This is a genomic window from Methylobacterium aquaticum (genome assembly GCF_001043915.1).
GTDB lineage: Bacteria > Pseudomonadota > Alphaproteobacteria > Rhizobiales > Beijerinckiaceae > Methylobacterium > Methylobacterium aquaticum.
In genome coordinates, this window is record NZ_LABX01000121.1 from 1 (window position 1) to 53947 (window position 53947).

Sequence of the window (53947 nt, forward strand, 5' to 3'; positions counted from 1 at the left end):
GCCAGGGTCGAGAGCGCGAAGCAAGACGTGCCAGGTGTGCGAGATCTGGCCGGAAGAGCTGATCGCCCGGGTTCCGCCTCTGCCGCCGAGACGATCGAGGACCAGCGGGAGCGCGCCCAGCAGGAATTCAAGCGGATCTGGATCCTCAGCACATGGGCGCATTAGAGCATGTTTCGACGATGTGGGCACCGGTTCATCGCAGAGATTGCGGCACACCAGAGATCGAGAGCCGCACCCTGATCGCGACGTGATCGGGGGCTGCTCCAACGCCCTGTCCTCCCGGGAGGCAGGGCCTCGTCGGGTCGGGATCCGCGGATCGGCTCAGCGCGGTCGTCCCGGTCGCGCCCTGAGGGCCGGCAGCGCGTCGTGGTGCAGCAGCAGCACGTCGGTCGCCGCCGCCAGCTTGCGGGCCGCCGGCGTGAACCCGGCATTCGAGACCACGGCGGCGCAATCGGCGCTCCAGTAGCTGCGGGCCGCCACCACCTCCTGCACCGCGCCGTTGCCGACCGGCTTCGCATAGCGCTTGCACTGGACCACCAGCCGCACCCCGTCCCGCTCCGCCACCACGTCGGCGCCCTGGTCCCCCGCCGCCTTCGTGGTGCGCGCGTCCCAGCCGGCCCGTTCGAGCAGGGCGGCACAGTAGCGCTCATAGGCCAGCCCGTCCTCCGGCAAGTCCTCGGCCTCGTCCGGAGATGCGGCGCTCAAGGATGCGGCCTCGACGATGGCCAGGATCTCCTCCCAGCGCGCCTCGATCAGGTCGCCATAGCCCTCGGCCTCCAGCCGCGGCAGCACCGTGCGCTCGGCGAAGTAGCTGCGCTCGCGCAGCCAGCCATCGAGGATCTCGTTGCCGTAGGGGTCGATGTAGCTCTCCTGCCGGCGGCGCAGGGCCAGGGTCTCGCGGTGCCGGCGGGCGATCGCCCGCACCCGCCGGCGGAACCGGCCGCCGCGCCCGAGCCGGTGCACGACCAGAGCCAGCGCCACCACGCCCGCGACGGCGAGAGCCCGGGGTCCGAGCCACAGGCTCGCCACACCCCCGGCCACGATCGGCCAGAACAGGCGGTCGGCGAGGCTGGGGGAGCGGCGCATCGGCAGGACACTCTGGCGAGACATCGGGCACGATGTCGGGCAGGACGATCGCACCGTGCCGCGCGGCGCGGCCGGAGCGGTCCCGACTCTCAGCAGGCGCGGGTTGTCCCCAGCCTAAGACACAGGCTGTCCCGGACTTCATCCACAGCAGAACGCATCGTGTTCCGCGGCGCCGGAATGCGCCCCGACGGGTGCGGCCTCACGCGAGCGTGTCGCGGCAAGGTCTTCGTGGCGCTTGCCTTCGGGGGGGCGGGCAGCCGATCCTGGCATTTCCGCCGGAGCCTCGCACAGGCCGGTGCAGCGGAGATCCCGGATGAGATCACGCATCGTCGCGCTTTTCGCCTGCCTGCTGGTCGCTGGCGCGGCCGGTCCCCCCGTCCGGGCGGGCGGTGACCCCGTCGAGGTCGACGTCGCCCTGGTGCTCGCCGTGGACGTCTCCCTGTCGATGACTGGCGATGAGCAGGCGGTACAGCGGGAGGGCTATGTCGAGGCGTTCCGCAATCCGGCCGTCCACCACGCGATCCGCCAGGGCATGGTCGGGCGCATCGCCGTCACCTATGTCGAGTGGGCGGGCGTCGGCAACCAGCGGGTCGTGGTGCCCTGGACGCTGATCGCCGGGCCCGAGGAGGCGACCGGCTTCGCCGACCGGCTCGGCCAGAGCCCACCCCGGCGCTCGACCTGGACCTCGATCGCCAGTGCCATCGACTTCTCGGCCGGCCTTCTCGCCGGGAGCGGCTTCGAGGCGACGCGGCGGGTGATCGACGTCTCGGGTGACGGCCCGAACAACCAGGGCCGCTCCGTCACCAAGGCGCGGGACGATGCCGTTCGCCAGGGGATCGTCATCAACGGCCTGCCCCTGATGATCCGCGAGCCGAGCGGGCCCTGGGACATCAAGGACCTCGATCTCTATTATCGCGACTGCGTCATCGGTGGCAGCGGCAGCTTCATGGTGCCGGTCCGCGAGCGCGACCAGTTCGCTGCCGCGATCCGCACCAAGATCATCCGCGAGGTGGCGGCCCAAGACGGGAGCCCACCAGAGGGGACTCACCACGAAAGCGGCCCCGGTGAGACGGGTCCGCTCGTGCTGAAGGCCCAGGGCGAGCCGCGGGCCAACTGTCTCGTCGGCGAGCGCCCCAATCTCGACTGGGATTAGCAGGTCTGGCCGATACAACCATGACCTGTCGCGACGGGCGCCGTTCCGTCCGGGGCCGGTCAGTCCTCGGCCTCGCCACCGCGCCGGGACCGGCGCCGCTGCTGCCCCAGACCCATCGTCTTCGCCAGTTCCGACCGCGCCGCCGCATAGTTCGGCGCCACCATCGGATAATCGGGCGACAGGTTCCAACGGGCCCGATACTCCTCGGGGGACAGGCCGTAGCGGGTGCGCAGGTGGCGCTTCAGCGACTTGAACTTCTTGCCGTCCTCGAGGCACACCAGATAGTCCGGCATGATCGACTTCCTGATCGGAACTGCCGGGGTGAGGGGCTCGGCCTGCACGGTCGCCGCATGGCGGCCAAGGCCGCCCAGAGCGGTATGGACCGAAGCAATCAGGCTCGGCAGATCGGCGACCGGGACCGAATTGTTGCTCACGAAAGCCGCCACGATATCCGCGGCGAGCCCGATATGGTTCGTCGACGCCTCACTCTCACTCATCATGTTGGCCCTCTGCTCAAGGTAGATCCAAAAGACACTGAGACATGCCCGCCATAGCACCCGGATGCCGCAGGGCAGGTCTGTCTTTGCATATAGGTGCAACTATGATGGCACCGGCGCAATCGCAAGAGGAAAAAGAAGCGCCGATCGCTTTCGGTCAAGCCTCCGGAGAAATTCTTGTTGAGGCCGGTTGCAGGGTAGAGTTGTGCTGAGTTCACCGTATGCGCCGGACGCTCCAACTCGACGGAGGGCGGAGCGGCTGAGCCGTCCTCTTTGACTCATGTCTCACACGACAGCTCAGATTCTTTCGAGCGAAAGAAAGAACACATGTCGATCATGGATGCTGCTCGGCAGCACGAGGCGCTGCGGCCGCAGCAACCGTGAGATGCTGGACGCTCCCATGATGGTGATCGAAGCGTCAACTCCATCGCAATTCCATCACGCGCGAACCGATCGACCATGAAACGCCAATTCCGACCCGATCGGACCGCGTTCACCTGCCCGCAGCCCAGGTTCGGATCAACAAATGTTAGTTTTGGCGGTGCCGGAACCATCGGGCGCGGGCGCGTGACATGCCGAACCGCGCCGACGGTTGCGTCAGGATCGGGGATGATATGCGCCGGGAGGGTATGCGGAACAGAAGAGGCCGCCGTTCTGCCCGTCGCCGAGACCGGTTGCGTCGCTCGCCGCCTCGCCGTCCGCGTGCTCAGGCGGCCGTGCGGACCGTTCGCGGGATCTGCTCCAGGGCGGCGACGGCCAGGACCTGGTCGCGCCCGCGCACGGCGTGCTCCCCCAGGGGGCGGGCCCGGACGCCGGCGGGCAGGCGCGGCAGCTTGGCGAGAAGGTCGTCGGAGATCAGCACCGGCGCGTCCAGGGTCCGGCACAGGGCTTCGAGCCGGGCGGTGACGTTCACCGCATCGCCGAAATACGCGATCTTGTGCCGGTCCACCCCGACCTCGGCGGTGACCACCGGTCCGCCATGCAGGGCGGCGCGGATGCGCGGCACGGCCCCGAAGCGCTCCTGCCAGGCCGCCGCATCCCGCGTCAGGGTTTCCTGGATCGCCAGCACGCAGGCGACGCAGCGCGCGTCCTGAAGTCCGCGGGCCATCGGCCAGGTGATCATCGCCATGTCGCCGATGAAGTCGTCGGTCGAGCCCTGGCAGCGGCGGACCGGCTCGGCGAGCGTCGCGAAGACCGCGCCGAGGAACGCCTGGGTCTTCAGGGCGCCGTGCATCTCCGCATAGGCGGTGGAGCCGACGACGTCGACGAACAGGAAGATGCGCTCCTCCTCCACCGGCCGGTGGTAGCGCCCGACCAGCAGGTTGACGAAAACCTCGGCACCGATCAGGTCGCGCATCCGCACCACGAAGACGAGGAGCGCCGAGACCGCGAGGGCGTAGACCAGCACCCGCAGCGACGGGATCACCGCCTCGGCGAACGGCTCCGTGGTCAGCCCCGTGCTCCAGACGACCACGCCGCCGGTGGCGTGGCCGAGCGTGATCATGCCCACATAGGCGAGTTCGGCGATCGGCACGTAGAGGAAGGTCGGCAGGCGGCGCAGGCGCGCCTGGAGCTGAGGCAGCACGGTGCCGCGCTCCATCAGCAGCGCACAGGCGCCGATGAAGACGCCGTGGATCGCCGCGACCAGCGGGATGCCGTTCTGGAACAGGGCGTCGTAGAGCAGGCCCGCCCCGGCGCTGAGCAGCAGGATGCCGATCCAGAACCAGGCGTGCTGCGGGATCGGCAGCCCGGCCGTCCGCCAGGCTTGCGCCAGGCGTGCCGGAAGGCCGGCTTGCGCCGCCTCTCCCGATGAGCTGCGGTCGACGGGGCCGGCTGCGGGCACGGTGTGGGTCTCCTGGCGCGGCCCGGAGGTCCGGCCCGCGGCGCTGCGGCAATTCACCCGCGATTCACGCCGTTTTGAGGGCATCGGCAAGGCCGAAACGCCCAAGGTTAGTCCCATCGCCCGGCTCGCCGCCCGGCCTGCCATGAGGCGTGAGGGAAACGCAGTACAGGCGGCTTGACTATGGCGCTTGCATCACGATTCGACCCTCAAGCGTGAAGGCCGGCCTATCCGTTCGCCGCGTCACCCTCGCGGCCCATGGTGCCTCGCCACGGTTCCGGCCCTGGCCGAGGACGTGACGGTGATCCGCTCTGACTCCGCCCCGGTGGAGCGCAGCACAGTGATCGAGAAGCGCTCGGCCGGGTCGACCGGCGCCTGCGAGACCAAGACCGTCAAGAACACCAACGAGGTCGGCGACAGCAAGACCGTGCGCAGCGAGCGCTGCGACTGATCCGGCGAGGCGGGGCGGCCTGCGACGGGCTGAGCGCATCGCGTCGATCTCCGGCAGGACCGAGATCGATGAGGCCGTCGCCCCATCGCCAGGTCCGTCTCCACGTCTCGACGCCAAGCCCGGACCTATGGGACCTTGGGCCGGACTCTGCACCTTGGCGACAATTCGAGACCGGATCCAACGCCCGTTGTCGACGACCGAAGGCCGATGCCGGCGGGGGAGATCCTCCCCGCCGGATGTCCTGCCCCTCAGAGCGGCAGGGTCGTCGCGCCCATCAGCGCCTCGTCGATGGCGCGGGCCGCCTGACGGCCCTCGCGGATCGCCCAGACCACCAGGGACTGGCCGCGGCGCATGTCGCCCGCCACCCAGACCTTGTCGGTCGAGGTGCGGTACTGGCTGTCGTCGGCCAGCACGTTGCCGCGCTTGTCGCGGGCGACGCCGGACTCGTCCAGCAGACCTTTGGCCACCGGGCCGGCGAAGCCGATCGCCATGAACACGAGATCGGCCGGCAGCAGGAACTCCGAGCCGGGGATGGGCTTTCTCGCCGCGTCGACCCGGGCGCAGACCACGCCCTTCACCTTGCCCTTCTTGCCCTCGATGCGCAGGGTCGCGGCCTGGAACTCGCGCTCGGCGCCCTCCGCCTGGCTCGACGAGGTCCGCATCTTGGTCGCCCAGTAGGGCCACACGGTCAGCTTGTCCTCGCGCTCTGGCGGGCGCGGGCGGATGTCGAGCTGGGTGACCGAAAGGGCGCCCTGGCGGAAGGCGGTGCCGACGCAGTCCGACGCCGTGTCGCCGCCGCCGATCACCACCACGTTCTTGCCGGCGGCGAGGATCGGGGCCTCGCCGGTCTCGGCCTCCTGGCCGACGCGGCGGTTCGACTGCACCAGGTAGGGCATGGCGAAGTGGACGCCGTCGAGCTCTTGGCCCGGCAGGCCGGGATCGCGCGGGGCCTCGGCGCCCCCGGCGAACAGCACGGCGTCGAACTCGTTGTGCAGGCTGGCGAAGGAGCGGGTGACGCCGACATTGACGCCGTAATGGAACTGCACGCCCTCGGCCTCCATCTGCCGCACCCGGCGGTCGATATGGCGCTTCTCCATCTTGAAGTCGGGGATGCCGTAGCGGAGGAGGCCGCCGGCCTTCGGCTCGCGCTCGAAGACGTGGACGTCATGGCCGACCCGGGCGAGCTGCTGGGCCGCCGCGAGACCCGCGGGGCCCGAGCCGATGACCGCGACCGTCTTGCCGGTCTTCGTCTCGGCCGGCTCGGGCACCACCCAGCCCATGCTCCATGCCTTGTCGGCGATCGCCTGCTCGATGGTCTTGATCGCCACCGGCTGGTTCTCGAGGTTGAGGGTGCACGCCTCCTCGCACGGCGCCGGGCAGATGCGGCCGGTGAATTCAGGGAAATTGTTGGTGGAGTGCAGGTTGCGTGCCGCCTCCTCCCAGTCCGCGTTGTAGACGAGGTCGTTCCAGTCCGGGATCTGGTTGTGGACCGGGCAGCCGGTCGGGCCGTGGCAGAACGGGATGCCGCAATCCATGCAGCGCGCTGCCTGCTTCTTCAGGTCGTGCTCGTCGAGCGGCAGGGTGAATTCGAGGAAGTGGCGCACGCGGTCGGCCGCGAGCTGATACTTCTGCTCCTGCCGGTCGAATTCGAGGAAGCCTGTGACCTTGCCCATCGGTGAAGTGCTCAGTTCGTGAAGTGATCGGGCCGGCGGCGGGTCTTAAGCGACCCCGGCGACGGTGGCGGATGTGGGGAGCGCCTCCCCGCAACGGGTGAGCCAGGCCCGGATGGCGGGCCGGGCCGCGAGATCGAATCCGCCCTCGTCGGCGAATTGCGTATAGGCGAACAAGGTGACATCCGCGATGCTGACCGCCTCGCCGACGAACCAGTCGGCGGTGGTCAAGTGTCGCTCCATGAGGTCGAGGGCGGCCTCGCCCCCCGCCACCTTCTTCGGGTCGCGAGTCTCGGCCGGCTCGCCCTTGTAGCGCATGTGGAAGCGGCAGACCGCGATGGTCGGCTCGTGGCTGTACTGCTCCCAGAACAGCCACTCGTCGATCTTGGCCTGCGCCCAGGGGTCGTCCGGCAGCAGGGCGGAGCCGCGGGCGAGGTACCGGATGATCGCGTTCGACTGGGCGAGGCAGCGCCCGTCCGGGAACGCGACCCCCGGCACCTGGCCGGCGGGGAAGCGGGCGAGGTAGTCGGCGGTGCGTGTCTCGCCCCGCATAATGTCGATCGGAATCCACTCATAGGCGAGCCCGAGGTGATCGGCGACGTACCGCACCTTCAGGCAGTTGCCCGACATCAGGTCGCCGTAGATCTTCACCGCGATCTCTCCTTGTATCCCCGATCGTGTCCCGAGGCTCTCCCCCATCCTCCCCCCTCTGCGGGGGAAGGCGGACCCTGCGTCGGCAGGGGCCGGGAGAGGGGACCGCGACGCCGATCCAGCTTGCGCCCGTCAAAACGGTCCAGTCTTACCCAGAAGCGTCGCCCTCTCCCGCCCCCGTCGTGGGGCACCCTCCCCCGCAAGGGGGGAGGGTTCAGCCGCGCGGACTTCCGAACCGACGGATTACTCCGCCGCCACCGGCATCCGGGCCCGCTCCATCTCGCGCAGGGCCCGCCGGTACTCGACCGGCATCACCTTCACGAACTTGGTGCGGTAGGTCTGCCAGTTGTCGATGATCGCCTTGGCGCGCACCGAGCCGGTATACTTCAGGTGGTTGTTGATGAGCCCGACCAGGCGCTCCTCGTCGTGGCCGGACATGTTGGCCATGATGTCGATGCGCCCCTTGGTCTCCAGATCGCCGTCCTGGTGGAAGCGACGCATGAACTCGTCCTCTTCCTCGACCGGTTCCAGATCGACCATCGACAGGTTGCAGCGCTTGGCGAACGACCCGTCCTCGTCGAGCACGTAGGCGATGCCGCCCGACATGCCGGCCGCGAAGTTGCGCCCGGTCTCGCCGATCGACACGACGACGCCGCCGGTCATGTACTCGCAGCCATGGTCGCCCATGCCCTCGACCACCGCGATGGCGCCCGAGTTGCGGACCGCGAAGCGCTCGCCGGCCGCACCCCGGATATAGGCTTCGCCCGCGATGGCGCCGTACAGCACCGTGTTGCCGACCATGATGGTGCGGTCCGACGGCGAGCCCAGCGCATCCGAGGGCCGGATGATCAGCTTGCCGCCCGACAGGCCCTTGCCGACATAGTCGTTGGCGTGGCCGGTGAGGCTGAGCGTCACGCCGGCGGCGAGCCAGGCGCCGAAGCTCTGGCCGGCGGTGCCGGTGAGCTTCACCGTGATGGTGTCGTCCGGCAACCCCTCATGGCCGTGCGCCTTGGCGACCATGCCCGACAGCATCGCCCCCGCGGCCCGGTCGGAGTTGCGGATCACGTCCTCGACGGTCACCGCGACGCCGGTCTCGATCGCGTCGCCGATCGCGGCGATGAGCCGGCGGTCGAGGACCTGGTCGATCGGGTGCTTCTGGCTCTCGACGTGGCGGAGCGCCACCGTCTCCGGCACGTCCGGCTTGTGGAACAGCCGGGTGAAGTCGAGGCCCTTGGCCTTCCAGTGCGAGATCGCCGCCAGCTTATCGAGATATTCCGAGCGGCCGATCAGCTCGTCGAGCTTGGTGACGCCGAGAGACGCCATCAGCTCGCGGACCTCTTCGGCCACGAAGAAGAAGTAGTTGATGACGTGCTCGGGCGTGCCCTTGAAGCGCTTGCGCAGCACCGGATCCTGCGTCGCGACGCCGACCGGGCAGGTGTTGAGGTGGCACTTGCGCATCATGATGCAGCCGGCCGCGATGAGCGGCGCGGTCGAGAACCCGAACTGGTCGGCGCCGAGCAACGCCGCGATCAGCACGTCCCGGCCGGTGCGGATGCCGCCATCGGCCTGGAGCGCCACCCGCCCGCGCAGGTGGTTGAGCACCAGGGTCTGCTGGGTCTCGGCGAGGCCAATCTCCCAGGGGCCGCCGGCATGCTTGATCGAGGTGAGCGGCGCCGCACCGGTGCCGCCGTCGAAGCCCGAGATGGTGATGTGGTCGGCGCGTGCCTTGGCGACGCCGGCCGCCACCGTGCCGACGCCGACCTCCGCCACCAGCTTGACCGAGACCTCGGCCGCCGGGTTGACGTTCTTGAGGTCGAAGATCAGCTGGGCCAGATCCTCGATCGAGTAGATGTCGTGGTGCGGCGGCGGCGAGATCAGGCCGACGCCCGGGGTCGAGTGGCGGACCTTGGCGATCTTGGCGTCGACCTTGTGGCCGGGCAGCTGGCCGCCCTCGCCGGGCTTGGCACCCTGCGCCACCTTGATCTGCATCATGTCGGAATTGACGAGATATTCCGTCGTGACGCCGAACCGGCCCGATGCCACCTGCTTGATCGCCGAGCGGCGCGACCGGCCGTCCGGCAGCGGCCGGAAGCGCTCGCGCTCCTCGCCGCCCTCGCCCGAGTTCGAGCGGCCGCCAAAGGAGTTGACGGCGATCGCCAGGGTCTCGTGCGCCTCCTTGGAGATCGAGCCGTAGGACATCGCACCAGTGGCGAAGCGCTTGACGATCTCGGCCGCGGGCTCGACCGCGTCGATCTCGACCGGCGCCCGGCCGAGTTCCGCCGCGCTCTTGATCCGGAACAGGCCGCGGATCGTCTTGAGGTGGTTCTCCTGCTCGTTCACCATCTTGGCGAACGCCCGGTAGCGGTCGGGCAGGTTGAGCCGGACCGCGTGCTGGAGCGTGGCCACCGTGTCGGGCGTCCAGGTATGCGCCTCGCCGCGCAGGCGGTAGGCGTATTCGCCGCCGACATCGAGGGCGTTGCGGTAGACCGGCGCGTCGCCGAAGGCGTCGCGGTGGCGGCGCACCGTCTCCTCGGCGATCTCGGCCATGCCGACGCCTTCGATGGTCGTCGCCGTGCCGAAAAAGTCGCGCTCGACGAAGGCCGAGTTCAACCCGATGGCGTCGAAGATCTGCGCGCCGCAATAGGATTGATAGGTGGAGATGCCCATCTTGGACATCACCTTGAGCAGGCCCTTGTCGATCGACTTGATGTAGCGATAGACGATCTCGTCGTCAGAGAGTTCGGGCGGCAGCTCGTCCTTCATCGCCAGCAGAGTCTCGAAGGCGAGATAGGGGTTGATCGCCTCGGCGCCGTAGCCGGCCAGGCACGCGAAGTGGTGCACCTCGCGCGGCTCACCGGATTCGATCACGAGGCCGACCGAGGTGCGAAGCCCCTTGCGGATCAGGTAGTTGTGCACCGATGCGGTGGCCAGCAAGGCCGGGATCGGGATCCGGTCCGGGCCGACGGCGCGGTCGGAGAGCACGATGATGTTGTAGCCGCCGCGCACCGCCGCCTCGGCCCGGTCGCAGAGGCGGTCCAGCGCCCCCTCCATCGCCTGCGCGCCGGTCTCGGCCGGGTAGGTGATGTCGAGGGTCTTGGTGTCGAAGCGGTCCTCGAAATGGCCGATGCAGCGGATCTTCTCCAGATCCGCGTTGGTCAGGATCGGCTGGCGCACCTCGAGGCGCTTCTTGCGCGAGGTGCCCTCGAGGTCGAGGATGTTCGGCCGCGGCCCGATGAACGAGACGAGGCTCATCACGGCCTCCTCGCGGATCGGGTCGATCGGCGGGTTCGTCACCTGGGCGAAGTTCTGCTTGAAATAGGTGTAGAGCAGCTTGGGCTTGTCGGACAGCGCCGAGAGCGGCGTGTCCGTGCCCATCGAGCCGACCGCCTCCTGGCCGGTCACGGCCATCGGCTGCATCAGGAGCTTCAGGTCTTCCTGGGTGTAGCCGAAAGCCTGCTGGCGATCGAGCAGCGAGACGTCGGTGCGCGACTCGCGCGGCTGCACCGGGCGCAGGTCCTCGAGCACGATCTGGGTGCGCTTCAGCCACTCCTTGTACGGGTGGGCGGCGGACAGCTCGTTCTTGATCTCCTCGTTGGAGACGATGCGGCCCTTCTCCAGGTCGATCAGGAGCATGCGGCCCGGCTGGAGGCGCCAGGACGAGACGATCTTGTCGTCCGGGATCGGCAGCACGCCCATCTCCGAGGCGAGGACGACGAGGCCATCCTCCGTCACGAGGTAGCGCGCGGGGCGCAGGCCGTTGCGGTCGAGGGTGGCACCGATCTGGCGGCCATCGGTGAAGCAGAGCGCGGCCGGGCCGTCCCACGGCTCCATCAGGGCGGCGTGGTATTCGTAGAAGGCGCGCTGCTCCTCGCTCATCAGCGGGTTGCCGGCCCAGGCTTCGGGCACCAGCATCATCATCGCGTGGGCGAGGGGGTAGCCACCCTGGACGAGGAATTCCAGCGCGTTGTCGAAGCAGGCGGTGTCGGACTGGCCCTCGTAGGAGATCGGCCAGAGCTTCGAGATGTCGTTGCCGAACAGCTCCGAATCGACGCTGGCCTGGCGCGCCGCCATCCAGTTCACGTTGCCGCGCAGCGTGTTGATCTCGCCGTTATGGGCCACCATCCGGTAGGGGTGCGACAGGCGCCAGGTCGGGAAGGTGTTGGTGGCGAAGCGCTGGTGCACCAGCGCCAGGGCCGAGACGAAGCGCTCGTCCTTCAGGTCGAGATAGTAGTGGCCGAGCTGGTTCACCAGCACCATGCCCTTGTAGACGATGGTGCGCGAGGACAGGGAGACGGGGTAGAATTCCTTCAGCCGCGCGTCCTTAAGGGTATAGACGGCGTTCGAGATCACCTTGCGGACGAGGAACAGCCGGCGCTCGAAGGCGTCCTGGTCGGCGCTGGAGGCCGGGCGGCCGATGAACACCTGGCGGTGGCGCGGCTCGCTCAGCCGCACGCTCTCGCCGAGGTCGCTCGAATCGACCGGCACGTCGCGCCAGCCGAGCAGGCTCAGGCCCTCGTCGGCGATCGCCTTCTCGACGATCTTCTCGACGAGCCGGAAGCCCTCCTCGTCCCGCGGCATGTAGATCTGGCCGACGCCGTAATGGCCCGCCTCCGGCAGCTTGATGCCGAGGCGCTCGGCCTCCGCCGCGAAAAAGCCGTGCGGGACCTGCACCAGGATGCCGCAGCCGTCGCCCATCTTCGGGTCGGCGCCGACGGCGCCGCGATGGTCGAGGTTCTCCAGGATCTGGAGGCCCTGCTGGACGATGGCGTGGCTCTGGCGGTTGTGCATGTCGGCGATGAAGCCGACGCCGCAGGCATCCTTCTCGTTGCCCGGGTTGTAGAGGCCTTGGCGCGCCGGCAGGGCCGGATCGCGCACGACGAGGGCGGGGACCGCCTGCCCGCGGGTGGGGTGCTGGGACTGGTCCGTGCCGCTCATGGTCTGGTCTCCCAAGGTCCGGTCATCGTGGCGAGGCGCGCAGAGGCGTGCACTCGGTAGAGGGCAGAAGGGCCGGGCGTGCCGGCCGGGCAGAAGGGCCGGGCGTGCCGGCCGGGAAACGGCGGCCTGCCACCCGGACAGGCGAACCTGCCATCAGCGGCGGGCTATCCCGCCGTCACGGGCGGGCGAAGTGGTGCGGACAACCCGAGGGGCGCCGCGGGCCTGCGGGCCGAGGGCACGGCCGCCGCCTGTCGTTCTTCTGGTCCGCGGGAGGTTCGGTCGCGTCTCGCGAAGGGAGCGCCCGCACCTCGCGAGCGCCCGGCAGGCTGGTGTCAGCCGGCGTGCGCCCGCACCGCCCGAATGGCGGCGCGTTTGGTATCTCGTTTGGCTGTCGTGCAAGCCACAAGCCAGCGCCCTTGCGACCCGGGGGCACGGGGCCCGGCCGGGAAAATGGGACAGCGGTACTGTCCTAACTTGCGGAACCTGCCAGATTTCAATCGGTCCAGCAAGAGGCCATTCGGTCCGGGCTTGTGCTTTTCTTGCGTTCCGCATCGGCCCGCCGCAACGAAATGCCGAAAATCGCGAGAGGCGCGCATCTTTCCCCCGCGCAGCAGGGCCGTTCGATACCGGCAGGCACGACCGAGAAGACATGACGGGCATGAGCCGCAGCGCCTCGTCCCATCGCGCATCGCCCGGCATGATGGCCGTCCGATCGAGGGAGCCTTCCAGCCGATGAACTTCGCGAGCGACAACGTGGTGGGCGCCAGCGCTCCGGTGCTGGAGGCGATCCTGCGCCACAATGGCGGGGCGATGCCCGCTTACGGCGCCGATCCGCTCACGCTCGGGCTCACCCCCCGTTTCCGGGCCCTGTTCGAGCACGCCGACCTCTCGGTCTTCCCGGTGACCACCGGCACCGCCGCCAATGCGCTCGCGCTCTCGGTGATGGTGCCGCCCTTCGGCCTGTGCCTCTGCCACGAGGAGGCGCACGTGATGGAGGACGAGTGCGGCGCGCCGGAATTCTACACCCACGGCGCCAAGCTGCACGGCCTGTCCGGCCCCGGCGGCAAGATCGCGCCCGACACCCTCGACCGGTTCCTGAGCGGCCTGCCCCGGCACGTGAAGCAGATGCCGGCCCGCGCGCTGACCCTGTCGCAACTCACCGAGAGCGGGCAGGTCTATGCCGTCGAGGAGATCGCGGCGCTCGCCCGCATCGCCCATGCCCATGGCCTCACGGTCCATATGGATGGGGCGCGCTTCGCCAACGCGCTCGTGGCCCTGGGCTGCCCGCCGGCCGAGATGACCTGGCGGGCGGGCATCGACATCCTGTCCTTCGGGGCGAGCAAGAACGGGGCGCTGGCCGCCGAGGCGATCGTGGTCTTCCGCCCGGATCTCGCCGAGACCCTGGAGTTCCGCCGCAAGCGCGCCGGCCACATCCTGTCGAAGGGCCGCTTCCTCGCCGCCCAGCTCGATGCCTATCTCGACGGCGACCACTGGCGCGCGAATGCGGCCCACGCCAACCGGATGGCGGCGCGCCTCGCCGCGGGCCTCGCCGAGATTCCCGGGGTGCGCCTGGCCTGGCCGGTCCAGGGCAACGAGGTCTTCCCGATCCTGCCGGCCGGGCTCGATGCGGCCCTGCGCCGGGCCGGCGTGGTCTATCACGCCTGGACGAGCCGCAGCCTCGCCGAAGGGGACAGGGTGGGGGAGGGTGAGCGGATGATCCGCCTGATCGCCGCCTTCTCGACAACCGAGGCAGAGGTGGAGGACTTTCTGGTCCTCGCCCGCCGGGCCGCCTGACGCCCCGGCGCGGCGCTCATCCCCGCGGCCAGCGGAAATCGTCCGCCCGGCCGGGCTGGAGCGTCGGCGCCGCGCCGCGGATCAGGCTGCGCTCCAGGGTATAGCCGGTGTCACGGTCGATCCGCGGCCGGCCAGTGACGAGCTGGCCGCCCGGAGAGACGTCGTTGCGGGTGAGCGGCAGCACCGGGCCGGCGGCGGGCTTGACCGGCAGGGCCGGGATGCCCGGCGGCTCCGGCAGGCTCGGCAGCATCGTGGTGATGAGCCGGTCGATCGCCGCGTCGTCGTCGAGCTTGGCCTCGCCGGCAGCGGCCGGCGCCGCCTCGGGGGCGAGGGGCGTGACGGCGTCCGGCAAAGCCGGCGTGCCGGTCGTCGCCTCGATCAGCCGCTTGATCTCGACATCGGCGAAATGCGCCGCCTTGCGGGCGCCGGCCTGGGTGAAGTGCACGCCGTCCGAGGTGCGCAGGCGCGCCTGCTGCCCTTCGAGGTCGGGCCCGGTCGCGGCGTAGCGGTTGTCCTCGCCGACGAAGGCCGGCCAGATGTCGACATAGACGCCACCCGCCCGCTGGACCCGATCGCGAAAGATCTCGTTGAGCGAGGTGATGTCGGCCGACAGCGTCTCGCTCTTCATCGGCGGCTCGCCGACCCAGACCACCGGCACCTTGCGATCGGTGAAGACCTTCAGGAGCGCATCGACCCGGTCGCGGTAGAGGGCGCGCCAGCGCTCACTCAGGGGCTCGACCGTCTGGTCGCCGTCGCGCAGGGGCTGGCGGTCATTGGCGCCGACCATCACGACGGCATAGGTGACCTTGGGGTTGGACTTGAGGTAGTCCTCCGCTGCCTTCGGCCAGTCGACCACGTCCTTGCGCACGAGGCCGCTGTCGCCCTTGGCACGGCGGATGACCGTCACGTCCGGGTTCGACTCGTAGACGGTGTCGAGGCCCCGGCCCAGAAGCTCGGCGAGGGAATCGCCGAAGACCGCGATCTGCGTGCGCGGGTCGGTCTTCGGTTTCGGGGCGGCGGGACGTGCGACGACCGGGGCCGGGCGGGGCTTGGGCCGCTGCACCGAGCGCCCCTCGTGACTCGGCACCACCTCCCGCTCCCGCCGCGGGCGGGGCGTGCGATAGGCGCCGCGCGCCGCAGGCCGGCCGCCATCCTGGATGTAGGGCTGTGCGGGGGAGCGGTTCTCCCAAGGCCAGTAGAAGGGACGCTGCGGCTCGGGCGCCGGCCGGTAGGCGGGGGCGCGGCGGTAGCCGTAGCCATAGCCGTCGTCGTAATATTGCGCCCGGGCCGCCTCCGGCACGCCCAAGCCCGCGAGCAGGCTCCAGAGGACGAGGTGCGGCAGCGCCCGGCCCGTCGGCCATCCCATCGACATCGTTCCCGGCTTCGCCCGCATCCTCATGCCACCGAGTATAGCGCGGCGATCGAGCCCAGCCCACCCCGTGGCCGCGGCCTTCGTCCCTCGTCAAGGTTAGGGGATGATGAAGGTCAGTGTAAACCTCCATTCAGCATCCCCGAACATCGCCCGTGCGCGACGAGACGCCGGTCGGATGTGACGACCGGTCGTTAAGCGGCGGCGGCCAATGATCTGTCTCAAGCGAGCGACGGATCGACAACAACGTTGCCGCAAGACAGGCGAGTGCGTCACATGGTTCGGACTGTATGGCGGCTGGGTCTCCAGGCCGCGCTCATCATCGGGATCGGATCTGCCTTGCTGCTGAGCAGGGGCGGACGGGAGGCCGTGGCCGTCCCGTTGCGCCCGGCGCTCGATCCGATGCCGATCACCGCGCCGATGGCGCGGCCCGTCGTCCCCGCGCCGGCGCCCGGCGTGCGGGTGGTTCTGGGCCTGCCCTGGACCAATGCCAGCGCCGAACTGGCGAGCGAGGTGCTGGCCGCCCAGTACGGCACCGGCCTCAGCGGTTCGCGGTGACGACCGGCGATACCGCCCGGCCGAGGGAGACCCAGCGCGCGCCCTCGTCGCCCTCACGCTTGATGTAGGTGTAGCCGGTCTTGTGCCAGGGCAGCACGGCGCTGATCTTGTTGTCGAGGATGAGGTCGCCACGGTCGGTGCGCAGCATCAGCACGGCGTGGCCCTCGCCCTTCTCATCGATCACCACCGTCATCCGCATCGCGCGGTGTGGCAGGCCGGCCTGGGCGAGCAGCTTGCGCTTGAGCAGCTGGAAATCCTCGCAATCGCCCGAGCCGTCCTCGGCGAGGTCCCAGCGGTCCGGCACCCTCCAATGCTCCTGGTCGGTGATCGCGCGCAGGCTGGTGTTCACCTGCCGGTTGATGCCAGTGACCGTCTGCCACAGACGCGGGGTCAGCGTGACCTGCGCCGGCTCGCCGACATCCACGGCGCATTCCGCGGTGTAGCGGGCGCAGAACTCGGTCCAGCCCGGGACCGGCCGGGCCTCGCCGACCGTCGCGGCCGGCACGGTGACGGGCGGGAGGGCCGCCAGGGTCTGGCTGCCCGCCCCGTTCACCGAACCCGGCAGCCCGCCGACGAGACCGGCGGCCACCGCCGCAGCCCGCGCGATTCCGATTCCGCCCATGCGACCCGCGATACGCATCCGACCGGTACCCGCAACCGTTAAGCTCTTGTTAACGAGTTGGTCGCATGCCGGGTCCGCCGGGGCAATGGGTGAGTTAAGAAAAGGTTAACGTCTGTTCACAGGCAAGCGGGTTCGGCCTGCCACTGGCTCACGCCCGCCGCAGCGAGAGCGCGGCGATGAGGCCGGCGCCGAGCAGGGTCGCGGCGACCGGGGTCGCCGAACCGTCGTGCCAGGCGGCGACCACGAGGGTGAACAGCGCGCCGAACGCCATCTGGGTGAAGCCGTAGAGGCTCGATGCCGCGCCGGCGGCGTGGGGATCGACGTTCATCAGGCCTGCCACCGCGTTCGCCCCGAGAAGCCCGATCCCCACCGCGTAGACGGAGAGGGGGGCGAGCAGCGTCACCACCGTGAGATGCCCGGTGCGGTCGATCGCCAGCAGCGCCAGGGCCGAGGCGAGGCACAGGCCGTTGCCGATCCTGGCCGCCCGCGGGATCGGCATCCGGCCGGCGAGACGCCCGGCGACGGCCGCGCCGACCACCATCCCGGCCACCACGATCAGGCAGTCGAGCCCCACCTCCTGGGCCGAGCGGCCGAGCCGGTCGACGAGCAGGAACGGCGCCACCGCCAGGAAGGCATAGAGGCTCGTCCCGGCGCAGGCCCCGGCGAGCAGGTAGGCCCGGTAGGCGGGGTTGCGCAGCAGGCGCCCATAGGCGGTGGCGACGGCTCCGATCCCCGGCAGCGCCACCGGCCGCCGGTTGGTCTCCGGCAGGGTCAGCACCACCAGCGCGCCGAGGCCCGCCACCAGCACGGCCAGCACCACGAAGACCGCCCGCCAGCCGAAGGCGCCGGCGACGAGGCCGCCGATCGCCGGCGCGAGGGCCGGCGTCAGGGTCATCGCCATGGTGAGGATCGCGATCTTGCGGGCGGTATCGGTGGCGGTCGAGACGTCGCGCACCATCGCCCGGCCGAGGACGAGCGAGCCGCAGGCCCCGAGCGATTGCAGCACCCGGGCGACGATCAGCACCTCGATCGAGGGGGCGGGGATCGCGAGGAGCAGTCCGGCGAGGTAGAGCGACAGGCCGGCGATCAGCACAGGACGGCGGCCGAACCGGTCCGAGAGCGGTCCGTAGACCAATTGCCCGCAGGCGAGGCCGACGAGATAGAGGGTGATCGTCAACTGCGCGGCGACCGGCGTCGTGCCGAGATCGGCGGCAGCGGCGGCCAGCGCCGGCACGAAGATGTGCAGGGCCACCGTCCCCGTCATGGTGACGGCGACCAGGAGCGGCAGCGACGCTTGACGGGGTGAGGTTTGAATTGACGAGGTTTGGCCGGACGCCGACCGGTCACTCGTTTGGTCGGGACGCCTCGGTGACATCGTCATCGCGCGGTGGCCTCGGTGTTCGTCGTCGGGATCTCCCGCCTGTGTCATACCAACGGACGTTGCAAACGACCTTTAGTTCCGTTCTCGAATTGTCGCCAAGCCTCCGGCTTGACATCGACAATTCGAGATGGGTCGACGGCCCCGTTGATCCCGGGCCTGCCCGAGATCGAATCGATGCGTCAGCATCTTGGGCCGTTGGTATAGGCGAGGCCGGTCGTCGGAGGCATGCCGGCTGCGAATGGCTGGTCCTTGCCGCGGGGACCGCTCGACCGGGCCCGATCCGGCGGGGCCGGTGCAACCCATCGCATGCGGGTGGGGGCCCTCATGTCGTTTGTGCGCGAACGGTCCTGCCCGTACTGTGGGGTCTCCATGGCGCGTTTTCCCATGGCGCGTTTCATGGTGCGTTTTCATGGCGCGGGGCCCGGACCGGGGGCAGCATCGGCGCCAGCGGATCCGGGGACGGGAGATGGCGATGTCCGATAGCGTGTTCCGTCCCGGCGGGTGGCCGTGGCCCGCTTCCGGCGACGACGTGGTCCCGGCCGGCCGGCTGTCTGTGCGGCGCCTGCGCGAGATCGAGGACGTGCTCGGGGGCTCGATCGATCCGGCGGGGGCGGTGGTCATCGACGAGCGGGAGTTCGAGCGGCAGGCAATCGCGCTCCTGCGCGCCTTCGGCCGGATCACCGATCCGCAGATCCGCCGCGACGTGCTGCGTCTGGTCGATGCGGCTGCGGACGGGACCACGGAGATCCCGCAAGAGTAACGGCCGGATCTGCGGCGAAAATCCGCGACCGAGTGCGATCCTCAGCAGACTTGCGTTGGCCTGCAAGCGCAAGTCTGCTGAGGATCGGATGTGCCGAGGGCACGAGAGACTCGAAGACGCCGATCGGCATCCGGCCCGCCGCGGTCGAGGACCTGTCTCCCCGAAGGCTTGGCAAGAAGGCTTGGCAAGAAGGCTTGGCAAGAAGGCTTGGCAAGAAGGCTTGGCAAGAAGGCTTGGCAAGAAGGCTTGGCAAGAAGGATTGGCGAGAGGCTTGGCTTCAGAACGCCTCGCGCATGCGCCGCATGGCATGCACCCAGTCGGAGGGGCCGAGGCCGGCCGCGATGCTGATCGGGTTCTGTCCCTCGCGGGCGCGGTTGCGGGCCTCCCGCGGGCTCATCGCGAACCGCGTCCGGAACGAGCGGCTGAAATGCGTCTCGCTGGTGAAGCCGCTGCGGAACGCCACCTGGGCGATGCTGCTGCGCTCGGCGTCGGACCGGCACAGGGCCATGAATGCCCGGTCGAGCCGGCGCCCGGCGACATAGGCCATGACGCCGCCGTCGAAGCCGAACAGCCGGTACAGGGTTGCCCGCGACACCCGGCAGGCCGCCGCGATGCCGGCGGGGCTCAAGGTCGGGTCTTCGAGGTGGCGGTCGATATAGGCGCAGACCCGGTCGTGGACGCTGGCGCAGGCCGCCGCCCGCGCCAGCGGATCGGCCTCCCGCAGGTCGCTGCCCGAGAGCAGCAGGCAGAGCGCCTGAATGGCGGTGTCCGCCTCCCGGGGCGAGAGCGAGGTGGCATGCTGGGCCAGGCTGCGCAAATGGCTCCCGATCACCGCCGCCAGGGCGCTGTCGCGGCCGAGCGCCCGGCCGTGGAGATCGTTTGACCGGGCGAGCGGCAGCCGGTCTCGCGGCAGGACCAGGGTCAGGTTGGAGAAATCCGTCGCCCGCGTGTGCAGGGTGCGGTTGAGGTCGAGGACATTGATGTCCCCGGCCTGCACCGTCACGGCCGTGTCGCCGCATTGGCCCTCGAAGCCGCCGGTGAGGTATTGCTGGATCACGATGTGGTCCCAACCGGAGCGGCGGATGTCGCACATCCCGCGTTCGAAGGATTGCGCCCGCGACGTGCAGACCGTCAGCAGCGCATCGGACACCGGAGCAGCCTGCATCTCGGCCCGGAACGTCGCCCAGTTCTCGACCTTGACCCGGAACAAAGGTTGCACGAGGTCGTGCCAGAGGGAGAATTGCTGCTCGGCCGCGAGCCGCCCGAGCCCCAGATCCATCACTGCGTCGTCCGCCACCATGTCAGCGTTCGCTGCCCATCTTCGTTCTGCTGTCATCCCGTGCAAGGATCAGCGCGGCTTTTCGTGACTTGAGAGGCACCCGTGCCAACTGGGCGCCGGTTGCATGCATCGATAGATCGGTGGAGCGACGATCGAAAGCCAGATGATTGCGTCCCGATGATTTGAACACGGGTGCGAGCTGCGTCAATACCCGAACGATCCCCGTCATTTCGGCCCCCGCTCTCGAACCGCCACGATCCAGAGGGGCAGAGGGCGGTCGATGGCGGTCCCTGGACGGCATGAGAGCGCTGGCCGGCCCGGGCGCGGACCTCGCCGCCGGGGAGCCGCCCTGTGACATCCAGGCGACGCCTGTCACCGCCCTTCGTGTCCAGCGCCTCCGTTTTGAGACGCAAAGCACAGCCTTTGGTATTTTTCGTGCGGCGCGCCATGCTATGCTGACGCCAAATACCCACGCGCCGGTCCGCAGCCTCGTGATGAAGAGCCCGAACGTCGAACGGTTGCCGAAGGCGGTGGTGCGCCTCACGGCCGGGCGCGCGATTTCCCTGATGCTGGCCCTCGCCCTCGCCCTGGCCATCGCCCTCGTGGTCTCGGCTCCGCTCGTCACTGCGAACTGAAGCCGACGGGCGGCAGGACATGCCCCCTGGAACTGTCCTCGCGGTGCCGCGAGAGGGGTGGCCCCGGACGCCCCCCGCATCGATCGTCCGGGAGCCACGGTGAGCCAGCGGGTCCCTGGGCCGTTCACGCCGGCGGCGGCCCGCCGAGCTTGATGCCGGCGCGGCGAAACATCGTCAGCCAGATCGTATTCAATTCGCTGCGGGTCGCGTCGCTCGCCGCGAGGTCGACGAGGAAGCAGCGTACCTCGTATTCAAGGCCGTGCTCGCCGATCCGCATCAGCAGGGCGCTCGGGGCCGGGCTCGCCGCGACGTTGGGGTGACGCTCGGCGACCTTCAGCAGGATCTCGTGCAACACCTCGATGTCGGTCTCCTTGTCGAGGATCAGCGGCACGCGCAGGCGCTGGGTGTCGTCCGTCAGGGTCTTGTTGCGGACGATCGAGGTGATGAGGTCGGTGTTCGGCACCACCAGGTCGGTGCGGTCGCCGGTGGCGATCAGGGTCGAGCGCACGCTGATCTTCCTCACCCGTCCCTCCTCGCCCTTCACGGTGACGAGGTCGCCGACCCGGATCGGCCGCTCGGCCAGCACGATCAGCCCCGAGACGAAGTTCGACACGATGCTCTGGAGGCCGAAGCCGATGCCGACCGACAGGGCGCCGGCGATCACCGTCAGGCTCTGCGGGTTCACCCCGAGCTGGCCCAGCGCCACGACCAGCGTGAGCGCCAGGCCGCCATAGCCCACCACCGTGATGACCGAATAGCGCGCTCCGGCATCGAGCCGGGTATGGGGCAGGAAGCGCCGGTCGAGCCAGCCGGTGGCGAGCCGGGTCGCCAGCAGGCCGGCGCCGAAGGCGAAGAGCGCGAGGCCGGCGGCGCCGATCCATCCGCGCAGATCCGAGACCGTGGTGCCGAGGAACGCATCCTGGAACGGGTTCAGCTCGCCATGGGCGAGGCTCCACGGGCCGACGACGACGAACGCCATCGCGCCGACGACGAAGGCGTGCAGCAGGCCCGAGACCACGATCGAGGTGAGCGCCAGCGTCCGGGGCCGGAGCGAGAAGGTCCGGCACAGCCGCAGCAGCCGGGGCGAGCGCGCGACGTCCTCGGTCCCGACCGAGAGCGCGTCGATGCCGATCAGCACGACCCAGCCCAGGGCCACCAGCACCCCGGTGACGAGGAGGCGCCCGATCAGGAACGAGCCCAGGGCCGTGAGGCCGAGCAGCGTGCAGGCGAAGGCGGCGGCCGTCACCACCCAGGCGAGCGGGGCCAGGGCGCCGAGGAAGCCGACCGGGGAGGCGGCCGGCATGGCCGCCGCCTCGTCCTCGCCCGGCGGCTCGGCATGGGCGAGCCGCGCCAGGGCGACGGCGAGCAGGGCGCAGCAGGCGAGGACCGCGAGGATCGTCGTCGCCTCGCTGATCGCCACCCGCAGACGCGCCATGGCGGCGAACTCGGCGAAGACGAGGCTCGCCGCGTAGATCAGCAGCATCACCGTGCCGGTGCGGTGGATGGTCCGGGCCGCCACGTCCCCGACGGCGAGGAGCCGCACCGAGGGATCGCGCGGCGCCACCAGCGCCCGCAGGATGCCGGTGCCGAGGATCACGCCGGCGATCGCCGCCAGGAGGCGCACCAGCACGGAATCCAGGCTGCCGGGGGAGAGATCCAGCTCGTCGTCGAGCAGGATCAGGCCCGCCAGCGTCAGCGGGACCGGCGCCACCATGATGCCGAGATGGATGAGGCTGTGGACCGCCGCCGCGCGCCGCGGGCCGATCCCGATCCGCCCGACGAAGCGGCGCCAGCGGCGTGTCAGGCGATGTCCGACCGCACGGCTGGCCCAGTAGACGAGGCCGCCCAGGATCAGGACGATGGCAACGGCGATCAGGTCCTCGTGCCAGTCGTTCGCCGCGCCATGGGCGCCGAGTTCCGCCATCCTCTCGCCGATCTGCGGCACCGCGCGATCGAGCAGCTCGCTCCAGAAGGCGGGGGTGAGCGGGCTCTGGCTCGGGGCGAGGAGGCGCCGTGCGAACAGCGACCGGCGCGTCTCCGTCACGGTGTTCAACAGTTCCTCGGCAGCGCGCAGGCTTTGCGCGTCCTGCCGCAGCCGGGCCTCGATCTGGGCCAGCTCGGCCTCGACCTGCCGCTTCTCGGCGCCGACGGCCTCCGGCACCGCGGCGCGGGCGATCTCGGCCGCCTGCGCCTGGAGCCGCGTCCGGGCCGCCTCCGTGTCCCGCCGCACGGCCTTGGCTTCGGTGATCAGGGCCTCGGCCCGCTCGCGGACGCGGAGCAGGCCCTTGAAGTCGCCGTGCAGCCGCTCCGCCTCGGCCCGGGCCGCCGCGATGCCGGCATTCAGCTCGGTCCGGCGCGCATCGCCGGTCTGGGCCGCGGCCGGGAGCGCCAGGGCGAGCAGCAGGGCCAGGACGGCGAGAACGGCGCCGCGAAGGACGACGGAGACGGGAGGGGGCATGGTGACAGCTCGGGACGCCGCGCCGTGGCGAGGCTTGGCCGCAGGCTGCCTAGCACAGCCGAACCGATCGGCAAGCGGTGGCGACGGATGCTGTCGGCCAACGATCGTGTTGCCCGTCAATCATGGCGGCCCCTTCCCGGAGAGGAGCCGGCTCGGCCCCGGCGTGGCCTGCGGTCAGCCGTGATCGGCCGGGCGCGTGGCGATCCAGACCACGTGCGGGGTCCGCCCGGGCCGCTCGGAGCGGAGGCGGTGCTCCACCACGGCAAAGCCGGTGCGCTTCAGCCGGGCCTTGAACGCCCGGTCCGGGCAGCCCGACCAGACTGCCAGCACCCCGCCCGGCCGCAGGGCCCAGAACGCCCGCTTCAGACCCCAGGCATCGTAGAGCCGGTCGTTGGCCCGGCTGACCAGGCCGCGCGGGCCGTTGTCGACATCGAGCAGAAGCGCGTCCCAGGCCCGCGGCCCGGACTGGATCACCCGGTTGACGTCGGCCTCGCGGATCTCGACCCGCGGGTCGTCGAGGCAGCCGCCGAACACGTGGGCGAGAGGGCCACGGGCCCAGGCGAGAACCGCCGGCACCAGCTCGGCGACGACGATCGTCGCATCGGGCCCAAGCTCGGCCAGGGCCGCCCGCAAGGTGAAGCCCATGCCGAGTCCCCCGATCAGCACCCGCGGACCGGCGCGGTCGCGCAAGCCCGCGCAGGCGAGGGCCGCCAGCTCCCGCTCCGAGCCGCTGCGATGGCTGCCCATCAGTTCCATGCCGTCGACGACGATCAGGTATTCGTCGTCGCGTCGCACCAGCCGCAGCGACCTGCCCCCGCCGGGAATCGGGCCGGTCTCGAGTTCGGTCCAGGCCGCCAGCGCCGCGCCCGGCGCGAGGGATCGCCTCATCGGTCTTGTCTCTCGCCGCCGGGGGAGGGGCGGGCGCCTCGTATCGTGGTCCCGCTCATAGGCGCCGCCGGCCGAAGATTCACCTGCCGGCATCGTGCCGGGCGAAGTTTCCCGAGGGCGATCGGGCCGGGCGCCCTCTCACGCCTTCTGCGCGCCGTTGTCGCCCGAGGGCTCGCCTGCCGGCAGCCGGAGGAGGACGGCCTTGCGGATCGTGTCGGCGTAGCGGCGATATTCGGCGGCGCGCTCCTCGGACAGCGCTCCGACGGTGGAGCGCCCGGCCTCGCGGGCCTCCCGTGCCATCCGCCGGACGAGTTCCGCCCGTTCCTCGATGATGCGCAGGGCCACCCGCAGGGCCTCGTCGACGGACGCCTCCTGCTCCCTGGCCACCGCCTCGCCGGAATAGGCGTGGCCGACCTGGCAGCGGAACCGCGGGGGCCGGGAATCCCGCATCTGCGAGAGCACGCCGCGGCATTGCGGGCAGGTCAGCGCGGCGGGATCGGCGATGGGCCGCAAAACCTCGCTGTCGATCCGCACCTCGCTGTCGATCCGCCCGCCGGCCGCGATGTCGATCTCGAGGCGCAGATCCGGGCAGAGCGGCGGGCGCGGTCCGGGAGGATCGCGCACCAGATCCGACAGCACGTCGCCGATCCGTGCCGCCGGCAGCGTGAGATCGACATCCAGGGCCGCCAGCGCACTGCGCGGCATCTCGTCGGCCAGCGCCTCCGCGGGATCCTGCACCAGGGTGATCCCGCCGCAGCTCTTGATCGCCTCGAGGCCCGAGGCGCCGTCGTTCAGCAGGCCGCTCAGGAGAATGCCGATCACCCGCGGCCCGTAGGTGGCGGCGGCCGAGCGGAACAGGGGATCGATGGAGGGCCGCGCCATGTTCTCGTGCGGGCCCCGTCCGAGCCGGACCGTGCCGTCCCTGAGGAGGAGATGCCGATCCGGCACGCCGATCGTGACGGTCCCGGGCCGGATCGCCATGCCGTCGGCCGCGGCCTGGACCGGCAGGTGGCGCGCCCCCGCGGCCACCGTCGCCAGCAGGCCGCGGCTGCGGACCGGACTGTGCAGCACGACGAACACCGCCGCCGGCAGGTCCGGCGTCACGGCTCCAAGGATCGTCTTCAGCGGAGCGGTCGCCCCGGAGGAGCCGCCGATGACGACGATGTCGCGATTGCTCATGCCCGAGATGCTCATGCCCGAGGACTCCAGCGCGCCAGGATCGGCCAACGCGGGAAGGCTTCGGAGGGTGCATGCGTGGACGGCGCAGGCGAATGCCCGGGGACGAGGCACGGCCGGCAGAGCCGCGCCACCACGCCCCCATGCTCAAGATGATATACCGCGACGCGGGAGAAATCCTGGTTCCGGGCCGATCGGCGGGGAGGCTGGCCAAGCCGGATTTCCTCCGTGCCGCGGTATATTATCTGCCGAGATCGGCGACGGTCCACGGCAGGACGCTTGGTCTGATGGTCAGCTCGTTCCCACCCTCAACCTCAGGAAGAGGGTGGGAGAGCCCTGCTCCGGCAGGATCCACACCCCTGTCGTGTACCGTGGCGATCGATCGTCGAAACACGGACGACGACGCCATGGGCTTTGGCGAGCATCCCCGCGCGGCTTGTCCCGTCGGCCTCGCCCGCCAGGGATCACGCGGGAGCGCCGGATCGCCGGCTCTCCCGCGCTGAATGGCGTTATTGCGCCGTCCAGCCGCCATCCACCGTGAGGTTGGCGCCGGTGATCTGGCTGGCCGCATCCGAGCACAGGAACGCGGCGATCGCCGCGACCTGGTCCACGGTGACGAATTCCTTGGTCGGCTGGGCCTTGAGCAGAACCTCCTCGATCACCTGGTCCTTGGTCATGCCGCGGGCCTTCATCGTGTCGGGGATCTGCGCCTCGACCAGCGGGGTCCAGACATAGCCGGGCGAGATGCAGTTGACGGTGATCTTATGGGTGGCGAGTTCGAGCGCCGCCGTCTTGGTCAGGCCGGCGATGCCGTGCTTGGCCGCCACATAGGCCGCCTTGAAGGGCGAGGCGACGAGGGAATGCGCCGAGGCGGTGTTGATGATCCGGCCCCAGCCCTTCTTCTTCATGCCGGGGATCGCCGCCCGCATGGTGTGGAACGCCGAGGACAGGTTGATCGCGATGATCTGGTCCCACTTCTCGACTGGAAACTCCTCGATCGCCGAGACGTACTGGATGCCCGCATTGTTGACCAGGATGTCGACCGCGCCGAAGTCCGTCTCGGCCTGCGCCACCATGGCGGCGATCTCGTCGCCCTTGCTCATGTCGGCGCCGGAATAGACCGCGCGGACGCCGAACTCGGCCTCGATGCCGGCCCGCTCCTTTTCGATCGCGTCCGGCTGGCCGAAGCCGTTGATCACCACGTTGGCGCCCTGTTGCGCCAGACCCCGCGCGATGGCGAGGCCGATGCCGCTCGTCGAGCCGGTGACGAGGGCGGTCTTGGAGTGCAGCGTCATGGGAAATCTCCTCGGACCAGGGATCAGGCCAGGTAATCGTGCAGCACGTGGCCGTAGGGGAGGGTGAAGTCGACGACCTGGTGGCGGGCGCGCACGATCCGGCGCACCGGCAGGTCGGCGACGCGGCAATTGACGTGCGGGATCAGGTGCAGCCGCGCGTCGCCCTCCCAGGCGCCATGCACCGTGATGTCCTGGAGCCGGTAGCCGACCAGCTGCGCCACCTTCACCCCGCCATCGACATCCGGGATCAGCTTCAGGTTGACGTTGAGCTGGCCGATCCCGTCACGCACCGTGTCGAGCTGGTCTTCCAGGCTGCGGTGCTTGTAGGTCATCGTGCCCATCGCCACCCGCTCCTCGTCGTAATGCAGGGTGCCGGTGAGCGTGTCCTTCATCACCTTGAGCCGGGGCACGCCCCACTTCTTCGGGAAGCCCCAGATCTCGCGGCCGGCGGTGATCGGCGGCTCGTCGTCGAGATACATCTGGACCGAGTAGTTGCACGGCTCGCCCTTGTACTGGGCGACGATGGCCGACCCGCTCTCCTCGTAATCGCCGAAGCCGGAGGAATCCGGCATCTTCATCCACTCGTAATACGCGAGGTTGCCGGGTGCCGGCTCAAGCGGCTCGGGCAGGGCGGCCCGCAGCGCATCGGGGTCTGTCTCGTAGGTGATGATGAGATATTCCCGCCGCAGGAAGCGGTACGGCCCGTGCGGATAGCTCGGGCTGAAAGCCGGCATCGACGGGGCTTTCAGGATCTCGTCGCGGGTCATGCAGCGTGCCTTTCTCAGGATCAGTCCCGTGCGTCGCGGGTGAGGTCGAACGCGGTCACGCCCTGCTCGGGCCGGCACCGCTCGATCCAGTGGCGGTGACGCAGCGAGCGGCGCACGTCGTTGCGGCCGGCCTTCCAGTGGTCCAGCATCGTGGCGCGCGAGAACTCGTAGTCCTTGGCGTCGTTTTCGTAGTTCTTGGCGCGGTAGATCAGCTGGAGGATCGTCACCGCGTTCTGGTGGCTCACCTCCGACAGGAAGGCGACGTCCGGATCCTGGCGCAATTCGGGCGGCAGCTTCTCGAAAAGGCGCCGGAACGCGGTCTTGGCCTTGTGGATCTCGATCTGGTCGTTGGTGTTGAGCCGGGTGCGGCTGGAGAAGCGGATGTCCTTCTCGCGCTCGGATGCCTCCGACAGGGTGCGGGGCAGCGGGCCGCGGGCGCTGAACAGGTCGACCTGGAACACCGCGAGGTCGGCCAGGCGCTCCTCGTCCAGGACGTATTGCAGCGGCGTGTTCGAGACGATGCCGCCGTCCCAGTACTGCTCGCCGTCGATCTCCACCGGCGGGAAGCCCGGGGGCAGGGCGCCTGACGCCATGATGTGCTCAGGCCCGATCCGCTCGCGGCGGTTGTCGAAATAGACGAAGTTGCCGGTGCGGATATTGACCGCGCCGACGCTGAGCCGGGTCTCGTGGCGGTTGATCCGGTCGAAGTCGACCAGCTCGACGAGCGTCTGCCGCAAGGGGGCGGTGTCGTAGTAGCTGAGCGCTTCGGGCGCCCCGGCCGGGTAGAGCGGGGCGGGGGGAACGCGCGGCGCGAAGAAGCCCGGCACCCCCACCGTCGCCCCGAAGGCGGCGCTCCAGGCGTTGAACGCCTCGCGGGCCTGCTCGCCGGGCCACCACGGCGAGACGGTGATGCCGGAGGACACCTTGTTCCAGAATGCCCGCAGCCGCTCGACCCGGCGCTCGGGCGGGTTGCCGGCGATGAGCGCCGCGTTGATCGCCCCGATCGAGATGCCGGCGACCCAGTCGGGCGACAGCCCGGCCTCCTGCATCGCCTCGGCGACTCCGGCCTGGTAGGAGCCCAGCGCCCCGCCGCCCTGGAGCACCAGCACCCGGCGCTCGTCGTGATCGCCTCGTCCGTCCGCCCGATCCCGCTCGTCCATAGGGCCTCCGCTGGCCGCCGCGCGAATCTCCGGCGGTAAGATGATGCTGCACTGCCGCACGACAAGCCCGGTGTCGATCCGCTGCGCGGGCCGCCCTGCCTCTTCCTCGGGTCGACTCCCCTGGGGCGGCCCTCGATTGACCCTTGGGTTGACATGCGCCGGCCCCTCCGCCAAGCCTCCGCGCCGCCTGGCCCCGGAGGGTCCGCCCATGCCCCGAGGGCGCTTCCGGCCCCGGCCTCCCGCCGAAGCCTTCGCGAGGCCGGCCCGACACAGCACAGGTTCCGATGCGCTCCTACCTCGACTTCGAAAAGCCGGTCGCCGAGCTCGAGGCGAAGCTCGAGGAGCTGAAGGCCCTCGGCGACCGCGACGGCGCGGTGGCGATCAGCGAGGACGTGGCGCGGCTGGAGGCGAAGGCCGCGGCGGCCTTGGCCGAACTCTATGCCGGACTCACCCCCTGGCAGAAGACCCAGGTGGCCCGCCATCCCCAGAGGCCACACTTCGTCGATTATTGCGCCGGGCTGATCGAGGACTTCCAGCCGCTCGCCGGAGACCGGGCCTTCGGCGAGGACGAGGCGGTGGTGGGCGGGTTCGGGCGCTTCCGCGGCCGGCCGGTCTGCGTCATCGGCCAGGAGAAGGGCGCCAACACCGAGGCGCGGATCCGGCACAATTTCGGCATGGCCAAGCCTGAAGGCTACCGCAAGGCGGTGCGCCTGATGGGGCTCGCCGGCCGTTTCGGTCTGCCGGTCCTCACCTTCGTCGACACGGCCGGCGCCTATCCGGGCATCGAGGCCGAGGAACGCGGCCAGGCCGAAGCCATCGCCCGCTCGACGGAAGCCTGCCTCGGCCTGCCGACCCCGAACGTCACCGTGGTGATCGGGGAAGGCGGTTCGGGCGGCGCCATCGCGCTCGCCACCGCCAACACCGTCCTGATGCTGGAACACGCGATCTACAGCGTGATCTCGCCGGAGGGGGCTGCCTCGATCCTGTGGCGCGATGCCGGCCGGGCCCAGGACGCCGCCACCGCGATGAAGATCACCGCCCAGGACCTCCTGCGCCTCGGCGTGATCGACGGCATCGTCCCCGAGCCCACCGGCGGCGCCCACCGCGACGGCGAGGCCGCCATCCGGGCGACCGGTGAGGCGATCGCCGCCGCCCTCGAGCCGCTCTCGGCCCTCGATGCCGACGCGCTGCGGGACCGGCGGGCGCAGAAGTTCCTGGAGATCGGCCGGAGCCTCTGACCCGGCCCCTGTCCCCGTCATCCACAGCCTCCCACAACCGACGCCTCCCAGACGCAACCCGGCCTTGGTTTTGCCGAAGACGGGGCGGATGTGTTCGCGGGTGAACCCCGTGCCGTCGTGGGCCGGCGTCTTGGCCGTCGCACCTGTTGAACGAAGCCGTGAAATCTTAACCGTTCTTGCGGTAAGAGCCGGGTAAGTTTAACGAAGCTATGGGGTTGGGGAGACCGGTCCGCGGCGTCAGTGTGCCGGCGGTCCGATGCGAGAAGGCGGGGTTCCCATGGTGGGTCTGGCGAGGCGTCTGGCGATGCGTCCGGTGCTGGCGGCGAGTGGGCTTGTCGTCGCCCTGTCCCTCGGGGCGTGCCAGGATGCCGGCTTCTCGGCCGCCGGCTCGGCGCGGGCCCGCGAGCCGATCCCGCAAAAGACCGTCGCCCTGATGGCGACGAAGAACATGTCGCCCCGCGACCCGATCCTGATCCGGGCCTTCAAGAAGGAATCGGAGATGGAGGTGTGGAAGCGCGGGGCCGACGGCCAGTACGCGCTGCTCAAGACCTTCCCGATCTGCCGCTGGTCCGGTCAGCTCGGACCGAAGGTGCGCGAGGGCGACCGGCAGGCGCCGGAAGGGTTCTATCCCATCAGCATGGGCCAGATGAACCCGAACTCGTCCTACTATCTCTCCTTCGACACCGGCTATCCCAACGCCTTCGACCGCGCCAACGGCCGCACCGGCAGCTACCTGATGGTGCACGGCACCTGCTCGTCCGCCGGCTGCTTCGCCATGACCGACGAGGCGATCGCCGAGATCTATGCCATCGCCCGCGAGGCGTTTGCCGGTGGGCAGCGGGCGTTCCAGTTCCAGTCCTATCCGTTCCGGATGACGGCGCAGAACCTCGCCAAGTTCCGCAACGACCCCCACATCGCGTTCTGGAAGAACCTCAAGGAGGGCTCGGACTATTTCGAGGCCCTGCACGAGGAGCCGCGTGTCGGCGTCTGCGGCACGCGCTACGTCTTCGGCGGCTCGGACGCCGCGGCGGGCGCCTGCACCCCGAAGGTCGATCCGGTCGTCGTCGCCAAGCGCCAGAAGGACGAGGTCGAGGTGGCCGAGCTCATCGCCAAGGGCACGCCGGCGACCCGCCTCGTCTACCAGGATGGCGGCCAGCATCCGTTCTTCCGCGAGACCGCGCCGAGCACCCAGCTCTTCGCCGAGCGGGCGCCGCCGCGGCCGAACCTCGGCATCGTCAGCCGGCCCGAGGCCCTGGCGGCGGCCCCCGAGGAGATCATGATCGAGCCGAAGGTGAAGCCGGTTCTCCTCGCCAAGATCGATCCCAAGCACGAGAAGGGCAAGCATGGGGCGGTGAAGCCCACGGCGCTCGCCTTCGCGGCCCCGGCCACGAACCCCGCCCCGATCCCGACCCGCGAGGCCGCGGAAACCGCCGCTCCCGCGGCGCCGATCACCGTGGCGAGTGCCGATGGCGACCCCTCCGCCTACCGCAAGCTGCTCGGCAACCTGTTCGGCGGCGCCCCGGCGGCGCCCCCGGTCGCAGCCGTCGCCCTGCCGGCGGCCGACACCACCCCGGTCGCGGCGATCTCGCCCGCCGCGCCCCTGCCGAAGAAGCTGATGGGCCACCCGCATCCGGTCGCCCACGCCGCCACGGCCTCCGTGAAGGTCGATGCGAAGGCCGATGCGAAGGTCGACGGCCTGAACCCCGCGGCCGCGAAGAAGGCCGAGGCCAAGCCCGCCGAGCCGAAGCCCGCCGGCAAATCCGGTGAGGCCAAGACGGGAGAGAAGGCCCCGGAGGCCGGCAAGCGCACCGAGGCGCCGCACCACAACCGCGTCGCCGCCTCGCAGCCGGCGAACTGAAGAGGCCGTCCGTCTCTCCTTGCCCGTCCTGAAGGCCTCCGAGTCATCCCGGGGCCGCGACAGCGGAGCCCGGGATCCAGACCCGCAGGCGATGCAGGATCATGCGATCCATGGATCCGTCTGACCTGACGGGCTTTCCGAATCCCGGGTTCCGCTGTCGGCGCCCGGGATGGGTCCCGTGTGGTGTCGAGACAGGGCCGGGATCCCGATGGCTCCATGTACCGGAAGCGTGCGACTACACCTGCGCCTCCCTCTTGGTGGGGTGCGGGCCAAGCGACAGCACCAGGGCACCCACCATCGTTGAGAGCACCGACCCGAGGATTGCCCCGATCGTCGTCTCGGTGTCGAGTTCCGGCCTGCCCGCGAAGGCGGGGCCGCCGATGAACAGGCTCATGGTGAGCCGATGCCGCTGAGCGGGGCGACGCCGTAGACGTGGCGTGAGGTGGCCCCCGCGGGCGTCGATGCCAGTCCGTCCGCGCCGCGAGCCAGACGCCGCCGAACACCCCGACCTGCTTGCCGACGAACACGCCCGCCGCGACCCCGAGCGTGACGGGGCCAAGAGCGCTCCCGGCGTCAGCCCGGCGAGCGACACCGCCGCATGGGCGAAGCCGAAGACCGGCAGGATCCCGTAGGCCACTCAAGGCTGGAGCGCGTGTTCCCGCCGGTGCAAGGGCGAATTCCCGTCGTCGGGCCGGCCCAGGCTCGCCCGCAGGGGGATCGCCAGCGCCGCCGCGGCCACGGTAGCATGCAGCCCCGAGCGCAGTACCAGCAGCCAGAGCACGGCGCCGAGGATCAGGGAGGGCCCGAGCCGGCGCTGCTGACGAGCAGGTTGCGCAGGGCGGAGACCGGGCGCGGCAGGCGCCGGGGGAAGGGGACCGGTGCTATGGCGCCTCGCCTGCCAGGAATCGTGAGCGAGATCAGGGCGAGAGCGGGGTCACCCCCGCCCGAGGGCCGCCCGCACCAGCGTGAGCGCGTCCTCGCTCGCCCATTCCGCCGGGCCCTTCATCATGCCGATCTCGCAGCCATGCGGATCGATCAGGAAGGTGGTGGGCAGCCCGACGACGTCGCCGCCCTGCTGGAGCGCCGGCAGCGCCCGCCCGGCCGGGTCGGCGTAATAGGCCAGCCGCGTGATCCTGTTCTCCTGCATCCAGCGCGGCGGCCGGTCGGGGTTGCGGGTGTCGAGGTTGAGCGCCACCACCTCGAAATCCTCACCCCCCAGCGCCCCTTGCAGCCGGTCGAGGACCGGCATCTCCGCCTTGCAGGGGGCGCACCAGGTCGCCCACAGGTTCAGCAGGATCGTGCGGCCCTTGAGGTCGGCGAGCGTCTTCGGCTGCCCGTCCGGCCCGGTGAAGGCAATGGCGGGCGCGGGTTTCGGGCGCGAGGCGACCTGGAGCGCCGCCACCTCGCCGCGGGCGAGGGGCGCGACCCGGGCGGCGGTGGCCTGCGCCAGGGGGCAGGCGCCGCCGTTGCCCCCGCCCGCAACCCCGTATAGGGCAGCCCCGAGGCCGAGGACGGCGACGAGCCCCCCCGCGACGAGGGCGAGGCGGGCTTTGCGCGAGGATGCGAGACGAGGTGAGGACATGAGCAACCGGATGTGGGGCGGGCGCTTCGCGAGCGGCCCCGCCGAGATCATGGAGGAGATCAACGCCTCCATCGGCTTCGACAAGCGCCTCGCCCCCCAGGACATCCGGGGCTCGCTCGCCCATGTCGCGATGCTGGGCCGGGCGGGGATCCTGCCGGCCGAGGATGTGGCGAAGATCGAGGCCGGTCTCAAGTCCGTCCAGTCCGAGATCGACGCCGGCACCTTCACGTTCCGCCGCGAGCTGGAAGACATCCACATGAGCGTGGAGAGCCGGTTGCGCGAGATCGTCGGCCCTACGGCAGGCCGCCTGCACACCGCGCGCTCGCGCAACGACCAGGTCGCCACCGACATGAAGTTGTGGGTGCGCGACACCCTCGACGCCCTCGACGGCCAGGCCGCCGACCTCCAGCAGGCGATGGCAGAGCTGGCGCTTGCGCATGCCGGCACGGTGATGCCGGGCTTCACCCATCTGCAATCGGCCCAGCCGGTCACCTTCGGCCATCATCTGCTCGCTTACGTCGAGATGCTGAACCGCGACCGCGGCCGGTTCCGCGATGCCCGCGCCCGCCTCAACGAATGCCCGCTCGGCGCCGCCGCCCTGGCCGGCACCTCGTTCCCGATCGACCGTCACGCGACCGCCGCCAGCCTCGGCTTCGACCGGCCGACGGCGAACTCCCTCGATTCGGTGGCCGACCGCGACTTCGCCCTCGAAGCGCTCTCGGCGGCGGCGATCGCGGCGGTGCACCTGTCGCGCTTCGCCGAGGAGATCGTGGTCTGGACATCGGCCCAGTTCGGCTTCGTCAAGCTGTCGGACCGGTTCACCACCGGTTCCTCGATCATGCCGCAGAAGCGCAATCCCGACGCCGCCGAGCTGGTGCGGGCGAAGTCGGGCCGGATCATCGGCGCCCTGTCGGGCCTGCTGATCGTCATGAAGGGCCTGCCGCTCGCCTATTCGAAGGACATGCAGGAGGACAAGGAGGGCACCTTCGACGCGCTCCAGACCCTCTCGCTCTGCCTCGCCGCCATGGCCGGCATGGTGCGGGATCTGGAGCCGGTGCCGGAGGTGCTGAAGGCGGCGGCCGGGTCCGGCTACGCCACCGCCACCGACCTCGCCGACTGGCTGGTGCGCGAACTCGGCCTGCCGTTCCGCGATGCCCACCACGTCACCGGCCGCCTCGTCGGCGAGGCCTCGTCCCGCGGCATCGGGCTTGAGGCGCTGCCGCTCGCCGTGATGCAGGCCGAGGAGCCGCGCATCACCGAGGCGGTCTTCGCGGTGCTCGGCGTCGAGAACTCGGTCAAGAGCCGCACCAGCTACGGCGGCACCGCGCCCGACAACGTGCGGGCGCAAGCCGAACTCTGGCTGAAGCGGCTCTCCGGCGAGACCGCCTGAGCGGCAATCTTTTTGTTCCGTCCCACCCCGCATCTCGGGACGAGGTCGCGGGTGGGAGGGGGCGGGCGCTCGTGTTAGTGCCAACCTCGGTCGACCAATAGCTCACCCATCACGGGAGGACCCACCATGGATCTCGGTCTCAAGGGCAAGCGTGCCCTCGTCCTGTCGTCCAGCCGCGGCCTCGGCCGCGGCATCGCCGAGGCCCTGGCGGCGGAGGGCGCGGACGTGCTGCTCACCGCCCGCACGGCCGAGCGCCTCGACGAGGCGGTGGCGGCGATCAATGCCCGCGGCCAGGGCCGCGCCCATGCCTTCGCGGGCAGCCTGAAGGACAATGTCGAGGCGATCTACGCCGCGGCCCAGGAGCATCTCGGCGGGGTCGACATCCTGGTCGCCAATACGGGCGGTCCGCCGGCCGGCACGGCCCTGACCGTCCAGCCCGACGCCTGGACGCCCCAGTTCGAGGCGATGGTGACCCCGGTCTTCCGCCTTGCCGGCCTGGTCCTGCCGGGGATGCGCCAGGCGGGGTTCGGCCGCATCCTGGTCGTCGCGTCGAGCGGCGTCGAGCAGCCGATCCCGAACCTCGTGATGTCGAACGCGCTCCGCGCCTCGATCGCCGGCTGGGCCAAGACCCTGGCCTCGGAGGTCGCCGCGGAGGGCGTCACCGTCAACATGATCCTGCCCGGCCGGATCGAAACCGACCGCACTGCCGAGCTTGACGCCGCCAACGCCAAGGCGCAGGGCAAGTCGCGCGACGAGATCTCCGAGGCCGCCCGCGCGGCGATTCCCGCCAAGCGCTACGGCAAGGTGCAGGAATTCGCCGACGTGGCGTGCTTCCTCGCCTCGGAGCGGGCCTCCTACGTCACCGGCAGCATGATCCGGGTCGATGGCGGGGCCGTCCGTTCGATCTGACGACCCATCAGGCGGGGCTCCTCGTCCCGCCTCCTCCCCCGACTGGGCCCTGAACGGTCCCGAATGTCATGAAAAAGGGCGGCCCCGTCGGACCGCCCTTTTTGCATCTGAACTTGCCGACAGAGACTTTACTGCCGCTTGCCCCAGCGCACGCCCGGCGCCGGGCCGGCGCCCGCGGCGAGCGAACCCACCGCCGGGCCGCTGGCATTGCCCGGGTGGTGCTGCGAGCCCTGGCCCATCGGCTCGGGGGCGATCAGGTCCGGGGTCGCGGTCATCTCGGGAGTGCCGCGGCCGGTGGCGAACTGGCCGGTCTTGCGGAAGCGCCAGAGATAGCCCGGCACCACCGCCTCGATCGCCGTCGGGGCGATGCCGATGCCCTCGATCGTGCGGCCTTCCGCCTTGGCGGCCTCCGAGACGACGTTGTCGCTCTGGAGCAGGGTGACCTGGTCGCGGGTGAGCTTCAGCGTGTCGGGCAGGAGGCCGAGGGTCAGGGTGTCGGCGAGTTCCATCGCGCGGGCCTGGAGCCGGGCGGCGGGCGCGGGCAGCGCCAGCACCACGCGGCTGCGCATCGTGACCGTCAGGGTGTACTCGACGAGCTGCTGGAGGGTCAGGATCTCCGGCCCGCCGAGTTCGTAGACCCGGCCGCCCTGGAGCCGGCCCTCGACCGCCCGGGCGATCGCCTCGGCGACGTCGCCGGCGAAGACCGGCTGCATCCGCGCTTCGGCGCCGGCGAGCGGCAGCACCGGCAGCATCCGGGCGAGGGCGGCGAAGCGGTTGAAGAAGCTGTCGCCCGGCCCGAACACGATCGAGGGGCGGAACACGATCGCCTCGGGCCGGGCCTCGAACACGCGGGCCTCGCCGATCGCCTTCGAGCGGGCATAGGCGGAAGGAGACGTCTCGTCGGCGCCCAGCGCCGAGACGTGCACCATCGTGGCGCCCACCGCGGCGGCGGCGCGGGCGACCTCGGCCGCGCCCTCGGCCTGGAGGCGCTGGAAGCTCTGGCGGCCGCTCTCCTGGAGGATGCCGACGAGGTTGACCACGATGTCGGCATGCTCCGCCGCCCGGGCGATCGAGGCGGGGTTGCGGAGGTTGGCCTGCACGCCGACGATCTGGCCGACGCGGCCGAGGGGCTGGAGGAACTGGGCGAGATCGGGCCGGCGCACCGCCACCCGGATCCGGTAGCCGCGCTTGGCCAGCGCCCGCACGACGTGACGGCCGAGGAAACCCGATCCGCCGAACACGGTCACGAGCTGCGAGGCGGGCCGGGTCAGGCCGACAGGGTCGAAGCCGGTCATGGTCGTGGGGTCCTTCCGCGGGTCTTGATCGGGCCGAGTGTGCGGGGGCTCGTGTCGGCTCCATAGTCGAGGGCCGGGATCCTGTGAAGCTCCGGCGCTGCCGCGGACCCCGGAACCGATGCAGTTCCGTTCCGTTCGTCCCTCATCTCCGACGACACGCCGGTGCTCACGCCACCTTGCGCGGCACCATCCGCTCGCTGCCCAGAGCCTCCCGCGCCCCCGACAGCCCGGCCTCGGCGTATTCGGCATCCTCGTTGACGTTCCACACGTCGTAGCGCCGCTCGCCGAGGAGGATGTTCCGCGCCGTCAGCATCGCGGTCATCATCGCGTGGTCCTGGTTGTTGTACTTGTGCATCCCGTTGCGGCCGACGAGGTGGAGCGTCGGATAGCTGCCCTCCAGGTCCCGGCGGATCGTCGCCACGTGGTCGCGATAGGCGTCGTCGTAGACCGGATACGCCTTGGGCTGGCGCACCACGCAGGCATCGACCACGCTCGCCGGATCGACGAGGCCGATCTGGCCGATCTCGCGGCGGGCGAGGGCGATCAGCTCGGAATCCGGGGCGTTCCACAACCCGTCGCCCTCGAAGCAGAAGTATTCGAGGCCGAGGCAGGTATAGGATTCGTCCGGCACCATCTCGGGCGACCAGGAGCGGAAGTTCTGCACCCGCCCGACCTTCACCGCCGGATCGTGGACGTAGATCCAGTTGTCGGGAAAACTGTCCTTGGCACGCGCGATCAGCGCGACGGTGAGGAAGTCGCGGTAGCGCAGGGAGCGGGCCTGGAAGGTGCTCAAGGGGGCCGGCCGGATCGCCCCGACCAGCTCGCGGATCGGCGCCGAGGACACGACGTTGCGCGCCGTGAAGGTCTCCCGCCCGCCGCCCTCGCGCCGGGCGCTCACCGTCCACAGCTTGGTGGCGGCGTCGTAGGAGAGGGCGTCGACCCGCCGGTCGAGCAGGACCCGGCCGCCGTTGCGCCGGATCGCGTCGGCTGCCGCGTCCCACATCATGCCGGGGCCGCGGCGGGGATAGCGGAACGACTCGATCAGGGTCTTGATGACCGGGCCGTCCCCTGCCGTCGGACGGTGCAGCCCGAGGGAGCGCTTGACCCCGTCGCGGATCGCGGCGCCGAGGTCGAGGCCCTTGATGCGCTGCGCCGCCCAGTCCGCCGAGATGTCGTCGCAGGACATGCCCCACACCTTCTCGGTGTAGGTCTTGAAGAAGATCGAAAAAAGCCGCTCGCCGAACTGGTTGCGGACCCACTCGTGAAAACTCTTCGGGTCCTGGATCGGCCGGGCCCGGGCCCAGAGATAGGAGGCGACGCAGGCCGCGCTCTCGACGAGGCCGAGGTTGCGCAGGGCTTCGAACGCCTTGAGCGGGTAGGCGTAGGTCTTGCCCTTGTAGTAGATCCGCGACAGGCGCGGCCGCTCGATGAAGTCGTCGGGCAGGATCTCGTTCCAGAGATCGACCACCTCCTTCGCCTTCGAGAAGAAGCGGTGGCCGCCGATGTCGAACAGGAAGCCCTTGTACGCGACCGTGCGGCTGATGCCGCCGACCTGGACCGGGTCGCGCTCAAGGACCACGACGTCGCGGCCGGCCTTGGCCAGCATGTAGCCGGTGGTGAGGCCGGCCGGTCCGCCGCCGATCACCAGCGTCTCGGTGTGAAGGCTCATCGCTCGGGCAACTCCGGGGCCGTCACGGCCGTGTCCGCTTGTGGACGGGACTCTCTTCCCCGAGCTTTATCGCCCGGATGGTAAAGAACCGCTCAACCGCCCCCGCTAACCGGGGGGTAAGGGCGCCCGTGCGAAGCCGGGAGCCGCCCGTGTCGTTCCGGCCCGCAGGATTCCGCCATGCTCGCCGCTCCGCTCCCCCAGGCCCGGTCCGGATCGGAGGCGGCGCAGCGTTCTCCCTTCGAGCGGCCGGTTCTCGTCTGGCTCATCGTCCTGGCGGGGCTCGCCGGAATCGTGTCCTGGCCCGATCTCGTCGCCGTGTTGCGCGACCTGCGCCTGCCGGACACCGACGACGCCATGCGGCTCGTGCAGGTGCGTGACCTCCTCGCCGGCCAAGCCTGGTTCGATCTCGCCCAGCACCGCCATGCCGGCGCGCCGCCGCTGCATTGGTCGCGGCTCGTCGACGCGCCGATCGCCGGCCTGATCCTGCTCGCGCGCCCCGTCGCCGGGCCGGCCCTGGCGGAGGGGATCGCCGCGGTGCTGTGGCCGCTGATGCTCCTCGTCCTTTACGCGGTGATCCTCTACCGGGGTGTCCGGCGCGTCTTCGGCTGGCGCGCCGCGGCCTTCGCGGTCTTCGCGGCCACCCAGGCGGTCTTCGTCACCGGCCTGTTCGCCCCAGGGCGGATCGACCACCACAACGTCCAGATCTGCGCGATCCTCGCCCTCGTCCTGTGCGTCGCCCGGCCGGCCCCGACGCTGCGGGACGGTGCGATGGCGGGTGCGCTGGCGGCGTTCTCGCTCGCGGTCGGGCTGGAGGCGCTGCCGTTCATCGCCGGTGCCGGCCTCGTCCTCGCCGGCCTCTGGCTGCGCGACGGGCGTGCAACCCTGCCGCCCTTCCTCGGCTTCGGCCTCGGCTTCGGCCTCGTCGCCCCGGCTTTGTTCGTCGTCCAGACCGGGCCGGCCCTCTGGACCGCGACCGCCTGCGACGCGCTCTCGCCGCCCTGGCTCTGGCTCGGGGCCGCCGCCGCCGTCACGGCCTCCGCGGCGGCCCTGGTGCCGGAGGCGCGCGGGTGGGGCCTGCGGCTCGGGCTGCTCGCCTTGTGCGGCGGCGTCGCGGTCGGGGGCTTCCTCGCCCTGTTCCCGGCCTGCGCCGCCGGGCCGTTCACCGGCATGCCCGATCTCGTGCGCGCGGAGTGGCTGGTGAAGGTGCGCGAGATGCGCCCGGTCTGGCAGCTCGTCCGAATGGCGCCCGATGCGGTCCTGGCCGGCCACGTCCCGGTGCTGATCGGCGCCGTCGTGGCGGGGCTGTGGGCGTGGTGCGGGCGGGACCCGGCCGAGCGCCGCCTGATGGCCGGCGCCGCCGGCGCGCTCGGGCTCGGCGTGGCGATCGGGACGGCGCAGTTCCGCGGCCTCTACGTCGCCGGCGCCTTCGTGCCCGTGGTGGCCGGTCCGGTCCTCGACCGGGCGGTGGCCCTCCTGCGCGTGCCCGAGGCGACGCCGCGCCGCCGCCTCGCCGCCCTGGCCCTGAGCCTCGCCCTGTGCGGCAAGGTCTGGCTCCTCGTGGCGGGGATCCCGCAGGCGCTCACGGGCACCGAGAAGGCGTTCGAGGCCGAGCACGCCGCCTGGCGCCGGTGCAGCGATCGCCAGGCCATCGCGGCGCTCGATGTCCTGCCGCCCGGACTGATCCTCGCCGAGATCGATCTCGGGCCGAACCTGCTCTTGCACAGCCATCATGCCGTGGTGGCGGCTCCCTACCACCGGGCACTGCCGGGCCTTGCCGCCTCCATCGAGGCGTTCCGGGACGAGAACGCACTCGCAAGGGTGGCTGCGCGGGTCGGGGCGGACTACATCGTGGCCTGTGCCCCTCCCGCGAAGCCGGGCGAGGCACCAAGCGTCGTGGCCCGGCTCGGCCAGGGCGCGATCACCCCGCCCGGGCTGGAGCCGGTCCCGGTGCCGGACACGCCGCTCCGGGTCTGGCGTCTCTCGGCCGGCGCCGCGAAAGGCTAAAAGCGTGATCGGGCGTGTCGCCGCGCTCTGCCTCCTCGCCCTCGTCCTGGCGGTTCTGGCCGCCGGGGCCGTGGCGGTCGCCCGCGGCGAGGAGCCCGGCGGCATCGAGGAGGTCTGGATCGCCCTGTTCGGCCCGCCCGATCTCGGCCCGGTCGATTTCGCGTCGCTGCGCCGTGTGCCGTCCCGGAGCGACGCGCTCGCCTGCGCGGCCGATATCTGTCCGCTCGCCCAGGCCGACGCGGTGCCGCCGGATCTCGCCGTGCCGGGGGCGCGCCTGCGCGAGATCGTCCGGGCTTGGGCCGAGCGCCAGCCGCGCACCGCCCTGGTCTTCACCGACCGGTGGGGCGAACAGGACCGCTACGTCGCCCGCACCGCCGTGCTGCGCTGCCCCGACACGATCACGGTCGAGATTGTCGGCCGCGGGGAGGGCCGATCGAGCCTCGCGCTCTACATCCGCAGCCAGGCCGGCTGCCCCGTCCTGGCGACGAGCGGCGGGCGGCTGACCCGCTGGCTCGCCGGGATCGCGGCAGCCACGGGCACCGAAGCGAACGAGGGGTGACGACCCGCATGCCGCGCGCCGCACACGAGCATCTGAGCCCGACCAGCCTCCCGCCGCTGGCGGCCCTGCCGGCCGAACCGGACGTGGCGGTGATCGGCGCCGGCGCCGCCGGGATCGGTGCGGCGCGCCGGCTCCTCGCCCGCGGCCTGGCGGTCGCCGTGCTGGAGGCCCGCGGGCGGCTCGGCGGCCGCACCGTCACCACCGCCCTGCGCGGCCATCCGGTCGATCTCGGCGCCCACTGGCTCCATGCCGGGCCGATCAACCCCCTGGTGACCCTCGGTTTTCAGCGCGGCGAGCCCCTGCGCCGGGCGGCGCAGGAGAGCCACCTCTGGGTCGGGCGCCGGCCGGGCCGGGCGGCGGAGGAGCTGGCCTTCGGCCGCGCCTGGTCCGTCGCCGACCGGGCGATGACCGACGGCGCGCGCTTGGGCGCCGAGGACCGGCCCGCGGCCGAAGCCTTGCCGCCGGGCCTCGGGCCCTGGGGCAAGCGGGTCTCTCTGGTGCACGGTCTCGTCTCGGGCCGGCCGCTGACCGAGATCAGCCTGCACGACTTCCCCAGCATGGAATACGGCGACAACTTCTTCATTGCCGGCGGTTACGGCGCCTATCTCGCCCGCCTCGCCGCCGGGCTGCCGGTGGCCCTCGCCACGCCGGTGATCGCCCTCGACTGGGCCGGGGAGGGGGTTCGGCTCGATCTCGGGGCACGCGGGACGATGCGGGCGCGGGCCGCCCTCGTCACTGCCCCGATGATGGTGTTGCAGGAGCCCGCTCCGGCGCTCCGCTTCGCCCCCGACCTGCCGGGCCCGGTCCGTGCGGCCATCGACGGTTTCCGAACCGGCATCTACGAGCACGTGGTGGTGCACTGGCCGGCCTCGCCGTTCCGTGGCCGCGACCGGCTGGCGAGCCTGATCGGGGGCCGGCTTCAGCCGCCCGGCCTGCTGACGCGGGTCGACGGGACGCCGTTCCACTATTTCGAACTCGACGTGCCCCTGGCCGCCCGCCTCGACGCGGCCCGCGCCGGGGCCGACGGCGCGCGGCGGCTGGTGCGCGAGACCCTGGCCGAGCAGGTCGGGCGCGGTGCGCTTCGCGACCTGGCCGTGCCGGCGGTGACCGAGTGGCGCCACGATCCCTGGTCGCGCGGCTCCTGGGCGGTGGTGCCGCCGGGCCATGCGAAGGCCCGCGACCTCCTGAAGGAGGCGGTGGCCGCGCGGATCTGGTTTGCCGGCGAGGCCTTGTCGCGCGAGCAATGGGGCACCGCGGGCGGCGCCTTCGCGGAGGGGGAGCGGGCGGCCGACGCGATCGCCGCCGCGCTCGCCTGACGGCGTTCTCCTAAAATCCATCGTGTGATTGCCACGAAGGCTCCCTACATTCCCGCCATGCTGACACGCCTCCTCACTCTCGTCCTGCTCCTCGGCCTCTCCTGCGTGGTCGGGTCCCATGCCCAGCCGCTGACCCGCAACGTGCTCAAGGGCGCCTGCGAGAAGCTCGTCATCGCCGGCCGGGATGTCAGCCCGACCTGCGGCGAGAGTCTCGTCAACACGGTCCAGGGCCGGCGCACCTCGTTCGACTTCACGTCGAGCGACGGCACCACGGTCAGCTTCAGCGGCACCGGCATGCCGCAGGACCGCCAGGAGGAGGTCGGCGTCGACGCGCTCCAGCCGGTCAGCGCCGTGATCCTCATGGTGAAGGGGACCGATGGCGGCATCACCCGCGATACGCTGATGACCGTCGGCTCCTGTCGCTTCCCCCCCGCGGGCCCCGGCCGTTCGACCGTCGCCTGCGCGGCCGATACCCAGCGCGGCCGCTTCGAGGGGACCTTCACCACGGCGAGCGACGCGCCAGCCGGGAAGTAGCCGCCGCCGGAATGATGGTCCGGCGCGGCAAAGGTGGGTCGAGGGCCTTTCGCGCGACGTTCCGTGTGAACCTCCCCCTTCGGGGATGGCAGGCCGCGTCCTGTCGCGTGACGATCGCGAATGGATCATCGCGCCGATGCGGCGGCGGCACGATCCTGCATGCGGATCGCGGCGCCCCTGAACCCTCGACGAGCGCACCGTGGCCGAGCATCGCATGCTCGACCGTGAGCGGGGACGGGCCGGCGGGGAGAGCCCTCGGCGATTCCGAGCGGAGGGGCTCCCCATGTCTCGGCCGATCGGCGCGCTGCTGTCGGAGTGGGTCGCTGCCGAGAGACCGCAGACCGCACGGGCGGTCTGCGCCCGGGGCGAGGCCCGCCTTGCGGTGAGGTCTCACCCCTGAATGTCTTGGCGCTATCGCGGCGGCTGGGCCTGCGATGGCTGCTGCTGGATCAGCGGAGTGATGCGCCGCACGGTGACCCGGCGGTTCTCCCGCGAGGGGCCTTGCGTGTTCACCTTCAGGGACTGCTCGCCATAGCCCTGGGTGGTGAGGTTTTCCGGCGGTACCTTGAAGTCGCGGGTCAGCACCTCGGCCACCGATTGGGCGCGCCTGTCGGAGAGCGAGAGGTTGTCGACGTCGCTGCCGACCGCATCGGTGTAGCCCTCGATCAGGAACACCTCCTGCGGGTTGTTCCGGATCGCCTGGTTGATCGCCGCCGCGATGGTGGCGAGGCGGCGGGCCTGGTCGGGCGTCACCTGCCACGAGCCGGTGTCGAAGGTGATCGTATCGATGTCGACGCTGCGCATGCGGGCGCGCAGGGTCGGGCTGTAGCGCACCTGGTCGAGGGTATAGCGCCGCTCGACCGGAGCCACCGGCGGAGCGGTGAGCGCCTCGTAGATCGCCCCCTCGTCGGCCTGCTCCGCCTCGACCACGTAGCGCTCGCGGGGGATGCGGATATCGGGTGGCGGCAGCACCACCACGTCCTGCTCGATCGACCGCGGCGGGCCCGCATAGGAATTGTCGATCAGCACCACCTCGCGACCATCGGGACCGCGACGGGTGCGCCGCAGCAGGCGACCGTCGTCGTCCACCACCGTGAAGACCTGGATGCCGCCGGGGCGGTCGATGATCGTCACCGTGTCGCGGCCGCGCCTCTCGATGCGGGCGTCGCGGTCGAGGAGGCGGAAGCGCTCGGTCTCGTCGTGGCGCAGGAAGTAGCGGTCGTCGTCGCGCACGATCACCCGGCCGGGCTCGCGAATGATCACGCGGCCATTCTCGTTGAACTCGCGCCGGGCGCGGCGGACATCCTCGTAGCTGCGCACGTCGATGTCGCCGCGGCGGAACCCGCCCGGCACATAGTCCGGCGCATCGCGCCGGTAGCCGCCGGGCAGGTCGCCCCGGTCGTCCGGCCCGCTCCGGTCGACGCCTCGGCGGTCGCCGTCTCGCCGATCCTGGTCGCGCGGGTCGCGCCGATCGACGCCGCGGTCCTCCGGCATTCCTCCGCCTCCACCCGGCACGAAGGGCCGGCCCGGCACACCGGGCTGCTGATTCGGGGGAAGGGGCGTGCCGTTCGGACCGGTGCCGGGTGCCTCCGGTCGGCCCGGTCCTCGCCCTGGAGCGCCGGGCTGCGGCTCGCCGGCGGGCGGGCGGTTCGGTTCGGACTGGCTCGGCCCGCCGACCGGTGGCGCCGGCCGGCCCGGGGGCTCCCCGGGGGCTTGTCCCGGAGCCGGCGGCTGGCCGGGGCCACGCTGGGCCGGGCCGCCCGGTGCGTCGGGCCCGCGGCGCTCGTCGCGCGGCTCGGGTCTCTCGTCGCGGCGATCCTGCGGGCGGTCCTGACCCGGCTGGCGATCCGGCCGCGCATCCGGCGCCGGACGCTCGCGCTGGTCGGGGCGCGCGGCCGGGCCGCGATCCTGCGGCGGAGCCGGTGGACGGCCGTACTCCTCTCCGCGTGGCGTGCGCGGCTCCTGACGGTCTTGCCGGTCGGGCCGCTCCTGCCGGTCGGGCCGCTCCTGGCGGTCGGGGCGCTCCTGCCGGTCGGGACGGCCTTGCGGATCACGCTCTTGAGGGTCGGGCCGCTGCTGCGGCTCGGGTCGCTCGCGCGGCGGCGATGGGCGGTCGCGCGGCTCCTGCCGCTCGGGCCGTTCGCGCTGCGGCTCCGGGCGCTCCTGACGCGGCTCGGGCCGCTCGCGCGGCTCGGGCCGCGGCGCCGGGCGCTCTTGGCGGGGTTCGGGTCGTTCCTGACGGGGTTCGGGTCGTTCCTGGCGAGGCTCAGGGCGTTCCTGCCGCGGCTCCGGCCGTTCGCGGGGCTCCGGTCGCTCGGCTGGACCACGCTCTGGGCGCGGGCCGCCACCTGGGGCTCCGGGTCCGCCATGCCCGCGCTCGCCGGGGCCTCCGGGCCCACCCGGACCACCCCGCTCTCCCGGCCCGCCCTGGGCCAGCCGGATCACGTCGTCGCTTCGCGCCGCCACCTGGCTCGCAAGAAGGGGCTGGAGCAGCAGCGCCGGCAGGATCGTGCCGGTCAGCAGCAGTGCGCGGGCAGGGCGCATCAAGGGAGAACCTCTCGTCCGTCGTCGGTCCCTTCGAACACAGTGACGGCGAGATGGTTCCCGTTGGTCAGCCGCCCCGCTCGGTCAGGGCGTGGCGACGGGGGCGGCGCCCGGAGGCGGAACCGTCACCGCCGCTGCCTGCGGACCGTCCGTCTTGGCGGCGAGGGGCACCGGGATCAGGTTGGGGGCGATGATCCGGACCGCGGGACGCTCCTCCAAGACGACGGCGGGCCGCGGCGTCTCGGCGGCGGGCTCGGTCGCCTCCTCGACCCGGCTTGCGGCGGTGGCGGCCAGGGCCGCGGCGGCCCGGTCGGCGCGGCCGACCAGGGTCAGGCGCACTTTCGGCCGCGACATCGCCTCGGCCTGGGCCGGGGTGACGAAGATGTCGCCCTTGTGGCGCACCAGCATGCTTTCGGCCTTGACGAGCGCCTGCGCCCAGGTCTGCGTGCCCTTGCACGAGCAGTTCGGCACGAAAGTCTTCTGGAACTTGAAGGCGTTCGGCAGAGCCGAGTAGGCGCGCTTGGTCTGGATCGCGGCGGCCTGGGTCAGTCCGCTGTCGGTCGGCGGCATCGAGTAGGCGGCGGCCTCGGCCCCAGGGCAGAGCGCCTGGCACATCTCGTCCGCCCCCTCCCGCCCGTCGGGCAGGTTCGGCATCGGGAAATAGGCACCGTCGCACATCCGCACGCAGATCACCTGCGACCCGCCGCGCCCGAAGCCCTCCGCCGGCTTCGGGTGGAGCGCGGCGGCGCTCGGCAGGCCGGTGCAGGTGTCCTTCACGGCGGCGATCAGCTGCGCGCGGCGCGCATTTGACACCTCGCGGGCCCCCGCGCCGTAGCCGGCATTGAGGGCGCGGATGCGCTGCTCGACCTGGGCGCATTGCGGCGGCCGCATGTCGAAGAACAGGAAGCGCCCGCCCTCGCAGCCGATCGACTGGCGATAGGCGACGAGCTGCTGGATCTCCTCGATCTGGCCGCGGTTCGAGTCCCGCTGCAATCCCGCAAGCTCGGCGCGGAAGCGCTGGCAGGCGGCCGCGTTGGGCTCGGCCAGGGCAGCCTGGCACAAGGAAAGGGTCGCAAGGACGCCGGCGAGGAGCCGGACCGTGAGGCGAAGCAGCGGCATGGTATGCGGGAACCGGCCGTGATGCGAGGACGATCCGCCCCCGAGAGGGCGGCGGACGAAGACGAGCCGTCCCCCGGATGGGGACCCAAGCGTGGCGGGACGGGACGGCATCGTTCTACCCGCCCTCGCCGCCGCGCGACACCCTCCCTACATAGGTTACGCTTGTTTGGGAAAGGTTGATGCGATGGTGTGGCGGCGGGGTCTCACGGCGCTCTGCGGGGTGGCCTGTCTCGGGCTGGCCGCGGGCGCGGCGGTGGCGCAGGAGCCGGACCGGATCTTCGACAAGTCGACCGTCTGGCGGCCGCTGACGCCGAACGACAAGCTCGTGGTCTACGGCATCGACGATCCGGACGTGGCCGGCGTCGCCTGCCACTATACCCAGCCGGAGAAGGGCGGCATCAAGGGCACCCTCGGCCTCGCCGAGGAGGTGTCCGACATCTCGCTCTCCTGCCGCCAGATCGGGCCTGTCAAGTTCAAGGACAAGATCAAGCAGGGCGAAGTCGTGTTCAGCGAGCGCCGCTCGCTGATCTTCAAGAGCATGCAGATCGTGCGCGGCTGCGACGCCAAGCGCAACACCCTGATCTATATGGTGTACTCCGACAAGGTGGTGCAGGGCTCGCCGAAGAACTCGACCTCGACGGTGCCGCTGATGCCGTGGGGGACCGAGCCGCCGCCGAAATGCGGCGACTTCCTGGGCTGACGACCGGCCTACGCGCCGGGTCTCAGCCCGCGTCGCGGAGCCGCTGCCCGGCCTCGCCGTAGCCCTGCGCGGACGCGGTGCGGTTGGCGATGCCGCGGCTCAGCACGATCCATTCGAGATCGTTGATCGCCGCCACCAGCCGCGCCCGCTCGGGCCCCTCCGACCCGTCGTCGGGTCTCGCCTCGGCGAGATTCACCGCGGCGATCAGCACCTGGTCGCGCCGGTCCTCGATCCGGGGATCGCGCTCGACATGGCCGCGCACGTCGTCGTCGAAAAGCCGGATGACGGCCCAGGGCAGCGCGTCGGCGCTGCACCCCGACGGGTAGCTCCGGGCGACGAGGCGGGCCTGCGCAGCGGCCTCCCGGACGAGTTCGACGAGCTTGGCGACCATGGCGTGTCCGCTGTGAATGTCATGAGCGGGACCCGCGACGGCGTGCGGGTCCCGAGGGCTGAGCCTTACCGCGCCAGCCGCCCCTCCGCTGCGGCCTTCGCCATCTCGTCGGCATCCGACGGTAGCAGGGTGCGCTCGGCCACCATGCGCTCGGCCGCCGCCCGCACCGCTGTCGCGTAGGCGCCCTCGTCGGGGTAGCGCTCCGCCAGCGAGGGCCGCGGGTCGTGGGCGGCTTGCGCCTCCGCCTTCGTCGCCGGGAAGGTGAGCACGCCGCCCTTCTGGTTGCACAGGGTGTCGGCGGCGACGCCACGGGTCGGGTTCCAAGCGGTGTAGGTCGCCCGGGGGACCTCGATCAGCGGCAGCCGGATTCCCGCCAGCGTGTTGCCGTCCGGATCGACCTTCGGCAGCAGCAGGGGATAGGTGCCGCGCAAAGCCGGCGGGTCGCCCGGCCCGGCCCCGGGCTCGACCCATTGGGCCGGGGTATGGAGGCCGGTATAGGGCAGGCCCGGAATCGGCGGATAGAGATGCGCGGCCGGTCCCAGGGTGCCGTCGGCCCGCGACGGATAGCGGCTGGCCGGAGGCGCGACGCGATCGGTGATCCAGGCTTCGAGGGCGACGAGGAGCGCCCGCGACGCTGCCCCGGCATGGATCGGGCTCACCGGCAGGGCGCAACCCGGCACGCTCGCGGTCTTCGCGTCGGGATCGGCGAAGTGCGGCGCACCGGTGACCATGTAGACCCGCACCTCCGGCGGCTGGGCCAGATCGGCGCCCCGCGTGTCGGTGGTCACGAGCGCGCCGCGGGAGCCCCACAACTCGTACTCGCTGTCGACATGCATCAGGCGCGGACAGGTGTTGGACAGGCGGCAGCGCAGCAGGAGGCCGTCGCGCCGGCCCGTCAGGGCGTCGGTCGTCGTTTCGTAGGCGAAGGGGAACTGGTCGGCCGGGTAGGAGCGGTCGAGATGGGGGCCGGGATTGCGGCCGGGCTGGGCGAAGCGGGCATTGGTGAAGCTGCGCCGGCTGCCGGCAATGTGCGGCATCATCCCGTCGAACACCATCCGGCCGCGCTCGTCCTCGTTGAGGCCGAGATAGAGGAGGTCGCGCAGCACCCGGCCCGATTGCGAGATGCCGAAGCCGACCGCCCGGTCGATGGTGCTGCGCCCGTTCGCGGCGAGCGGGTTGCGCGCGCTGGTGTCGTGGCGCAGGAAGGTCGCCACGTCCCGGATCGCCGCGAGGCCGAGGCCCATCACCGCCGGGTCGCGGGCGGTGTAGATCAGCTCGTAGAGGGCGCTGCCGTCGAAGCCCTCCGGCCGGGTGATCGCGATGCGCTTCGGATCGACGAATCGGAACGACAGGCCCGGCGGTGTCGTGCGCGGATCCTCGGGCTTCGCCCGCACGGTGAGGCGGGCCTTGGCCGGATCGAGATCGGCGGCCGGCCAGGTCAGGGGCGCTTCGATCGGCGATGTCGTGGTGTCGAAGCTCCATTCCTCGCGCGAGGGGCCCGTTACGCCGGCGAGCACCGGCAGGCGGATGCCCATGCCGGCGGCGGGGGCGATGTCGCCCTGCCAGCCGATCCAGGCCAGGGTATAGCCGCGCGACAGCAGGAAGCCGCGTCCCGCATCGTCCGCCCGTTCGAGCCGGCCCGACGCCTGGCTCGAGGAGCCCTCGACCAGGGGACCGATCAGCTTGCGGCCCCGATTGGGGATCTCCACCAGCAGGAGCCCGTTGGGGCGCTGTGGCCGCAGCAGCACCACGTCGGCCGTGGCCTCGACCCGGCCCTCGGCGGTGCGGGGCGCCAGGGCCAGGTCGGCGATGATCGCGTTGTGGGGATCGGCGGGATCGAGGGCGATGGTCGCCCGGCCGGTGATCTTCTCCGCCGTGCCGCGCTCGCCGAAGCTGCGGCCTTGAAGGGCCGGTGTCTCGGCCGAGACGATCTCGAAGCGCGTCACCTCCGCCCCGGCCGGTCCGGCGGCGAGGCCGCCCCCGAGCATCGCCAGGGCCATGGCCCTCGGCAGCCTGATCATCGCTGGTCCTCCCTGGCGGCGCCACGGACGGGCACCTTGGGAGGAACCGTAACGGTGTGGCGCCCGGCTGTGAATTGTCCCATCCGCTCAGCAGACTTGCGTTGGCAGGCCAACGCGTCGGCCGCTTAGGTTTTTGTTTTGGTGCAGATTTTTGCCGCCGATCCGGTGACCACTTCGGCGAAATCTACCTAATACCATCGGCCCAAGATGCTGACGCATCGGGCCGATGAACCATCTCAAATTTTTGATACCAAGCCAGAGGCTTGGCGAAAATTCGCGAACGGAACCAAAGGTCGTTTCCAACGACCGTTGGTATAAGATGTCATGCTTGGATCGTACAAATTTCTCTTGATCTGTTCAGACACCATCACCGCGCGGGATCCCCTCTCCAGGCGTTGCCGGGCTTGCCCGGTATCGCTCAAGCCATGGGAGAGGGGCGGGGCGATCGGAGATCGCGCGAGAGCGTGACGCTCACACCGTCGAGCCGACAGCTCGACGCTCGACACGGAAGCGTCACATCCTCACGCGGAATCTTCGATCCCCCGAGGGCCCTCTCCCCCACGGGAGATTGGAGTGACGCTTTACTTCTCTTCGAACGGATCAAGCGGAGCCGTATCAAGACCCATCCAGCACGGCCGCGAGGTAGTGCCGGACGAAATGGGGCATCCGGGCGGGATCGAGATCGGCATGTTCGCGCACCCCGACGATCGCCGACAGCTCCGGCTCCGCCTCGGCGGCGAGATGGGCGGCGACCCGCTCCCGCACCACGGCCTCGTCCTCGGCGAGCTGGACCGGACGCAGCAGGGCCATCAGGCCGCCGTCCCGCACGATGATCCAGCCGGGATCCGGCCCCTCCGGGGCGACGAGGCCGGTCTCCTCCCGCAACTCGCGCAGCGCGCTCGCCGCGAGGTCGACGCGGCCATCCGCCCCGATATCGGTCGGGTCCGGCGTGCCGCAGGGAAAGTAGACCCGCCCGGCGGCGGCGGTGTGCGGACCCATCACGCCGAGCACGAAAGTGCCGTCCCGGGTGCGCGGCACCGCCGCCGCGAAGACGTTGACGACGCTCCCATCCGGGAAGCCCCAATCCTTCAGGGCGGTGAGGGCGGCGTACTCGGCCTCGAACAGGTCGACCGTGAGGACTCCGTCCGCGAGGTCCCACCGGCGCAGCATCAGCACCGTGCCGTTGAACATCGCCGGACGCTCCGCCCGCCGGGTCTCCCAATGCGCCAGGATCGCCCCGCGGTTGTCGCGGGCCCAGCGCCAGTCATGGGCGACCATCCGGGCGTCGATCCGCCGGGCCGGGGTGAGGGTGACGCCCGTCACAGGTGCAGCACGCCCTCGGAGACCAGCACGGCGCTCCCGCCGATCTCGGCCGCCCGCAACGCCCCGTCCTCGATGGTGAGCTGGAGCGCGATCTCGCTCGGCCGGCCCATCTCGATCCCCTGCGCGATGACGAGGTCGTGGGTGCCGCTGCCCAACGGCTCGAACTGCATCAGGGCGCCCGCGAAGGCCGCGACGGCGCCGCCGGTCGCCGGATCCTCCGCGATGCCGGCGGCGGGGGCGAACATCCGGGCCCGGAAGCTGTGGGCCGGATCCCCGGTCTCGCCGGTATAGAGGAACGCCTTGGAGCCGGGGCCGAGGGCCTGCACCATCGCCTCGGCGCTGGTGCGTGCCCGGGCCAGGGCATCGAGCCCCTGGACCGGCACGAGATGGAACTGCGTGCCGGCGCTGTAGCGGCTCGGCCGGTGGCGGGCATAGCCGATCTCGGAGGGCGACAGGTTCAGAGCGGCGGCGAGGGCGGTCGCGTCCGGCTCCTCGCCCCAGCTCTCCGGCAGGCGCGGCAGGCGGAAGCGGGCGCGGCCCCGGCCGTCGGCGGTCTCGACCACGCAGGGCACCACCCCGACCTGCTCCTCCAGCCCGAACGCCACCGCGTCGGCGATCTCCGCCCGTCTGTCGCCGAGGGCGAGCAGCACCGCGGTGCCGACGGTGGGGTGGCCCGCGAAGGCGAGTTCCTGGGTCGGCGTGAAGATCCGCAGCCGCGCCCGGTGCCTGTCCTCGGCGGGGGGCAGCACGAACACCGTCTCCGACAGGTTGAACTCGCGGGCGATGGCCTGCATCGCGGCCTCGTCCAGCCCCTCGGCGTCGAGCACCACGGCCAGCGGGTTGCCGGCAAGCGCCGTGTCGGTGAACACGTCCAGGATGGCGTAGCGGCGTGCGGGCATCGGGTTCTCGTCCTTGACGGGGCTCGGGGCGAGGCAGCACGGATCGGTCGGGGGATGCAAGCCCCAGTGGCGGATGGGCGGTCACGCAGAGGCGTGATGGCCATTTCACGAGTTTGCCATGATGGCGCTCAGCCGCTGCGACCGCCGGCGCTGCACCGGGGGCGGCGGATGGTGTAGGCGAGCGGCACGACCCGACGGAGCGCCCTGCGATGCCCCACATCCTGACCGCCGACACCGCCGCCCGCTTCGCCGCCCTCACCCTCGGCCACGTCACCCGGGAATACCCGAACAAGCCGGATCACACCCTCGCCGGCCCGGAGGATGCCCGCACGCCGGCCGCGCTGCATCCCGTATTCTACGGCAGCTTCGACTGGCATTCCTGCGTCCACGGCTACTGGCTGCTCGCCCGGGTTCTGCGCCGCTTCCCCGAGGGGCCGCAGGCCGACGCGATCCGGGCGCTGTTCGACCGGCAGGTGACGCCCGAGAGGGTCGCAGGCGAGTGCGCCTATCTCGCGGCGCCGACGGCGCGGGGGTTCAAGCGTCCCTATGGCTGGGCCTGGGCGCTCACGCTCGCCGACGAGCTGGGACGTCTCCCCGAGCCGCGCTGGGCGCGGGCGCTGGCGCCGCTGGCCGAGATCGTTGCGCAGCGCTTCCGCGAGTTCCTGCCGCTCTCGCCCTATCCGGTGCGGGTCGGCACGCATTTCAACACCGCCTTCGGGTTGCGCATGGCGGCGGATTATGCGGAGGGCACCGGGGATGCCGGCCTGACGGGGCTGCTGCGCGCCACCGCCGCGCGCTGGTACGGCCCGGACGCCGATTGCCCCGCCTGGGGCGAGCCGAGCGGGGACGACTTCCTGTCCTCCGCGCTGATCGAGGCCGAAGCCTTGCGCCGCCTGATGCCGGCCGAAGACTTCCTGCCCTGGTTCGACCGCTTCCTGCCGCGCCTCGCCGAGCGCCAGCCCGAAACCCTGTTCCGGCCGGCGACCGTCACGGACCGCAGCGACGGCAAGATCGCCCATCTCGACGGGCTCAACCTCAGCCGCGCCTGGTGCCTGCGGGCGCTCGCCGCCGCGCTGCCGGCGGCGGATGCCCGGGTGCCGGTGCTGCGGGACGCGGCCGAGGCCCATCTCGACGCGGCGCTGCCGCACCTCGCCGACGACTACATGGGCGAGCACTGGCTGGCGAGCTTCGCACTCCTGGCACTGGAGGCATAGCCTGGCGCTGGAGGCATAGTTCAGCTCTGGAGGCGTAGCCGGACTCCGGAAGCCTGAGCCTTCACACCGCCTCGACCAGGAAGGTGCGGCTCGGCGCCACGAACTCGTCCTGCGCCGCCACGGTCAGGATCTCCCGTGAACCCGCTTCCGCGGTGCGGCGCAGGAGGCCGAAGATCGAGGCGGCGGCGGCGCCCAGCGCCTCGCCGGCCGAGCGGCTGCGGGCGTAATGCACCAGGAACAGGGCCGCGGTGGCGTCGCCCGCGCCGTTGATGGCGAGCGACAGGCGGGGGGTGCGCAGGCGCCAGAACAGCCCGTCGGCGCCGGCCAGCATGTCGATGCTGTCGTCGGGCGTCTCCTCGGTGTGGAGCGAGGTGACCAGCACCACCTTCGGCCCGCTCGCCTGCACGGCGGCCACCGCGGCCTTGGCATCGGCCAGGGTCCGGATCTTGATCCCGCTCAGGTAATCCAGCTCGAACTGGTTCGGGGTGATGATGTCGGCTGCCGGCACCGCATGGTCGCGCATGAATTCCGGGATGCCGGGCCGCACGAACACCCCGCGGCCGACATCGCCGATCACCGGATCACAGCAATAGAGCGCTGCGGGGTTGGCCGCCCGCACCCGCGCCACCGCCCGCAGGATCGCGGTGCCGATATCGGCCGAGCCCATATAGCCGGAGAGCACCCCGTCGCAGGTCGGCAGCACCCCGCGCTCGGCGATGCCCTCGACCAGGTCCTCGATCGCGGGGCCGTCGAAGACCCGGCCGCGCCAGGCGCCGTAGCCGGTATGGTTCGAGAACTGCACGGTGTGCACTGCCCAGACCTCGACCCCGAGCCGTTGCATCGGGAAGACCGCCGAGGCGTTGCCGACATGGCCGTAGGCGACGTGGGATTGGATCGACAGGACGTTCATCGCGACACGAGACCCCACGGAAGGTGCGACCGGGCCCCGGCCGGGGC

The 53947-nt window shown here is 71.1% G+C and carries 44 protein-coding genes and 1 pseudogene; 16 read left to right on the forward strand and 29 right to left on the reverse strand.

The window, feature by feature from the left end; all coding sequences use genetic code 11:
- Positions 1-321 precede the first annotated feature (321 nt).
- Entirely contained in the window at positions 322-1086 is a 765-nt protein-coding gene (locus VP06_RS16060; RefSeq protein WP_048464791.1) for a restriction endonuclease, read from the reverse strand.
- Positions 1087-1399: 313 nt separating this feature from the next.
- Here VP06_RS16060 and VP06_RS16065 point away from each other — a divergent pair, with 313 nt between their 5' ends.
- Complete coding sequence (locus VP06_RS16065; protein WP_048464792.1) at positions 1400-2239, forward strand: DUF1194 domain-containing protein; 840 nt, start codon at positions 1400-1402, stop codon at positions 2237-2239.
- Between the two features lie 59 nt (positions 2240-2298).
- Here VP06_RS16065 and VP06_RS16070 read toward each other — a convergent pair whose 3' ends face one another.
- Together VP06_RS16070 and VP06_RS16075 are read right to left on the reverse strand one after the other, a co-directional pair.
- Positions 2299-2736, reverse strand: a complete 438-nt coding sequence (locus VP06_RS16070) for a Ros/MucR family transcriptional regulator (RefSeq protein WP_082167433.1) — start codon at positions 2734-2736, stop codon at positions 2299-2301.
- 706 nt (positions 2737-3442) lie between these two features.
- Positions 3443-4510, reverse strand: a complete 1068-nt coding sequence (locus VP06_RS16075; RefSeq protein WP_048464823.1) for an adenylate/guanylate cyclase domain-containing protein — start codon at positions 4508-4510, stop codon at positions 3443-3445.
- Between the two features lie 367 nt (positions 4511-4877).
- Here VP06_RS16075 and VP06_RS16080 point away from each other — a divergent pair, with 367 nt between their 5' ends.
- Positions 4878-5027, forward strand: coding sequence for a hypothetical protein (locus VP06_RS16080; protein ID WP_245291197.1), 150 nt, complete (start codon positions 4878-4880; stop codon positions 5025-5027).
- A 248-nt stretch (positions 5028-5275) separates the two neighbouring features.
- Here the strand turns inward: VP06_RS16080 and VP06_RS16085 are convergent, their stop codons facing one another.
- The 3 genes from VP06_RS16085 to gltB form a co-directional block, all read right to left on the reverse strand.
- Positions 5276-6700, reverse strand: coding sequence for a glutamate synthase subunit beta (locus VP06_RS16085; RefSeq protein ID WP_048464794.1), 1425 nt, complete (start codon positions 6698-6700; stop codon positions 5276-5278).
- Between the two features lie 45 nt (positions 6701-6745).
- On the reverse strand, positions 6746-7348 hold the full coding sequence (locus VP06_RS16090) for a glutathione S-transferase family protein (protein WP_048464795.1): 603 nt from the start codon (positions 7346-7348) through the stop codon (positions 6746-6748).
- A gap of 243 nt (positions 7349-7591) precedes the next feature.
- Positions 7592-12283: a glutamate synthase large subunit gene (gene gltB / locus VP06_RS16095; RefSeq protein WP_048464796.1), complete on the reverse strand. Its 4692-nt coding sequence runs from the start codon at positions 12281-12283 to the stop codon at positions 7592-7594.
- 732 nt (positions 12284-13015) lie between these two features.
- On the opposite strand from gltB, the gene VP06_RS16100 reads away from it, so the two are divergent.
- Positions 13016-14077, forward strand: a complete 1062-nt coding sequence (locus VP06_RS16100; protein ID WP_048464797.1) for a threonine aldolase family protein — start codon at positions 13016-13018, stop codon at positions 14075-14077.
- A gap of 16 nt (positions 14078-14093) precedes the next feature.
- On the opposite strand, the gene VP06_RS16105 is transcribed toward VP06_RS16100, so the two are convergent.
- Positions 14094-15443: an SGNH/GDSL hydrolase family protein gene (locus tag VP06_RS16105; protein WP_156295636.1), complete on the reverse strand. Its 1350-nt coding sequence runs from the start codon at positions 15441-15443 to the stop codon at positions 14094-14096.
- 342 nt (positions 15444-15785) lie between these two features.
- Between VP06_RS16105 and VP06_RS16110 the strand changes: the two genes are divergently transcribed.
- Positions 15786-16004: a hypothetical protein gene (locus VP06_RS16110; protein WP_156295637.1), complete on the forward strand. Its 219-nt coding sequence runs from the start codon at positions 15786-15788 to the stop codon at positions 16002-16004.
- Here VP06_RS16110 and VP06_RS16115 read toward each other — a convergent pair.
- Both VP06_RS16115 and VP06_RS16120 read right to left on the reverse strand, forming a co-directional pair.
- A complete protein-coding gene (locus VP06_RS16115) occupies positions 15988-16644 on the reverse strand; it encodes a transglutaminase-like cysteine peptidase (RefSeq protein WP_048464798.1) in 657 nt (218 codons plus the stop codon). The genes VP06_RS16110 and VP06_RS16115 overlap by 17 nt on opposite strands.
- Positions 16645-16774: 130 nt before the next feature.
- Positions 16775-17941 carry a multidrug effflux MFS transporter gene (locus tag VP06_RS16120; RefSeq protein ID WP_425350916.1) on the reverse strand — a complete coding sequence of 389 codons (1167 nt, stop codon included), beginning with the start codon at positions 17939-17941 and terminating at the stop codon, positions 16775-16777.
- 538 nt (positions 17942-18479) lie between these two features.
- Between VP06_RS16120 and VP06_RS16125 the strand changes: the two genes are divergently transcribed.
- The gene (locus VP06_RS16125; RefSeq protein WP_156295639.1) at positions 18480-18767 is read left to right on the forward strand and encodes a hypothetical protein; all 288 of its coding nucleotides are present in this window, start codon (positions 18480-18482) and stop codon (positions 18765-18767) included.
- Positions 18768-19044: 277 nt separating this feature from the next.
- Here VP06_RS16125 and VP06_RS16130 read toward each other — a convergent pair whose 3' ends face one another.
- Together VP06_RS16130 and VP06_RS37225 are read right to left on the reverse strand one after the other, a co-directional pair.
- Positions 19045-20067, reverse strand: coding sequence for a helix-turn-helix domain-containing protein (locus VP06_RS16130; protein ID WP_053081844.1), 1023 nt, complete (start codon positions 20065-20067; stop codon positions 19045-19047).
- Position 20068: 1 nt separating this feature from the next.
- Positions 20069-20275, reverse strand: a complete 207-nt coding sequence (locus VP06_RS37225; protein WP_197093216.1) for a hypothetical protein — start codon at positions 20273-20275, stop codon at positions 20069-20071.
- Positions 20276-20498: 223 nt separating this feature from the next.
- Here VP06_RS37225 and VP06_RS16135 point away from each other — a divergent pair, with 223 nt between their 5' ends.
- Entirely contained in the window at positions 20499-20681 is a 183-nt protein-coding gene (locus tag VP06_RS16135) for a hypothetical protein (RefSeq protein WP_048464801.1), read from the forward strand.
- A gap of 124 nt (positions 20682-20805) precedes the next feature.
- Here VP06_RS16135 and VP06_RS16140 read toward each other — a convergent pair whose 3' ends face one another.
- The 6 genes from VP06_RS16140 to VP06_RS16165 form a co-directional block, all read right to left on the reverse strand.
- The gene (locus tag VP06_RS16140) at positions 20806-23139 is read right to left on the reverse strand and encodes a DUF3772 domain-containing protein (protein ID WP_048464802.1); all 2334 of its coding nucleotides are present in this window, start codon (positions 23137-23139) and stop codon (positions 20806-20808) included.
- 174 nt (positions 23140-23313) lie between these two features.
- Positions 23314-24027, reverse strand: coding sequence for a spermidine synthase (locus tag VP06_RS16145; RefSeq protein ID WP_048464803.1), 714 nt, complete (start codon positions 24025-24027; stop codon positions 23314-23316).
- A 138-nt stretch (positions 24028-24165) separates the two neighbouring features.
- A complete protein-coding gene (locus VP06_RS16150) occupies positions 24166-25206 on the reverse strand; it encodes a chemotaxis protein CheB (RefSeq protein ID WP_048464828.1) in 1041 nt (346 codons plus the stop codon).
- Positions 25207-25712: 506 nt separating this feature from the next.
- Positions 25713-26498 (reverse strand): 3-hydroxybutyrate dehydrogenase, encoded by a 786-nt coding sequence (locus VP06_RS16155; protein WP_048464804.1) that lies wholly within the window; start codon positions 26496-26498, stop codon positions 25713-25715.
- A 23-nt stretch (positions 26499-26521) separates the two neighbouring features.
- Positions 26522-27265 (reverse strand): acetoacetate decarboxylase, encoded by a 744-nt coding sequence (locus VP06_RS16160; protein WP_048464805.1) that lies wholly within the window; start codon positions 27263-27265, stop codon positions 26522-26524.
- Between the two features lie 20 nt (positions 27266-27285).
- Positions 27286-28425, reverse strand: a complete 1140-nt coding sequence (locus tag VP06_RS16165) for a patatin-like phospholipase family protein (RefSeq protein WP_048464806.1) — start codon at positions 28423-28425, stop codon at positions 27286-27288.
- A gap of 284 nt (positions 28426-28709) precedes the next feature.
- Between VP06_RS16165 and VP06_RS16170 the strand changes: the two genes are divergently transcribed.
- Entirely contained in the window at positions 28710-29663 is a 954-nt protein-coding gene (locus VP06_RS16170; protein WP_048464807.1) for an acetyl-CoA carboxylase carboxyltransferase subunit alpha, read from the forward strand.
- Positions 29664-29967: 304 nt separating this feature from the next.
- On the forward strand, positions 29968-31521 hold the full coding sequence (locus VP06_RS16175) for a L,D-transpeptidase family protein (RefSeq protein WP_245291198.1): 1554 nt from the start codon (positions 29968-29970) through the stop codon (positions 31519-31521).
- 235 nt (positions 31522-31756) lie between these two features.
- On the opposite strand, the gene VP06_RS38760 is transcribed toward VP06_RS16175, so the two are convergent.
- The 3 genes and pseudogenes from VP06_RS38760 to tlpA form a co-directional block, all read right to left on the reverse strand.
- Positions 31757-31915: a hypothetical protein gene (locus VP06_RS38760; RefSeq protein WP_342586823.1), complete on the reverse strand. Its 159-nt coding sequence runs from the start codon at positions 31913-31915 to the stop codon at positions 31757-31759.
- A 243-nt stretch (positions 31916-32158) separates the two neighbouring features.
- A pseudogene (locus VP06_RS38770) lies at positions 32159-32329 on the reverse strand (Na+/H+ antiporter NhaA); the annotation flags it as partial.
- A gap of 126 nt (positions 32330-32455) precedes the next feature.
- Positions 32456-33103 (reverse strand): thiol:disulfide interchange protein TlpA, encoded by a 648-nt coding sequence (gene tlpA / locus VP06_RS16185; RefSeq protein WP_048464808.1) that lies wholly within the window; start codon positions 33101-33103, stop codon positions 32456-32458.
- Here tlpA and argH point away from each other — a divergent pair.
- Together argH and VP06_RS16195 are read left to right on the forward strand one after the other, a co-directional pair.
- Positions 33102-34493 (forward strand): argininosuccinate lyase, encoded by a 1392-nt coding sequence (argH, locus tag VP06_RS16190; protein WP_048464809.1) that lies wholly within the window; start codon positions 33102-33104, stop codon positions 34491-34493. The genes tlpA and argH overlap by 2 nt on opposite strands.
- A gap of 126 nt (positions 34494-34619) precedes the next feature.
- Positions 34620-35402, forward strand: coding sequence for an SDR family oxidoreductase (locus VP06_RS16195; RefSeq protein WP_048464810.1), 783 nt, complete (start codon positions 34620-34622; stop codon positions 35400-35402).
- Between the two features lie 128 nt (positions 35403-35530).
- Here VP06_RS16195 and VP06_RS16200 read toward each other — a convergent pair whose 3' ends face one another.
- Both VP06_RS16200 and VP06_RS16205 read right to left on the reverse strand, forming a co-directional pair.
- Positions 35531-36697: a complex I NDUFA9 subunit family protein gene (locus tag VP06_RS16200; RefSeq protein ID WP_048464811.1), complete on the reverse strand. Its 1167-nt coding sequence runs from the start codon at positions 36695-36697 to the stop codon at positions 35531-35533.
- A 166-nt stretch (positions 36698-36863) separates the two neighbouring features.
- A complete protein-coding gene (locus VP06_RS16205) occupies positions 36864-38366 on the reverse strand; it encodes an NAD(P)/FAD-dependent oxidoreductase (RefSeq protein WP_048464812.1) in 1503 nt (500 codons plus the stop codon).
- A gap of 177 nt (positions 38367-38543) precedes the next feature.
- Between VP06_RS16205 and VP06_RS16210 the strand changes: the two genes are divergently transcribed.
- Genes VP06_RS16210 through VP06_RS16225 form a run of 4 tightly spaced genes read left to right on the forward strand, consistent with a single transcriptional unit; the run spans position 38544 to position 42779 of the window.
- Positions 38544-40370 carry a hypothetical protein gene (locus tag VP06_RS16210; RefSeq protein WP_048464813.1) on the forward strand — a complete coding sequence of 609 codons (1827 nt, stop codon included), beginning with the start codon at positions 38544-38546 and terminating at the stop codon, positions 40368-40370.
- Positions 40371-40374: 4 nt separating this feature from the next.
- Positions 40375-40929, forward strand: a complete 555-nt coding sequence (locus VP06_RS16215; protein WP_156295640.1) for a hypothetical protein — start codon at positions 40375-40377, stop codon at positions 40927-40929.
- Between the two features lie 8 nt (positions 40930-40937).
- A complete protein-coding gene (locus VP06_RS16220) occupies positions 40938-42245 on the forward strand; it encodes a flavin monoamine oxidase family protein (protein ID WP_048464814.1) in 1308 nt (435 codons plus the stop codon).
- A gap of 57 nt (positions 42246-42302) precedes the next feature.
- Positions 42303-42779, forward strand: a complete 477-nt coding sequence (locus VP06_RS16225) for a hypothetical protein (protein ID WP_048464815.1) — start codon at positions 42303-42305, stop codon at positions 42777-42779.
- Between the two features lie 411 nt (positions 42780-43190).
- Here the strand turns inward: VP06_RS16225 and VP06_RS38775 are convergent, their stop codons facing one another.
- Together VP06_RS38775 and VP06_RS16235 are read right to left on the reverse strand one after the other, a co-directional pair.
- The gene (locus tag VP06_RS38775; RefSeq protein WP_342586825.1) at positions 43191-44273 is read right to left on the reverse strand and encodes an OmpA family protein; all 1083 of its coding nucleotides are present in this window, start codon (positions 44271-44273) and stop codon (positions 43191-43193) included.
- Between the two features lie 1134 nt (positions 44274-45407).
- Positions 45408-46442: a DUF2865 domain-containing protein gene (locus tag VP06_RS16235; protein WP_048464817.1), complete on the reverse strand. Its 1035-nt coding sequence runs from the start codon at positions 46440-46442 to the stop codon at positions 45408-45410.
- Between the two features lie 184 nt (positions 46443-46626).
- Here VP06_RS16235 and VP06_RS16240 point away from each other — a divergent pair, with 184 nt between their 5' ends.
- Complete coding sequence (locus VP06_RS16240) at positions 46627-47142, forward strand: CreA family protein (RefSeq protein WP_048464818.1); 516 nt, start codon at positions 46627-46629, stop codon at positions 47140-47142.
- 22 nt (positions 47143-47164) lie between these two features.
- Here VP06_RS16240 and VP06_RS16245 read toward each other — a convergent pair whose 3' ends face one another.
- The 4 genes from VP06_RS16245 to VP06_RS16260 form a co-directional block, all read right to left on the reverse strand.
- Positions 47165-47533 carry a hypothetical protein gene (locus tag VP06_RS16245; RefSeq protein ID WP_048464819.1) on the reverse strand — a complete coding sequence of 123 codons (369 nt, stop codon included), beginning with the start codon at positions 47531-47533 and terminating at the stop codon, positions 47165-47167.
- 65 nt (positions 47534-47598) lie between these two features.
- The gene (locus VP06_RS16250; protein WP_082167432.1) at positions 47599-49554 is read right to left on the reverse strand and encodes an alpha/beta hydrolase domain-containing protein; all 1956 of its coding nucleotides are present in this window, start codon (positions 49552-49554) and stop codon (positions 47599-47601) included.
- 615 nt (positions 49555-50169) lie between these two features.
- On the reverse strand, positions 50170-50877 hold the full coding sequence (locus VP06_RS16255) for an NUDIX hydrolase (protein WP_197093217.1): 708 nt from the start codon (positions 50875-50877) through the stop codon (positions 50170-50172).
- Positions 50874-51776, reverse strand: coding sequence for a PhzF family phenazine biosynthesis protein (locus VP06_RS16260; protein ID WP_048464820.1), 903 nt, complete (start codon positions 51774-51776; stop codon positions 50874-50876). Before VP06_RS16260 ends, VP06_RS16255 begins: the two co-directional genes overlap by 4 nt.
- Positions 51777-51985: 209 nt before the next feature.
- On the opposite strand from VP06_RS16260, the gene VP06_RS16265 reads away from it, so the two are divergent.
- Positions 51986-52990: a DUF2891 domain-containing protein gene (locus tag VP06_RS16265; RefSeq protein ID WP_048464821.1), complete on the forward strand. Its 1005-nt coding sequence runs from the start codon at positions 51986-51988 to the stop codon at positions 52988-52990.
- A gap of 61 nt (positions 52991-53051) precedes the next feature.
- On the opposite strand, the gene pdxY is transcribed toward VP06_RS16265, so the two are convergent.
- On the reverse strand, positions 53052-53900 hold the full coding sequence (gene pdxY / locus VP06_RS16270; RefSeq protein ID WP_048464822.1) for a pyridoxal kinase PdxY: 849 nt from the start codon (positions 53898-53900) through the stop codon (positions 53052-53054).
- Between the last annotated feature and the right edge of the window lie 47 nt (positions 53901-53947).

Excerpts from the sequence above, each read along its gene's own strand:
- VP06_RS16130 (WP_053081844.1), bottom strand. The coding sequence starts at position 20,067 with ATGGTGGCGGACGACGCAGTGATGGATCTGGGGCTCGGGCGGCTCGCG.
- VP06_RS16200 (WP_048464811.1), bottom strand. The coding sequence starts at position 36,697 with ATGACCGGCTTCGACCCTGTCGGCCTGACCCGGCCCGCCTCGCAGCTC.
- VP06_RS16160 (WP_048464805.1), bottom strand. The coding sequence starts at position 27,265 with ATGACCCGCGACGAGATCCTGAAAGCCCCGTCGATGCCGGCTTTCAGC.
- gltB (WP_048464796.1), bottom strand. The coding sequence starts at position 12,283 with ATGAGCGGCACGGACCAGTCCCAGCACCCCACCCGCGGGCAGGCGGTC.
- VP06_RS16195 (WP_048464810.1), top strand. The coding sequence starts at position 34,620 with ATGGATCTCGGTCTCAAGGGCAAGCGTGCCCTCGTCCTGTCGTCCAGC.
- VP06_RS16250 (WP_082167432.1), bottom strand. The coding sequence starts at position 49,554 with ATGATCAGGCTGCCGAGGGCCATGGCCCTGGCGATGCTCGGGGGCGGC.
- VP06_RS16165 (WP_048464806.1), bottom strand. The coding sequence starts at position 28,425 with ATGGACGAGCGGGATCGGGCGGACGGACGAGGCGATCACGACGAGCGC.
- VP06_RS37225 (WP_197093216.1), bottom strand. The coding sequence starts at position 20,275 with ATGACGGGGATCGTTCGGGTATTGACGCAGCTCGCACCCGTGTTCAAA.
- VP06_RS16070 (WP_082167433.1), bottom strand. The coding sequence starts at position 2,736 with ATGAGTGAGAGTGAGGCGTCGACGAACCATATCGGGCTCGCCGCGGAT.
- VP06_RS38760 (WP_342586823.1), bottom strand. The coding sequence starts at position 31,915 with ATGAGCCTGTTCATCGGCGGCCCCGCCTTCGCGGGCAGGCCGGAACTC.
- VP06_RS16100 (WP_048464797.1), top strand. The coding sequence starts at position 13,016 with ATGAACTTCGCGAGCGACAACGTGGTGGGCGCCAGCGCTCCGGTGCTG.
- VP06_RS16060 (WP_048464791.1), bottom strand. The coding sequence starts at position 1,086 with ATGCGCCGCTCCCCCAGCCTCGCCGACCGCCTGTTCTGGCCGATCGTG.
- VP06_RS16205 (WP_048464812.1), bottom strand. The coding sequence starts at position 38,366 with ATGAGCCTTCACACCGAGACGCTGGTGATCGGCGGCGGACCGGCCGGC.
- VP06_RS16235 (WP_048464817.1), bottom strand. The coding sequence starts at position 46,442 with ATGCCGCTGCTTCGCCTCACGGTCCGGCTCCTCGCCGGCGTCCTTGCG.
- VP06_RS16175 (WP_245291198.1), top strand. The coding sequence starts at position 29,968 with ATGCGTCCGGTGCTGGCGGCGAGTGGGCTTGTCGTCGCCCTGTCCCTC.
- argH (WP_048464809.1), top strand. The coding sequence starts at position 33,102 with ATGAGCAACCGGATGTGGGGCGGGCGCTTCGCGAGCGGCCCCGCCGAG.
- VP06_RS16135 (WP_048464801.1), top strand. The coding sequence starts at position 20,499 with ATGCTGACGCCAAATACCCACGCGCCGGTCCGCAGCCTCGTGATGAAG.
- VP06_RS16105 (WP_156295636.1), bottom strand. The coding sequence starts at position 15,443 with ATGGGATGGCCGACGGGCCGGGCGCTGCCGCACCTCGTCCTCTGGAGC.
- VP06_RS16085 (WP_048464794.1), bottom strand. The coding sequence starts at position 6,700 with ATGGGCAAGGTCACAGGCTTCCTCGAATTCGACCGGCAGGAGCAGAAG.
- VP06_RS16145 (WP_048464803.1), bottom strand. The coding sequence starts at position 24,027 with ATGAGGCGATCCCTCGCGCCGGGCGCGGCGCTGGCGGCCTGGACCGAA.
- VP06_RS16125 (WP_156295639.1), top strand. The coding sequence starts at position 18,480 with ATGTCCGATAGCGTGTTCCGTCCCGGCGGGTGGCCGTGGCCCGCTTCC.
- pdxY (WP_048464822.1), bottom strand. The coding sequence starts at position 53,900 with ATGAACGTCCTGTCGATCCAATCCCACGTCGCCTACGGCCATGTCGGC.
- tlpA (WP_048464808.1), bottom strand. The coding sequence starts at position 33,103 with ATGTCCTCACCTCGTCTCGCATCCTCGCGCAAAGCCCGCCTCGCCCTC.
- VP06_RS16170 (WP_048464807.1), top strand. The coding sequence starts at position 28,710 with ATGCGCTCCTACCTCGACTTCGAAAAGCCGGTCGCCGAGCTCGAGGCG.
- VP06_RS16265 (WP_048464821.1), top strand. The coding sequence starts at position 51,986 with ATGCCCCACATCCTGACCGCCGACACCGCCGCCCGCTTCGCCGCCCTC.
- VP06_RS16115 (WP_048464798.1), bottom strand. The coding sequence starts at position 16,644 with ATGCGTATCGCGGGTCGCATGGGCGGAATCGGAATCGCGCGGGCTGCG.
- VP06_RS16140 (WP_048464802.1), bottom strand. The coding sequence starts at position 23,139 with ATGCCCCCTCCCGTCTCCGTCGTCCTTCGCGGCGCCGTTCTCGCCGTC.
- VP06_RS16260 (WP_048464820.1), bottom strand. The coding sequence starts at position 51,776 with ATGCCCGCACGCCGCTACGCCATCCTGGACGTGTTCACCGACACGGCG.
- VP06_RS16210 (WP_048464813.1), top strand. The coding sequence starts at position 38,544 with ATGCTCGCCGCTCCGCTCCCCCAGGCCCGGTCCGGATCGGAGGCGGCG.
- VP06_RS16150 (WP_048464828.1), bottom strand. The coding sequence starts at position 25,206 with ATGAGCAATCGCGACATCGTCGTCATCGGCGGCTCCTCCGGGGCGACC.
- VP06_RS16240 (WP_048464818.1), top strand. The coding sequence starts at position 46,627 with ATGGTGTGGCGGCGGGGTCTCACGGCGCTCTGCGGGGTGGCCTGTCTC.
- VP06_RS38775 (WP_342586825.1), bottom strand. The coding sequence starts at position 44,273 with ATGCCGGAGGACCGCGGCGTCGATCGGCGCGACCCGCGCGACCAGGAT.
- VP06_RS16225 (WP_048464815.1), top strand. The coding sequence starts at position 42,303 with ATGCTGACACGCCTCCTCACTCTCGTCCTGCTCCTCGGCCTCTCCTGC.
- VP06_RS16155 (WP_048464804.1), bottom strand. The coding sequence starts at position 26,498 with ATGACGCTGCACTCCAAGACCGCCCTCGTCACCGGCTCGACGAGCGGC.
- VP06_RS16065 (WP_048464792.1), top strand. The coding sequence starts at position 1,400 with ATGAGATCACGCATCGTCGCGCTTTTCGCCTGCCTGCTGGTCGCTGGC.
- VP06_RS16245 (WP_048464819.1), bottom strand. The coding sequence starts at position 47,533 with ATGGTCGCCAAGCTCGTCGAACTCGTCCGGGAGGCCGCTGCGCAGGCC.
- VP06_RS16220 (WP_048464814.1), top strand. The coding sequence starts at position 40,938 with ATGCCGCGCGCCGCACACGAGCATCTGAGCCCGACCAGCCTCCCGCCG.